Here is a 49,959-nt window from a genome sequence, read left to right as displayed (position 1 = left end):
GGACGCCCGGATTCTAGCGGCGCATTGCGCCCTTGTCGTGCAGCGGAGACCAGTGCTTGGACCGAGTGTTTATCGAGGGCCTGGAAGTCGACACCGTGATTGGTGCCTACGACTGGGAGCGCGGCATCCGACAGTGCCTGCGTCTTGATCTGAGCTTCGCCTGGGACAATCGCCCGGCCGCCGCCGGTGACGACCTGACCCTGGCGCTCGATTACGCCAGCGTTTCCACGCGCATCCAGGCGTTTGCCGAGCAGGCGCAGTATCAACTGGTCGAGACTTTCGCCGAGCGCCTGGTCGAAGTGCTGATGACTGAATTCAACATCACCTGGGTGCGTTTGAAGCTGACCAAGCCCGGCGCCGTGCCGGCTGCCAAGGGTGGCGTGGGCGTGGAGATCGAGCGCGGATGTCGCTGACTCAGGTGTATCTCGGGCTTGGTAGCAATATCGAGCGTGAAACCCATTTGTGCGCCGGTCTTGATGCATTGGCGACGTTTCTGGTGGATATCCGCTGTTCGGCGGTGTTCGAAAGCCAGCCGGTGGGGATCAAGAGTGGGCCGTTCTTCAACTTTGTGGTGTCGGCATATACCGACCTGCCGTTGATGGAGCTGGATCGGCGCTTGAAATTCATCGAGGCGGATAACGGTCGCTATGCGCCGGATCGCAAGGGGTTGCCGCTGGACATCGACGTGCTGCTGTACGGCGATCTGGTGGGAAACTTCGACGGATTGGTCCTGCCGCGAGCCGAAATTCTGAAAAATGCTTTTGTGTTGTGGCCGCTGTCGCTGATTGCGCCGGATAGGGTGCATCCCGGTGTGGGAAAAAGCTTCGCCACGCTGTGGGCGGAGGCGCAGATTGATCAGGTGTTGGCGCCGGTGGGGTTTGAGTGGCGGGGCGAGCAGCTCACACCTCTGAATCTTTAAAAGCAAAAGATCGCAGCCTTCGGCAGCTCCTACACCGGGATTCCCGTTTCCATATAGGAGCTGCCAAAGGCTGCGATTTTTTGATCTTGCTTCAAGCGTTTTCTTTGTAAGCCTTTAACGCCTTGAGCCGTTCACGTTTGAGTGCTTCGCCCAGATCCGGGCCTTTGAATCCCTTCTCCAGCAATGGCTGCACCGGTACGCCGCGCGCAGCATTCGCCGCGCCGCGCAAATAATCCGCCTGTGGATAACTTCTCTGCTCCAGACCTTTGCGCCCGCGTGCATCCATCTCGCACGCGGCAATAAATTCCTCAAAGCGCTGGGGCCGACGATACACATCAAAGCTCTGCAACAATTCCAGCAACGTCGAAGCCTTCAACTCCAGGGCGCGGTGGCCATGGGTGTGATATTGGCAAACCAGTAGCGCCAATTCCTGACAGTCCTTCGGCGCCTTGAAACGCTCGTTGACCGCTTTGATCAGCTTCAGTCCCTTATGCTCATGGGCAATGTGTCGCGGCCATTCCTCTTCTGGCGTCAGCCCCTTGCCGAGATCATGCAGCAGGCACGCCCAGCGAACGGTCAGCGGTTGTTTGTACAGCGCTGATTGCTCCAGCACGCTGAGGGTGTGGATGCCGCTGTCGATTTCCGGATGATGGATTTCCGGTTGAGGCACGCCGAACAGAGCGTCGACTTCCGGCATCAGTACTTTCAGCGCGCCGCAATCACGCAGTACCTGAATGAACACCTGAGGCTGATCCTCCATCAACGCGCGGGAGATTTCTTTCCAGCTGCGCTCAGCCGTCAAAGCTTCCAGTTCGCCGGACTCACTGAGTTGGCGCATCAGTTCCAGTGTCTCTGGTGCGACGGTAAAACCGAGCCCTGCATAGCGAGCGGCAAAGCGGGCAACACGCAATACTCGGAGGGGATCTTCGGCGAATGCCGGGGATACGTGACGCAGAACCCGATCCTCAAGATCGCGCTGGCCATGATAAGGATCAGTGAGATTGTGCTGATCGTCCTCGGCCATGGCGTTGATGGTCAGGTCGCGGCGGATCAGGTCTTCTTCAAGCGTAACCTCGGGGCTGGCGTGAAACGTGAACCCGCCGTAGCCGCGACCGCTTTTGCGCTCGGTGCGGGCGAGGGCGTATTCCTCGCCACTTTTCGGATGAAGAAATACCGGGAAGTCCGCACCCACCGGACGAAACCCCTTGGCAAGCATCTCGTCAGCAGTAGCGCCTACTACCACCCAGTCGATATCAGTGACCGGTTTGCCCAGCAAGCGATCACGCACCGCGCCGCCGACCTTATAAATCTGCATAAAAAACCTCCGTTGGCCCGACAGGATAACCCTTGCGTCGGACTTTCGGAGGCCAGAACCGGATCAAAGATGAATGACGGCCAGATCGAGCCGACCGTAATCCCCTTCACTGTGTTCACTGCGTGGCGGTACGTGATGGGTTTTCATGATCTGGTCGCCTTGCAGGGTTTCCAGATGAATGTCGAAGCCCCACAAGCGATGCAAGTGTTTCAGGACTTCTTCGGTGGAGTCGCCCAATGGTTTGCGATCGTGTTGCTGGTGACGCAGGGTCAATGAGCGGTCGCCGCGACGGTCGATGCTGTAGATCTGCACGTTGGGTTCGCGATTGCCGAGGTTGTACTGCGCTGCCAGGGTTTCGCGGATGATTCGGTAGCCGGTTTCGTCATGGATCGCCGGTACCAGCAGATCATCCTTTTGATCGTCATCGAGGATGCTGAACAGTTTCAGGTCGCGGATCACCTTTGGTGACAGGTACTGCAGGATGAAGCTCTCGTCCTTGAAACTGCTCATGGCGAACTTGATGCTCGACAGCCAGTCGGTCCCGGCGATTTCCGGGAACCAGTGACGGTCTTCCTCGGTGGGCTCTTCGCACATGCGCCGGATGTCGCGGTACATGGCAAAGCCGAGCGCGTAGGGGTTGATGCCGCTGTAGTAGGGGCTGTCGAAACCAGGCTGGAACACCACGCTGGTATGGGACGTCAGGAATTCCATCATGAAACCGTCGGTGACCAGGCCTTCGTCGTACAGGTCGTTCATCAGCGTGTAGTGCCAGAACGTCGCCCAGCCTTCGTTCATCACCTGGGTCTGGCGCTGTGGATAAAAGTACTGGGCGATCTTGCGCACAATCCGCACGATTTCCCGCTGCCACGGCTCGAGCAATGGCGCGTGCTTCTCGATGAAGTACAGGATGTTTTCCTGCGGCTCGGCCGGGAAGCGCGCATTGTCCTTGTCGCTGTATTTGTCTGCGCCTTTTGGAATGGTGCGCCACAGGTCGTTGATCTGCTTCTGCAGATGTTCTTCGCGATCTTTCTGCCGCCGCCGTTCCTCCTCGGCGGAAATCGGGTAGGGGCGTTTATAGCGGTCGACACCGTAGTTCATCAACGCATGGCACGAGTCGAGCAAATCCTCGACTGCATCGATGCCGTGGCGTTCCTCGCATTGCATGATGTACTGCTTGGCGAACACCAGATAATCGATGATCGAACTGGCGTCGGTCCAGGTGCGAAACAGGTAGTTGCCCTTGAAGAAGCTGTTGTGACCGTAGCACGCGTGGGCCACCACCAGCGCCTGCATGCAGATGGTGTTCTCTTCCATCAGATAGGCGATGCAGGGATCCGAGTTGATCACGATCTCGTACGCCAGCCCCATTTGTCCGCGGCTGTAGGATTTCTCGGTGCTGAGGAAGTGTTTGCCGTAGGACCAGTGGTGGTAGCCCAGCGGCATGCCCACCGAGGCGTAAGCGTCCATCATTTGCTCGGCGGTGATGACTTCAATCTGGTTGGGGTAGGTATCCAGCGCATAGCCGGCCGCGATACGGGCGATTTCGCGGTCGTAGGTCTGGATCAGCTCGAACGTCCATTCGGAGCCGGTGGAAATGGGTTGGCGTTTCTGCTCTTTGGCGGTCATGTCACTAACCTGCGCTGGAAGAGTTCACGGAAGACCGGATAGATATCCCCGGCCGAGACCAGTTGCTGCTGGGCAAACGTGTCGGAAAAGGCTTCGGCGATGCGTTCGTATTCGTACCAGAGGGCTTGGTGTTCGCGCGGGGTGATCTCCACGTAAGTGTAGTACTGCACAAACGGCATGATCTGGTTGATGAGGATGTCGCGGCAGATTGGCGAGTCGTCGTTCCAGTTGTCGCCGTCGGAAGCCTGAGCCGCATAGATGTTCCACTCGTTGCTGGGATAACGCTCGGCCATGATTTCCTGCATCAGTTTCAGGGCGCTGGAAACGATGGTCCCGCCGGTTTCCCGTGAATAGAAAAACTCCTCTTCGTCCACTTCCCGGGCGCTGGTGTGGTGACGGATGAACACCACGTCGATCTTGTCGTAGTTCCGCTTCAGGAACAGGTACAGCAGGATGAAAAAGCGCTTGGCAATGTCCTTGGTCGCCTGGGTCATGGAGCCTGAGACGTCCATCAGGCAGAACATCACTGCTTTGGAACTTGGATTGGGCTGCTTGATCAGCAGGTTGTATTTCAAGTCGAAGGTATCGAGGAACGGCACGCGATGAATGCGCGCGCTGAGTTTTTCGATCTCTGCCTCGAGTTCCTGAATATCGCCGAAGTTGTCAGGCTCTTCACGCTTGATGCGCGCCAGTTCTTCTTTGGCTTCACGCAGTTTCGCGCGGCTGCTGCCCGACAGGGCGATACGCCGTGCGTGGGCTGAGCGCAGGGTGCGGATGATGTTGATGCGCGAAGGATTGCCTTCGTTGCTGATCCCCGCGCGCACGGTTTTGAAGGTGTCGGTGCCGCTCAGGTTGCGTTTCACCAGGTTCGGCAGTTCGAGGTCTTCGAACATGAATTCCAGAAATTCTTCCTGGGTGATCTGGAAGACAAACTCATCCATGCCTTCACCGGAGTTGCCGGCCTTGCCCGGTCCGCGTCCGCCGCCGCCTCCCGGTGGGCGGGCGATGTGTTCGCCGGCAGTGAATTCCTTGTTGCCAGGATGAACCACGGTCTGCTTGCCGCCACGGCCGTGGTGAAGCACCGGTTCGTCGATGTCGCGACCGGGAATGCTGATCTGTTCGCCGTGTTCCATATCCGTGATGGAGCGCCGGCTGACCGCCTCTTCGACAGCCTTCTTGATGTGGTCACGGTAACGCCGCAGGAAACGCTGGCGGTTCACCGTGCTCTTGTTCTTGCCATTGAGACGTCGGTCGATCACATAGCTCATACGTGGCCCTCCGGGCAGCTTCAAGTTGTGAGCTGCAAGCTGCAAGTAGACGCCATTGCCCGAACGTCAGGCTCATGCGCTTTTTTCTTGCAGCTCGTAGCTGTTAGCTTGCAGCTGCTTCACTGCGATTTCCGGACCCGTAGGTACCATTCGGACAGAAGCCTTACCTGTTTGTCGGTGTAGCCGCGTTCGACCATTCGTGTAACGAAGTCGTTGTGCTTCTGCTGATCCTCTTTGCTCGCCTTGGCGTTGAAGCTGATGACCGGCAGCAGATCTTCGGTGTTCGAGAACATTTTCTTCTCGATGACCACCCGCAGTTTTTCGTAGCTGAGCCAGGTCGGGTTCTTGCCGTTGTTGTTGGCCCGGGCGCGCAGTACGAAGTTGACGATCTCGTTGCGGAAGTCCTTCGGATTGCTGATGCCGGCCGGTTTTTCGATTTTCTCCAGTTCTTCGTTCAGCGCGACGCGGTTGAGGATTTCGCCGGTTTCCGGATCGCGGTACTCCTGATCCTGAATCCAGAAATCCGCGTACAGCACGTAGCGGTCGAAGATGTTCTGGCCGTACTCGCTGTAAGACTCCAGGTACGCGGTCTGGATCTCCTTGCCAATGAATTCGATATAACGCGGTGCCAGGTATTCCTTCAGGTAGCGCAGATAACGTTCGCGGGTTTCAGCCTGGAACTGTTCCTGCTCGATCTGCTGCTCCAGGACATAGAGCAAGTGCACCGGGTTGGCGGCGATTTCATGTGGATCAAAGTTGAATACTTTGGAGAGGATCTTGAACGCGAAGCGGGTCGACAGGCCGTTCATGCCTTCATCCACACCTGCCGAGTCGCGGTATTCCTGAATCGACTTGGCTTTAGGGTCGGTGTCCTTGAGGTTCTCACCGTCGTATACGCGCATCTTCGAATAGATATTGGAGTTTTCCGGCTCCTTGAGGCGCGACAACACGGTGAACTGCGCGAGCATCTTCAAGGTATCTGGCGCGCAGTGGGCCTTGGCCAGGGAGCTGTTGAACAGCAGTTTGTCGTAGATCTTCACTTCATCGCTGACCCGCAGGCAGTACGGCACCTTGACGATGTAGATCCGGTCGATGAAGGCCTCGTTGTTCTTGTTGTTACGGAAGGTGTGCCATTCCGATTCGTTGGAGTGCGCCAGCAGAATACCGGTGAACGGAATCGCGCCTAGACCTTCGGTACTGTTGTAGTTGCCTTCCTGGGTTGCGGTCAGCAATGGGTGCAGCACCTTGATCGGTGCCTTGAACATTTCGACGAATTCCATCAGGCCCTGGTTGGCCCGGCACAGCGCACCGGAATAGCTGTAGGCATCGGCGTCGTTCTGTGGGTATTCCTCGAGTTTGCGGATGTCGACCTTACCGACCAGTGCGGAGATGTCCTGGTTGTTCTCGTCACCTGGCTCAGTCTTGGCCACGGCGATCTGATTGAGGATCGACGGATACAGTTTGACCACGCGAAACTGACTGATGTCGCCACCGAATTCGGCCAGGCGCTTGGTCGCCCATGGCGACATGATGGTGTTCAGGTAGCGCCGAGGAATGCCGAAGTCTTCCTCAAGGATCGCGCCATCTTCGGTGGCATTGAACAGACCCAATGGCGACTCGAATACCGGCGAACCTTTGATCGCGTAGAAAGGGACTTTCTCGATCAGTTGTTTCAGCTTCTCGGCCAGGGACGATTTACCACCGCCGACGGGGCCGAGCAGATAGAGGATTTGTTTCTTCTCTTCCAGGCCTTGGGCGGCGTGGCGGAAATACGAGACGATCTGGTCGATGCATTCTTCCATCCCGTGGAAGTCTTCAAAGGCCGGATAGCGACGGATCACCTTGTTGGAGAAGATGCGCGACAGCCTGGAGTTGGTCGAGGTGTCGAGCAGTTCCGGTTCGCCGATGGCCAGCAATAGACGCTCGGCGGCGGAAACATAAGCGCTGCGGTCTTTCTTGCACAGCTCCAGGTACTCTTGCAGCGAGAGTTCTTCCTGGCGTGTAGATTCGAAGCGTTGTTGGAAGTGGCTAAAGATACTCATGACGTCACCTCGCTCGATACGTGGAGCCGACGCCGGATCACTCAGTCGATGCTGGCAAGCAGCCGCTGTGGCCACTTGTTTACCCCCCAGAACACTTTCGCGGTCGACAACCTTGAAAGTCACTCCCGATGACCCGTGCGCCGGTGTACCGGCTCTCCCCTGATTTGGATGGCCTGGGCTTAAGGATAGTTGGGAATTCGGGAGGTAAAGGCGAGATACGTAATTAGTTGTGGCAGACCGTTCGTCTGCCGTGCGCAGGCCCGCGGAAGCCGGGGCCTGCGCATGACAAAAAAATTATTCGGAGGTGCCTTGCGCAGTTTCCGAAGGGTAAGTCGTACGCCAGAGCTCGAAGCCGCCATCCATGCTGTAGACGTCGGAGAAGCCCTGACTGATCAGGTAGGCTGCGGCACTTTGGCTGGAGTTGCCGTGATAGCAGACTACGACAGTCGGTGCGTCGAGGTCAGCGGCACGGATGAAATCCGAGATGGAAACGTTATCCAGATGCCTGGAGCCGGCGATATGCAGTGCGGCGTAGGTTTGCGGGTCACGTACATCGACCACCACGGCGCCTTGCTCACGCAGGGCCTGGGCCTGTTCCGGGGGGATTCGTTTGAATTCGCTCATGGCGGGTTCCTGTAGCTCGGCTGAAAGCACAGTCTAACGCAGGGCGTTGACCGGCAAAGTTTCGGGGGTAGGTGGTGCGACTGTCGGTGCTAAGCCACCGTGCTCATCGCATTTGCACGACACGCGTTCGCCGCTGTCGACGTTCATCAGGGTCAGGCTGCCGCCCCAGACACAACCGGTGTCCAGCGCCGAAATGCCAGGCTCATGGATATTGCCTTCCAGAGCAGCCCAATGGCCAAAGATGATCCGCAGGCCCCGGGTCTTGCGCTCCTTGTGCTGGAACCACGGTTTGTAGCCGGGCGGCGCAGTATCGAGGCCTTCTTTGCTTTTGAGGTCGAGCTTGCCCTCGGCGGTGCAGAAACGCATGCGGGTGAAATAGTTGGTGATGACTCGCAGGCGGGAGACGCCTTTAAGGTTGTTGTCCCATTTCGACGGCTCATTGCCATACATCCCGTCAAGGAAGGCGGGAAGCAGGTTTTCATCGCGCAAAGCAGTTTCAACTTCAGCGGCGCATTTCAAGGCGCGGCGCAGTGACCATTGCGGCGGGATGCCGGCGTGAACCATGGCGACATCGCGCATCTCGTCGTAGTGCATCAGCTTCTGCTGGCGCAGCCACTCCATCAGTACGGGGCCGTCAGGGGCTTCGATGATTTCGCGCAGGGTGTCGGACTTCTTCAAACGCTCGATATGTTTACTGGCCGCCAGCAGATGCAGATCATGGTTGCCGAGCACGCAGATCAGCGACTCACGCATGCCATAGAGCAAACGCAGGGTTTCCAGAGACTGCGGGCCGCGGTTGACCAGATCGCCCACCAGCCAGAGCCGATCAAGCTTCGGATCGAAAGCGACTTGCTTGAGCAAGCACTTGAGCGGCTCGAGGCAACCTTGCAGGTCACCGACGGCATACGTCGCCATCAGTGCAAGGCTCCGGGGACGGCGAGGCGGAAGGGTTTGATGATGGCATCGAAATGCTTGCCGTCGTCGGCGACCATTTCGTAGGTGCCCTGCATGGTGCCGACCTTGGTGGTCATCACCGTGCCGCTGCTGTAGGTGTGCTCACCGCCAGATTTGATCAGTGGCTGCTGACCCACGACACCGGCGCCGCGCACTTCTTCGACATGCCCATCACCATCGGTGATCACCCAGTGCCGCGAGATCAGCCGGGCAGGGAGCTCGCCATTGTTTTGCACGGTGATGGTGTAGGCGAACGCGAAGCGGTTGTGCTCGGGTTGCGATTGGTCTGCCAGATAGTGGGTAACGACGCGGACATCGACGTGGTAACGGGAATCGGACATGCAAAGGGCCTTAAACGAAGCGGAACGCGGGGCGTAGCTGATGGGGAATCAGTCTAGGCAAGTATCGGGCAGTAAACCAGAGTGGCGTCCTGCCCGATAGCGTTCATCGCCGGTCAGTCGGCCGCGGGAGTTTCCGGGACTTGTTCGCTGAGCTTGTCGGCCAGGCGCACGAAGGCAGCCAGATCCAGTTGCTCCGGGCGCAGACTGCCATCGACGCCGGCAGCTTCGATCTCGGCGTTGCTCATCAATTGCTTTAGCGTGTTGCGCAGGGTCTTGCGGCGCTGGTTGAACGCTTCACGCACAACGCGCTCGAGCAGGCGATGATCCTTGGCCGGGTGCGGCAGCACCGCGTGTGGCACCAGACGGACGATGGCCGAATCCACTTTCGGCGGTGGATTGAACGCGCCCGGGCCAACGTTGAACAGATGCTCTACGCGGCAATGGTACTGAACCATGATCGATAGGCGACCCCAGTCACCACCACCGGGGCCTGCGGCCAGGCGCTCGACCACTTCCTTCTGCAACATGAAGTGCATGTCGCGAATGATGCTGGCGTTGTTCAGCAGGTGAAAAATCAGCGGTGTGGAGATGTTGTACGGCAGATTGCCGACGACGCGCAGGCTGTTCGGCGCGGCGTTGAGTGTGTTGAAGTCGAACTTCAGCGCATCGCCCTGATGCAGGTTGAAGTTGCTCTTGCCGGCAAATTGCTGGTTGAGGATCGGGATCAGGTCCTTGTCCAGTTCCACCACGTCGAGTTGCGCACCGGAGTTGAGCAGACCGGCGGTCAGTGCGCCCTGGCCCGGGCCGATTTCCAGCAGGCGGTCTTCGGACTTGGCGCTGATGGAGCGCAGGATGCGGTCGATAACGCCGGCATCGTGCAGGAAGTTCTGGCCAAAGCGTTTGCGCGCCTTGTGTTGGTATTGCTCGGTCATAAACGGGTCTCGGCCATCTGATAGGCGGTTTCCAGGGCGACTTGCAGGCTGCCGGTATCGATCTTGCCGCTGCCGGCCAGATCCAGGGCGGTGCCGTGGTCGACCGAAGTGCGGATGATCGGCAGGCCAAGGGTCACGTTGACGGCGGCGCCGAAGCCTTTGTACTTCAGCACGGGCAGGCCCTGGTCGTGGTACATCGCCAGCACTGCGTCGCAGTGCTCCAGATATTTGGGGGTAAACAGAGTGTCGGCAGGCAGCGGGCCACGAAGGTCCATGCCCTCGCCGCGCAGGCGCTCTAAGGTGGGTTCGATGATGTCGATTTCTTCATGGCCCAGGTGTCCGCCTTCACCGGCGTGCGGGTTGAGTCCGCACACCAGGATGCGTGGCCGGGCAATGCCGAATTTTTCTTGCAGGTCGGCGTGCAGAATGCGCGTGACCCGCTCCAGCCGCTCCGGTGTGATTGCATCGGCAATCTCGCGCAACGGCAGGTGGGTGGTGACCAGTGCAACGCGCAAGCCGCGAGTGGCGAGCATCATCACCACTTGTGCGGTGTGGGTCAGATCAGCCAGGAATTCCGTGTGCCCGGAGAACGCGATGCCCGACTCGTTGATCACACCCTTGTGCACCGGAGCGGTGATCATCCCGGCGAAGTCGCCGTTCAGACAACCGTTACCGGCGCGGGTCAGGGTTTCGAGGACGAACGCGGCATTGGCCTTGTCCAGTTGCCCGGCGACCACAGGGGCGCTGAGCGGTGTGTCCCAGACGTAAAGACTGTTCGCGGGCGCCGGAGCGACCGGCCAGTGATCGGGCCCGACGTCGAGCAGATTGACAGCCAGCCCCAACTGCGCGGCCCGCTCAAGGAGCAGGTCGCGGCTGGTGATGGCAATCAGGGGATGAGGCTGGGCTTGCGAGGCGAGCAGCAGGCATAGGTCGGGACCGATGCCGGCTGGTTCGCCGGGTGTCAGCGCGAAACGCTTGGGTTTCACTGCGCTGCCTGGTCTGCACCAGGGAGTTTGATCTCTACGTACGCTTCGTCACGGATCTGACGCAGCCAGGTTTGCAGCTCTTCGTCGTATTTGCGGTTACGCAGTACGGTCATGGCCTGCTGTTCGCGAGCCTGTTCGGTGCTGTCGGTGGCGCGACGGCCAAGGACTTCCAGAACATGCCAGCCGTATTGAGTCTGGAACGGCTTGGACAGCTGACCTTGTGGGGTCTTGGCCATCACTTCGCGGAATTCCGGCACCAATACGTTCGGGTCGATCCAGTTCAGGTCGCCGCCGTTAAGCGCGGAGCCCGGGTCTTCGGAGTAGCTTTTCGCCAGGGTGGCGAAATCTTCGCCTACCACGATGCGCTCATACAACGACTGAACCAAGGCTTTGGTCTTGGCTTCGTCGCGGATCGGGCTCGGCTTGACCAGGATGTGGCGCACATGCACTTCATCACGGGTCTGGGCTTCGCCACCGCGCTTGGCCAACAGCTTCAGGATGATGAAACCGCCTGGAGTGCGTGCCGGCTGAGTCACGTCACCGACTGCCATGCTGCTCAACTCGCGATCGAACGGCGGTGGCAGTTGAGCAGCTTTACGCCAGCCCATGTCGCCGCCTTCCAGTGCGTTGTCGCTGGCGGATTTGGCCACGGCCAATTGACCGAAGTCGGCGCCTTGCTTGAGCTGCTGGTAAACCTCCATGGCCTGACGCGCAGCATTCTGAATCGCTTCAGAGTTGGCGCTTTCCGGGGTCGGGATCAGGATGTTGGCCAAGTGCAGTTCTTCGGACAGTTGCATCTTGCCCAGGTCGGAGGCGAGGAAGTTCTTCACTTCCTGCTCGGACACCTGAATGCGTTCGGCTACGCGGCGCTGACGCACACGGCTGATGATCATCTCGCGACGGATCTGGTCACGGGCGTCGTCGTAAGACAGGCCATCGCGAGCCAGGGCGGCGCGGAACTGGTCAATAGTCATGTTGTTGCGCTGTGCGATGGTGCCGACAGCCTGGTTCAGTTCTTCATCGGTGATACGAATGCCGGAACGTTCGCCGATCTGCAATTGCAGGTTTTCGACGATCAAGCGTTCGAGCACCTGCTGATCCAGTACGCCTGGAGGTGGCGAGCCGCCGCCACGCTTGGCGATGGTCTGCTGAACTTCCTGGACGCGCTGGTCCAGTTGGCTCTGCATGACCACGTCGTTGTCGACGATCGCTACCACTTTATCGATGGACTGTACTGCGGCGTTGGCCGCAGTACCCAGGAACAACGCGCCCAGCATCAGCGGGCGCAGACAATCAGAAAGCTTGGTCTTCACGTTCACGATAACCTTGAATGCCTTTGTCGAGGAAGCTCTCTACCTTGGCGCCAGTGAGGCCACCGAGTCCCTTCAGAACAATTTGGAGGAAGACGCCATGGTCGCCTTTTTCGTTTTGCGGAGCTTCCTGACTGAACTCGTCATAGGAAACCCAGTAACGGTTGATCAGGCGCAGTTTCCAGCAGCAGTTGTCGTACTCGAAACCACCGAAGGCTTCCAGGGTACGGTTACGGTTGTAGTCGTACTGCCAGCGGCTGATCGCGTTCCATTGTGGAACGATCGGCCAGATGACCGAGAAGTCATGCTGCTGGATCTTGTAGTAGTCCTTCACGTAGCCAGGCGTGCCCGGCGTGCCGTAGTCACCACCACCCACCGACCATTTACCGGTGTTCTGGTCGTAACGAACCTGGTCATTGCGATAGCGATAGCCGGCGTTGATGACCTTGTTCGGGTTGTCTTCAGGCTGGTAGTGGAACATCGCACTGCCGGAACGTGGGCTGCGGCTGTCCGGATCCCAGTTGTAGTCGGCTGTGGTGCGCCAATCGCGGTTCCAGCGGTATTCGTATTCCAGTGCGTAAGGCGAAACGTTGGATTTCGCGTCGTCACGGGTTTTTGCATCGATACCTGGCAGTTGAACTTCGCGATCCTTGAAGTACAGGGCCTGACCGACGCTGATGCGTTGACGCTCGAAACCATCGTCCTCGATCCAGCGGTTGGTCACGCCGAGCGACAGTTTGTTCTCGTCGCCGACGCGGTCGGAGCCTGAGAAGCGGTTGTCACGGAACAGCGAGGCGTAGTTGAAGGTGTATTCGCCTGTGTCAAAAACCGGAATGTCAGACTGGTCTTTCTCTGGGACATAGAGATAGAACAGGCGCGGTTCCAGAGTCTGACGGTAGTTCTTGCCGAAGAACGACGTGTTGCGGTCGAAGTACAGGCCGCTGTCGATGCTGGCGATTGGAACGCCACGGTTTTGATTGCTACCGAACTTGCCATTGAGCTTTTGTTGCTCGGCGGACATCGCATCAATCTGCGACTTGCCGGTACCGTCCAGGTCCAGTTGATACTGGGTGTACTGATACTTCAGCGATGGCTTCAGGAAGCCATAGGTCCAGTTCATCGGCAGGCTTACACCTGGCTTCAGATTCAGTCGGTCGCCATTGGCACGGGCCAAACCAGTTACGTTATTGTCCAGACGAGGCTCTGTCGTAACGCCATCTTCCTGAGTGAAGGTCCCGCTTTTCAGATCACGCTCAAACCGCACAAGCTCGGTCTCGTAATCGAAATCCAAACCTTCCGGATGATACGGCAGCTGACCATTGAAAGTGATCTGCGGCAGACGACCATACGGTGTGATGCTCGAAACGGTCGCCAACTGGTACTGCTGAGCATTCAAGCGAGCGGTGTAGCTGTCGCCACGATAGGTAACGGCACCTTGCTGATTCACGAAGTCGCTGGACTTCACACCAATCTGATCGGTCTGCAGATCCTGGAAGTAATACGGATCGCTGATCTTGGTGTAGTCAACTTCGGTGAGCACGCGGGAGTCGAGACCACCCTTGTGCTGCCAGTTGTACATGTAGCGGGTTTTTTCGTAGTCGGTCTGCTTGCTGCGTTCGGTGTCGTCATCGTTCAGGTACGCAGCGCCGAACTGGCCTTCGCTGGACTTGGTCAGGTAACGGAACTCGCCTTCCACCAACATGCCACGCTTGCTCATGTAACGCGGGTACAACGTGGCGTCGTAGTTAGGCGCCAGGTTGAAGTAGTACGGCGTGACCAGCATGAAGCCGGTATCGGTGCCGGTGCCGATGGTCGGCGGCAGGAAGCCCGACTGGCGACGGTCATCGATCGGGAAGTAGATGTATGGCGTGTAAAGGATCGGAATGTCTTTTACGCGCAGCGTCACGTTGGTCGCGGTACCGAAGCCGGTGGCCGGGTTCAAGGTGATGTTGTTGCCCTTGAGCTGCCAGGCGTTGCTGTTCGGTTCGCACGTGGTGTACGTGCCGTCCTTGAGACGGATGATCGCGTTTTCGGCACGTTTGGCGTACAGCGCGTTACCGCGAATGCGCGACTTGTGCATCACGTATTCGGCGTTATCGACCTTGGCTTCACCGGTGTCGAGTTGCACATCGGCGTGGTCGCCGACGATTAGCGCGCCGTTGTCACGGATGCGCACGTCGCCATTGAGTTCGGCGCGGCTCTCGGCCTGATACAGGCTGGCCTCGTCGGACTCGACCTGCATGCTGCCCTGACGCAGGACGACATCACCGGCCAGCGTACCGACTTGATCATCGGTGTTATAGCGCGAAGCTTTTGCGCCGATAAAGGTCGGAGCATCGCTTTTATTCGTCTTGTCATTCATGCCAGGACGAATCGGTTCGATATAAGCACCAGAGCAGTAAGGACCCGTCTCGGCCAATTGGGCGGCGGTGAGCTTCTCGCGCGGAACCCAGTCGAGGTGACTGAAGTCTTCGCTACGGGATTTCAAACCACGGCCTTTGGCTTCGGTGACCAGCGCTGGCTTGGCGCCAGTGTCGGCAACCGAACCCTTGTCGCTCGGGGCTTCGCCGGTGGCGCTGACGGCACTGCCGTCATGCACTGGACGCGGTGGCAATGCAGCCGCCGGCGTCTTGGGCGCACAGTCCCAACCACCCGAAGCCGAGACGGAGCAGTCATACTGCTCGGCGGCAACAACGAATTGACTGGCCAGAGGTTGCATAGCCAGCAGACTGCCGGTTACCAACAACGGAAATTTTTTACGAAACGCGGGGGATTTCAATGCCATCTTATTAGTCCGGGCTTCCTGCGTGCCATCTGCCCGCGGTGGTGGGCCGCACGCCTCTCGATGGTCTGAAAAAGATGCTGGATAATAAAGCATGACCCGCTTGACGGCTAGCGCCGTCGGAGACCCTTGCAATGCCTGACCAAGATGTACGCTTGCAACACCTGAAAGTTTGGCTCGATGAACAGTTGGCAATCCTCTTTGCAGATCAGGGCTGGGGCGCCGTGCCCCCGGCCACGTTGACCGCGGCCAGTAGCGACGCGAGTTTCCGCCGTTACTTCCGTTGGGAAGGCGCGGGTCGCAGTTTCGTCGTAATGGACGCGCCGCCGCCCCAGGAAAACTGCAAACCGTTCGTGGATATCGCCTTTTTGCTGGCGAAATCCGGAATAAATGTGCCGAAAATTTATGCCGAAGACCTCGAACGCGGATTTCTTTTGCTCAATGACCTGGGTAACAAGACCTATCTGGACGTGATCGATGGCGAAAATGCCGACGCATTGTTCAGCGATGCCCTGCAAGCGCTGCTGGCTTTTCAGCAGTTGCCGATGGTCGCACCGTTACCGAGTTACGACGTTGCATTACTGCGTCGTGAGCTGGAACTGTTTCCCGAGTGGTACGTGAAGCGTGAATTGGGTATCGAATTCGATTCGACCCAACAGCAACAGTGGCAACACGTCAGCGATTTGCTGATCGACAGTGCTCTGGCCCAACCGAAAGTGCTGGTGCACCGCGACTACATGCCGCGCAACCTGATGCTCAGCGAGCCGAACCCCGGCGTGCTGGATTTTCAGGATGCGGTCTACGGCCCGGTGACCTACGACGTGACCTGCCTGTTCAAGGACGCCTTCCTCAGTTGGCCTGAAGAGCGCGTCCGTGGCTGGCTGGAAACTTACTGGCAGCAAGCCTCGGCACTGAACATTCCCGTGCAGCCGGATTTCGAAGACTTCCTGCGCGCCAGCGACCTGATGGGCGTGCAGCGTCACCTGAAAGTCATCGGCATTTTCGCTCGCATCTGCCATCGCGATGGCAAACCGCGTTACCTCGCCGACGTACCGCGCTTCTTCTCCTATATAGAAGCAGTGATCGCCCGTCGTCCTGAGCTGGCCGAACTGCAAGCGCTGTTCACCAGCCTGCGTGGTGGAGCGACGGCATGAAAGCAATGATTCTGGCGGCAGGCAAAGGCGAGCGTATGCGCCCGCTGACCCTGACCACGCCGAAACCGCTGGTACGTGCCGGCGGCGTCCCGTTGATCGAATATCACCTGCGTGCCCTCGCGTCGGCGGGTTTCAGCGAGATAGTAATCAATCATGCCTGGCTCGGTCAGCAGATCGAGGATTACCTGGGCGACGGTTCGCAGTTTGGTCTGAGCATCCAGTACTCGCCGGAAGGCGAGCCGCTGGAAACCGGCGGCGGGATTTTCCGTGCGCTGCCATTGCTCGGCGATGATGCGTTCCTGGTGGTGAACGGTGATATCTGGACCGATTACGATTTCAGCGTGCTGCACCAGCCGATCACCGGTCTGGCGCATCTGGTGCTGGCGGACAATCCGGCGCATCACCCGACAGGTGATTTTTCTTTGGTAGACGGTCAGGTCATCGACGGCCAGCCGACTGCCGCGACCCTGACCTACAGCGGTATCGCCGTGATCCATCCGCAACTGTTCGACGGCTGCGCGGACGGTGCCTTCAAGCTGGCACCGCTACTGCGCAAGGCCATGGCGGATGGGCAGGTGACGGGCGAGCGCCTGAAAGGTCATTGGGTGGATGTCGGCACGCATGAGCGTCTGGCCGAAGCTGAAACCTTGATAGAAGCGAGTCGCTGATATGTTGTGGCCAGGGACTCTGATTGGAGCCGGAGCGGGTTTTGCGATTGCCAGCATTCCGGGGGCCATGCTTGGGGCTTTGTTGGGGCAGGCGCTGGATCGGCGTCTGCATTTGCAGAGCTGGGGGCATCTGCGGGAGAAACTCGGTGGTCGGCCGATGCTGCGCAACGACGAATTGTTGTTCGTGTTGCTCGGGCGTCTGGCCAAGAGTGACGGACGGGTGACGGATGGACATATCCAGCAGGCGCGCAATGAGATGCGCGCGCTGGAGATGAGCGAGCCGGCGACGCGCCGGGCGATTGCGGCGTTCAATCGCGGCAAGTCCGGGGACGATAATCTTCGCGGTTATCTACGGCGTCTGAGTGCGCAGCCGCATGCGGCCGAAGGCGTGTTGCGCGCGTGTTGGCGGATGGTCTGGGCCGATGGTCGTGCCGGCGTCAGCGAGCGGGAATTGTTGGCGCAGTGGGGTAAATGGCTGGGCTGGACGACGCATCAGGTGCAGGCGTTGGCCAGTGATTACGAGCCCGGCAAACGGCCCATCGTCAGTGCGGCGGTAAGCTATCAGGAAGCGATGCGATTGCTCGGTGTGTCGGCGAGCAGCGAACCGGCGCAAATCAAACGAGCTTATCGACGTCTGCTCAGCCGTCATCATCCGGACAAGATTGCCGGCAGCGGTGCAACGCCGATGCAGGTGCGAGAGGCGACCGATAAGACCCGCGAGTTGCACAATGCCTACACGTTGATTCGTGAACGGCGGGATTTTCGTTAGGCGGTTTCAAGATCAAAAGATCGTCCGATCGCGGCCTGAGCCTTCGGACGATCTTTTGCTTTTGGGTCAGTCTGTGTTCTGTGGGCTCAACCAGCCACGCACCCGACGGAACAACTGTTCCTGCTCAGCCTTGTTATCCGGTAACGCCTTGAGCGCCACTTGGCTGAACGCCGACGTCTTCAAGCGCTTGCTCGCCTGCATGCGCTCCAGCGCCGCGTTGCGATCCAGCGCTTTGTCCATGTAGAAAATATCAGCGGTCGGCAGTTTCAGCGTCGGGGTCAGTTCCGCCAGCGGCGGTCTGGCCTTGGCCGGTGCTTGCGCGTCGACCATGACGAATTTCTCCACCTGCGCCGTTTGCCGCTCGCTCAAGAAACGCGCCGCCCAATACGCGCCCGTTCCATGACCGAGCACGACAATGCGCCGCGCACTTTGCTGTTCGGCGTAGGCAATGGCGGCGTCGATGCGCGCGAAGATGCGTTCGGCATCGGCTTTGGATTGTTCTTCAGTCGTTTCGGCGATCACCTGGTCGGCGACTTCGGCCTCACCGCCTGCTGCTTGTTCGATCGGCTGCGCGGTGGTGGCGTCCTTGCTGCCTGTTTCGGGGGCTTTCGGCGCAGCAACGGCTTCAATTACGCGCGGAGCGATGGCATCGCTTTGCAGATCGGGCAGGGTGATACTCAGACTGCTCCATTCGGCGTCCGGCAATTTGCTCCGCAACGGGCCGATTGCTTGTGGCCAGTCAGCGGTTTCGCCAGCACCGGGGACGATAATCACCGCGCCTTTCGGTTCGGCGGTGTTGGCCGGTTTCCACAAGGCGAGGAAAGTGTCGCTGCCGGCTTGAAGCTGTTGCTGTTCTTGCGCCGGGACTTTACGTTCCAGTGCCGCGGCCTCTTCCTGACTACGCTCAAGCAGTGGTTGGCGCTCGGCCGGTTTTTCTTCGGCGGATTTTTCCGCAGGGGCGGCAGGGGCCGGGTCGGCCGCGTGGACAGAAAACGCACAAGGCAGGATCAGCGACAGGCACAATGCTGGCATTGCCAGGCGGTAGACAGAGGGCATCGGTTATTCCAGGCCAGAAAGTATCCCGGCAGCCTAATGGGTTGGTCAGAATTTGTCAGTGTATGAGACTTCAATGAAGCGATTTTGCTGCCTGTGGGTTATCGGCTGTTTGTGGCTTCCCTTGATGGGCTGGGCGGCGCCTGCGCCACCGGCACACGTTGCGCAGTTGTCAGCGAGCGAGCAGCAATGGCTCGCGCAACACAACGAATTGCGGGTCGGATTGGTGCTGCAGGCGCCGTATGCGCAATACGATCGGCGTTTGCAGCGGCTGTCCGGAGCCAACGTCGAGCTGATGAAATTGCTGGCCAAAGCCCTTAATGTCGAATTGAGCTGGCGCAATTTTCAGGATCTGGCGCAACTGGAAGCGGCTGCACTCGATGGCGAGATCGACATCGCCCCTGGTCTGACCCAGACACCGAGCGCCCTTCGTTTGTGGCAGTTTTCCGATCCGTACATGCGTGTGCCGCAACTGGTGGTCAGCGACCAGAAGGCCGGGGGTGTGGTGGATCTGGAAAAACTCGATGGCCAGACCCGCGTCGCCGTGCGCATGCCGAGCACCACCGCCGACTATCTGCGCGGCAACTATCCACACCTGAACCTGCAAGGCGTGCCGCTGGAGCGTCAAGCGCTGCAATTGTTGTTGAGTCAGCAGGCGTCTTACGCGGTGGTCGATGAAGCGCAACTCGGGCGGTTGTCGGCAGAACCGGAGTTCGCTGAACTGGTAGTGGTCGGCGATATCGGCCTGCCGCAATTGTTGCGAGTCGCTTCGCGCCGGGACTGGCCTGAGCTGGCCGGCATCGTCCAGAGCGCGCTGCGCTCGATCCCGGCCAAGGATCTGGAGCGCCTGCACAATCAATGGCTGCAACCCAAATATCCACGGTTGTCGGAATCGCCGGGGTTCTGGCAGAACCTCAGTCTGTTGTTCGCGGTCATGCTGCTCAGTTGCGTGGCGATCGTGTTCTGGCAGCGGCGCCAGCAGCACAGCCTCGAACAACGCCTGCTCGCCGCGCGTGAAGACATCGCCTTGCGCGCCGCCAGCGAAGAAGCGCTGCGCCTGACGCAGTTTTCCATCGATCAAAGCACTGTCGGCATTCTTTGGGTCAACTGGGACAGCCATGTGCGCTACGCCAACCGGGCGGCGGAAAACATGCTCGGCTACCCCTCGGGCGGGCTGATCGAGCGACCGCTGATTGATTTCGAACCGGGTCTGCACATGGACCGCTGGCTCAATCTGTGGAAACGCGCGCGTGCCAGTGAAGAAGGGCCGCTGAGTTTTGAGACAAGCTGTGTGCGTGCCGATGGAAGTATTTTGCCGGCGGATGTATCGCTGAGTTTCCTGCGTTTTCGCGACAGCGAGTATTTGGTGGTCTATCTCAACGACGTCACCGAGCGCCGTCGCGCACTCGCGGCGTTGCAGGAAAGTGAAGCGCGCCTTCAAGGCATCGCCGCCAATGTACCGGGCCTGGTGTTCCGCCTGGAGCGGGCGCCGGTCACCGGGCAGATCGACTTTGCCTACATCAGTGAGGGCAGCGAAAGTCTGGTTGGCTACGCGCCGGCCGCTATTGCCCACCGCGACATGGGCCTGCGCAGTCTGGTGCATCCGGATGACAAGGCCAGTTATCACCGCACCCAGGATCAGGCGCTGGACACCGATAGCGACTGGTCGTGGCAGGGGCGAATTCTCACACGACAGGGCGAGCAGCGCTGGGCCGAGATCAAAGCGATCACCCGGCAGCTTGAAGATGGCGCTTATGTCTGGGACGGCATCGTCTGGGACATTACCGAGAGCAAGCGCATCGAGCTGGAGCTGGCGGCATCGCGTGAGCAACTGCGCGAGCTGTCGGCACACCTTGAGAGCGTGCGCGAAGAAGAGAAGGCGCGGATTGCCCGGGAAGTACACGATGAGCTGGGGCAGATGCTGACGGTGCTGAAACTGGAGACATCGATGTGCGAACTGGCCTACGCGCAACTCGACCCTGGTCTGCACGACAGGTTGAACAGCATGAAGCGCCTGATCGCTCAGTTGTTCCAGTTGGTGCGTGATGTAGCGACCGCATTGCGCCCGCCGATTCTCGATGCGGGGATTGCGTCAGCGATTGAGTGGCAGGCGCGCCGGTTCGAGGCGCGCACGCAGATTCCGTGTCTGGTGCAGGTGCCGGACAATCTGCCGCCGCTCAGCGATGCCAAGGCGATTGGCCTGTTCCGCATCCTGCAGGAGGCGCTGACCAACGTCATGCGTCATGCCCAGGCGCATACTGTGGAACTGACGCTGGCGCTGGAAGGCGATGAATTGTGTCTGACGGTCAGCGATGATGGCGTAGGATTTGTCGCCGCTGCCGGTCGACCGACTTCGTTTGGCTTGGTGGGCATGCGTGAACGGGTGCTGATCATGGGGGGGCGTCTGGTGCTTGAGAGTGAGCCGGGGGAGGGCACCAGTCTGAATGTCTGGGTGCCGGTGGATGAGGTTTGACTGAATCTGGAGAACAACGTGATCCGTGTACTGGTAGCCGAAGACCACACCATCGTCCGTGAAGGCATCAAGCAATTGATCGGCCTGGCCAAGGACCTGCAAGTCGTGGGAGAGGCGAGCAATGGTGAACAACTGCTCGAAACCCTGCGCCATGTGCCGTGCGAAGTGGTGCTGCTGGACATCTCCATGCCAGGCGTCAACGGCCTGGAAGCGATCCCGCGAATCCGTGCGCTGAAAAATCCGCCGGCGATTCTGGTGTTGTCGATGCACGACGAGGCGCAAATGGCTGCTCGCGCCTTGAAGGTTGGCGCTGCGGGTTATGCGACCAAGGACAGCGATCCGGCGCTGTTGCTGACGGCCATCCGCAAAGTCGCGGCGGGTGGGCGCTACATCGACCCGGATCTGGCCGACCGCATGGTCTTCGAGGTCGGCCTGACCGATGCGCGGCCGTTGCATTCATTGTTGTCCGAGCGCGAGTTCTCGGTGTTCGAGCGCTTGGCCCAGGGCGCCAACGTCAACGACATCGCCCAGCAATTGGCCCTGAGCAGCAAGACCATCAGCACCCACAAGGCGCGGCTGATGCAGAAGCTCAACATCACTTCGCTGGCCGAGTTGGTGAAGTACGCGATGGAACACAAACTCCTCTGAGCCACACCGCAGTCAAAACTGTAGGAGTGAGCCTGCTCGCGATAGCAAAGGATCAATCACAGAAGTGTTGCCTGACAGAACGCTATCGCGAGCAGGCTCGCTCCTACAGGGGATCGCCTTCGAGTTCGTAAATGGAGGCATATCCATTAGCGACAGGCGCTTTTGCCTTGGCTGGCGGCTTACAGCTTGACGCTTGTCATTGCCTTATCCATTAGCGCCATCCTTGTAGGGCAATCCCTACCCCCAACCCTCCATCCCGCTGAGCCAATTCTCTCCTGCGCCCCGATTTGCGTGCCTGCCGCCAGCCACTAGGCTTGGTACACAAGCAGTCATCAACAACAAAGGTGTGGGTATGAGCCAGGTCGATACAAACGCAGGGGCCAGTGATGTGCTGGTCAGCTTTCGTGGAGTGCAGAAGAGCTACGACGGCGAGAACCTGATCGTCAAAGACCTCAACCTGGACATTCGCAAAGGCGAATTCCTTACCCTGCTCGGGCCGTCCGGTTCCGGCAAGACCACCAGCCTGATGATGCTCGCCGGTTTCGAAACGCCGACCGCTGGCGAAATCCTCTTGGCCGGGCGCGCGATCAACAACGTGCCGCCGCATAAGCGCGACATCGGCATGGTGTTCCAGAACTACGCACTGTTCCCGCACATGACCGTCGCCGAAAACCTCGGGTTCCCGCTGACCGTGCGTGGCCTGAACAAGAGTGACGTCGCCGACAAGGTCAAGAAAGTCCTGAGCATGGTGCAGCTCGACGCGTTCGCTTCGCGCTACCCGGCGCAGTTGTCCGGCGGTCAGCAACAGCGTGTGGCCCTGGCCCGCGCGTTGGTGTTCGAGCCGCAACTGGTGCTGATGGACGAACCCCTCGGCGCCCTCGACAAACAACTGCGTGAACACATGCAGATGGAGATCAAGCATCTGCACCAGCGCCTCGGCGTGACCGTGGTCTACGTAACCCACGATCAGGGCGAAGCGCTGACCATGTCCGATCGCGTCGCCGTGTTCCACCAAGGCGAAATTCAGCAGATCGCGCCGCCGCGCACGCTGTACGAAGAGCCTAAAAACACCTTCGTCGCCAACTTCATCGGCGAGAACAATCGCCTCAACGGTCGTTTGCTCAGCCAGAGCGGTGAGCGTTGCGTGGTCGAGTTGGGCCGTGGCGAGAAGGTCGAGGCACTGGCGGTCAACGTCGGCCAGACCGGCGAGCCAGTGACCCTGTCGATTCGCCCGGAGCGCGTCAGTCTCAACGGTTCCAGCGACCAATGCGTCAACCGCTTCTCAGGGAGGGTGGCGGAATTCATCTATCTGGGCGACCACGTCCGGGTGCGCCTGGAAGTCTGCGGCAAGACCGACTTCTTCGTGAAACAACCGATTGCCGAGCTCGATCCCGCGCTCGCGGTTGGTGACGTGGTTCCGCTTGGCTGGCAGGTCGAGCACGTTCGCGCGCTTGATCCGCTGTTAGAGGCGAACTGATCGCCCCCCGCAATACCAACACCAACCCTGCACGTGGAGAGAACAATAAATGTTGAGATCCCTGAAGTTCACCGCCCTGACCCTGGGCCTGATGGGTGCGGCCAGCGCAATGGCCGCTGGCCCGGATTTGACCGTGGTGTCGTTTGGCGGGGCGAACAAGGCGGCGCAAGTCAAAGCCTTCTATGCACCGTGGGAAGCGGCGGGTAACGGCAAAATCGTCGCCGGTGAGTACAACGGCGAAATGGCCAAGGTCAAAGCCATGGTCGACACCAAGAGCGTGTCGTGGGATCTGGTCGAAGTTGAATCGCCAGAGCTGTCCCGTGGCTGCGACGAAGACATGTTCGAGCAACTCGACCCGGCGCTGTTCGGCAAAACCGAAGACTACGTCAAAGGCGCGATTCAGCCGTGCGGCGTAGGTTTCTTCGTCTGGTCGACCGTACTCGCCTACAACGCCGACAAGCTGAAAACCGCGCCGGCCAGTTGGGCCGATTTCTGGGACACCAAGAAATTCCCGGGCAAACGTGGCCTGCGTAAAGGCGCCAAGTACACCCTCGAATTCGCTTTGATGGCTGATGGTGTGGCGCCTAAAGACGTCTACAAAGAGCTGGCGAGCAAGGGTGGTCAGGATCGCGCATTCAAGAAACTCGACGAGCTGAAGCCAAGCATTCAGTGGTGGGAGGCCGGCGCACAACCGCCGCAATACCTCGCTTCCGGCGACGTGGTGATGAGCTCTGCCTACAACGGTCGCATCGCTGCCGTGCAGAAAGAGTCGAACCTGAAAGTGGTGTGGAACGGCGGTATCTACGACTTTGACGCGTGGGCCATCCCGAAAGGTCTGGACGCCAAGCGTGCTGAAGCGGCGAAGAAGTTCATCGCCTACTCGGTACAGCCGCAGCAGCAGAAGACCTACTCGGAAAACATCGCTTACGGCCCGGCCAACACCCAGGCTGTTCCGTTGCTGAGCAAGGATGTGCTGAAAGATATGCCGACTACCCCGGAAAACATCGCCAACCAGGTGCAGATCGACGTCAGCTTCTGGGCTGACAACGGCGAGCAACTGGAACAGCGCTTCAACTCCTGGGCGGCGAAGTAACCACTGTTTCACCTGCATGGGAGATGGCGATGGGTGCTTTTGTGGCGAGGGGATTTATCCCCGATCGGCTGCGCAGCAGTCGTAGAACCTGAGACTCCAACCTTCCTGACACACCGAGCTGCGTGGTTTTGGGGCTGCTTCGCAACCCATCGGGGATAAATCCCCTCGCCACAAGGTTCGCTTTCTCAGGAAAGCTCGCTCCCACAGGTAGCTGTGTTCCAACACAACAGAGGTGGTTCGCCACCTCTGTAACGATCAAAGATTTGCGGAGTACGTCATGGCCATCGCCGTTCCCCTGAACGAGGGCGCCAGCCCCACCTTGAAGCAGAAGCTCAAGCGCGCCGAGCGGGTCAACCGCTGGAAAGCCCAGGCGTTGATTGCGCCGTTGGTGCTGTTTCTGTTGCTGGTGTTTCTGGTGCCGATCGTGGCGCTGCTCTACAAAAGCGTCGGCAACCCGGAAGTGGTCGGCGGCATGCCGCGCACCGTGGCGGCCATCGCCAGTTGGGACGGCCGTGGCCTGCCCGCTGAACCGGTGTACAAAGCGGCCGGCGAAGACCTCGCCGAAGCGCGCAAAAACCAGACACTGGGCGATCTGTCGAAGCGCTTGAACATGGAGTTGGCCGGCTATCGCAGCCTGCTGACCAAAACTGCCCGGGCGCTGCCATTTGCCAGCGAACCGGCCTCTTATAAAGAAGCACTGGAAGCACTCGACGAACGTTGGGGCGATCCGGCCTACTGGCAAGCGGTGAAACGCAACACCAGCAGCATTACGCCGTATTACTTGCTGGCATCGGTCGATCACCGCATCGACGACCTCGGTGAAATCGCCCCGGCGACCCCGGATCAGGCGATCTACCTGGACATCTTCGCCCGCACCTTCTGGATGGGTCTGGTCATCACCGTGATCTGCCTGCTGCTCGCCTATCCACTGGCATACCTGCTGGCCAACCTGCCATCGCGCCAGAGCAACCTGTTGATGATTCTGGTGCTGCTGCCGTTCTGGACGTCAATCCTGGTGCGGGTCGCGGCGTGGATCGTGCTGCTGCAATCGGGCGGTCTGATCAACAGCGCGCTGCTGGCCATGGGCATCATCGATAAACCGCTGGAACTGGTGTTCAACCGCACGGGCGTCTACATCTCGATGGTGCACATCCTGCTGCCGTTCATGATCCTGCCGATCTACAGCGTGATGAAAGGCATCTCGCCGACCTACATGCGTGCGGCGATCTCGCTGGGCTGCCATCCGTTCGCCAGTTTCTGGCGCGTGTATTTCCCGCAGACCTATGCCGGTGTCGGCGCCGGGTGCCTGTTGGTGTTCATCCTCGCTATCGGCTACTACATCACCCCGGCGCTGCTCGGCAGCCCGAACGATCAGATGGTCAGCTACTTCGTCGCGTTCTACACCAACACCAGCATCAACTGGGGCATGGCCACCGCGCTGGGCGGGCTGTTGCTGCTGGCGACCGTGGTGCTTTATCTGATTTACAGCTGGCTGGTGGGCGCCAGTCGCCTGCGCCTGAGCTAAGGGGAATTTGAAATGCTGAGTCCTTATATGTCGCCCATCGAACTGGTGTGGTTCTACAGCTTGCGGATCCTCTGCGGCTTGATTTTGCTGTTTTTGATTCTGCCGGTGCTGGTGATCGTGCCGCTGTCGTTCAACTCGGGCAGTTTTCTGGTGTACCCGCTGCAAGGCTTCTCGCTGCAGTGGTATCACGACTTCTTCGCCTCGGCGGAATGGATGCGCGCGCTGAAGAACAGCATCATCGTCGCCCCGGCCGCGACGGTGCTGGCGATGATCTTCGGCACGCTGGCGGCGATCGGCCTGACCCGGGGCGACTTCCCCGGCAAAGCACTGGTGATGGCGCTGGTGATTTCGCCGATGGTGGTGCCGGTGGTGATTATTGGTGTGGCGAGTTACCTGTTCTTTGCACCGCTGGGGCTAGGTAATAGCTTCTTCTCGTTGATCGTTGTGCACGCGGTGCTGGGTGTGCCGTTTGTGATCATCACGGTGTCGGCGACGTTGCAGGGGTTTAACCACAATCTGGTGCGTGCCGCGGCCAGCCTTGGCGCTTCGCCGTTGACCGCGTTCCGTCGGGTGACTTTGCCGCTGATTGCGCCGGGGGTGATTTCCGGTGCGCTGTTTGCCTTTGCGACGTCGTTTGATGAGGTGGTGGTGACGCTGTTTCTTGCAGGTCCCGAGCAGGCGACGTTGCCTCGGCAGATGTTCAGCGGGATTCGTGAGAATTTGAGTCCGACGATTGCGGCGGCTGCTACGTTGCTCATCGCGTTCTCCGTCATCCTCCTGCTGACCCTGGAATGGCTACGCGGCCGTAGCGAAAAACTGCGTACCGCTCAGGTTTAAGGGCCAGATCAAAAGCTTACCCCCTCACCCCAGCCCTCTCCCCCAAGGGGGCGAGGGGGAAGGGAGCAGATCGTTGTGCTGTTCAAGGCCTGAGTTCGACTCGGTAATTCAGGTCGATGTACTTCGAGAGTACAACTCGGTCAGTCCCCTCTCCCTCCGGGAGAGGGCTAGGGTGAGGGGCTGTTGATCTTGCCCTTGATGGGTCATTCACGACCTGAATAGCAGACAACCCCAAATCTCCAGCTAATCTTGTGCCCAGCTCCCACATCTATAAGAGGCTGCGCACGATGAGTCTTTCCCAGTTCAAAATCGCTCACAAATTGATCACCGGCGCGGGGGCCATCGAGCAACTGGCGGCCGAACTCACCCGTCTCGATATCGACAATCCGCTGATCGTCACCGACGCCGCGCTGGTCAAGTCCGGCACCGTGGAGCTGGCGCTGGTGCAATTGGGTGGGCGCGAGTACGAGATTTTCGACCGCGTGCTGCCGGATCCGGAAATCGCCATCGTCGAAGACTGCATGCGTGTATATCGCGAGGGTGGGCATGACGGCTTGATCGGTCTCGGTGGCGGCAGTGCCATCGACATCGCCAAGAGTGTCGCGGCCTATGCCGGTTATCACGGCGCGCTGGAAGATCTGTTCGGCGTCGAACAGGTGCCACGCAAAGGCCCGCCGCTGATCGCCATCCCGACCACCGCCGGCACCGGTTCGGAAGTGACCAACGTCGCCATCCTTTCCGACAAGGTTGCGCAACTGAAGAAAGGCATCGTCAGCGACTATCTATTGCCGGACGTGGCGCTGGTCAGCCCGCAAATGACCCTGACCTGTCCGCGCAGTGTCACCGCGGCCAGTGGCGTTGATGCGCTGGTGCACGCCATCGAATCCTATCTGTCGGTCAACGCTTCGCCGATCACTGACTCCCTGGCCATCGGCGCCATCAAGCTGATCGCCAACGCACTGCCCAAGGCCTACGCCAACGGCGCCAACCTGCAAGCCCGAGAAGACATGGCCACCGCCAGCCTGATGGCCGGCATGGCGTTCGGCAATGCCGGCGTCGGCGCGGTGCATGCGCTGGCTTATCCACTGGGTGGGCGTTTCAACATTGCCCATGGCGTCAGCAATGCCTTGCTGCTGCCGTATGTCATGACCTGGAACAAGATGGCCTGCGTCGAGCGGATGCAGGATATCGCCGAGGCCATGGGCGTGAAGACCGCTCATCTGAGTGCCAGCGAAGCGGCGGACAAAGCCGTGCAGGCCATGACCGACCTCTGTGTGGCGGTGGAAATCCCCGTCGGCCTGCGCAGTTTCGGTGTGCCGGAAGACGCGATCCCTGCCATGGCCGTGGAGGCCGCGGGAATCGAGCGCTTGATGCGCAACAACCCGCGCAAGCTCAGCGCCATCGATATCGAGAAGATCTACCGCGCGGCCTACTGATCATCGCGGTCACGGTGCGCGCGCGGAAACTTGAGGTATACAATGCGCGCCATCGTGATTTAGCTCAGAAAAGGTGCGTCATGCAGCCCTTCGTAATTGCTCCGTCGATTCTCTCCGCCGACTTCGCCCGCCTCGGCGAAGAAGTGGACAACGTCCTCGCCGCTGGCGCCGACTTCGTCCACTTCGATGTCATGGACAACCACTATGTGCCCAATCTGACCATCGGTCCGATGGTTTGCGCGGCATTGCGCAAGTACGGCATCACCGCGCCAATCGACGCGCACCTGATGGTCAGTCCGGTGGATCGCATTGTTGGCGACTTCATCGAAGCCGGCGCGACTTACATCACATTCCACCCGGAAGCCACGCTGCACGTCGATCGCTCGTTGCAACTGATCCGCGAGGGCGGCTGCAAATCCGGTCTGGTGTTCAACCCGGCGACCCCGCTGGACGTGCTCAAGTACGTGATCGACAAAGTCGACATGGTCTTGCTGATGAGCGTCAACCCAGGCTTCGGCGGACAGAAGTTCATTCCCGGCACCCTCGACAAACTGCGCGAAGCGCGGGCAATCATTGATGTGTCGGGCCGTGACATTCGTCTGGAAATCGACGGCGGCGTCAACGTCAACAATATCCGTGAAATCGCTGCCGCTGGCGCCGACACCTTTGTTGCCGGCTCGGCGATCTTCAACGCGCCGAACTATCAGGAAGTCATCGACAAGATGCGTTCCGAACTGGCACTGGCACGCCCATGAGCGGTTTTGAGCAGCTGTTCCCGGGCAAACTGCCACGGTTGGTGATGTTCGATCTGGATGGCACGCTGATCGACTCGGTTCCCGACCTGGCGGCGGCGGTGGACAACATGCTGCTCAGCCTCGGCCGCCAGCCTGCGGGCATCGATTCGGTGCGCGAGTGGGTCGGCAACGGCGCGCCAGTGTTGGTGCGTCGTGCGCTGGCCGGCGGTATTGATCACTCGGCTGTCGACGACGTCGAGGCCGAACATGCGCTGGAAGTGTTCATGGAAGCCTATGGCGCCAGCCATGAGCTGACCGTGGTCTATCCCGGCGTGCGCGACACCCTGAAATGGCTGCACAAGCAGGGCGTGGCGATGGCACTGATCACCAACAAACCGGAGCGTTTTGTCGCGCCGCTGCTGGATCAGATGAAAATCGGCCGCTACTTCAAGTGGATCATTGGCGGCGACACCCTGCCGCAGAAGAAGCCTGATCCAGCGGCGCTGTTCTTCGTGATGAAAATGGCCAACATCCCGGCCTCGCAATCGCTGTTCGTCGGCGACTCGCGCAGCGATGTGCTGGCGGCAAAAGCGGCGGGGGTCAAATGCGTGGCGCTGAGTTATGGCTATAACCATGGCCGACCAATCGCCGAAGAATCCCCGGCGCTGGTGATTGACGATCTGCGCAAGCTAATTCCCGGTTGCCTGGATCTGGCCGGTGGGATAACGTTGACCGACGCTGTTCAACCCCCTGCCGGAAACGCCATCGTGGTGGTCACTCGCAAACTCTGGATGAAAGTCATCAAGGCCCTGGCCCGCTGGCGTTGGCGCGCCTGACTTGTTCCTGGCCGGCCCGCCGGCACGTTTGCCTACCTGACTGATTAGCACCTCACACCACGAGGCACCTCATGATCCGCGAAGAATTCCTGCGCTTGGCCGCTGATGGCTACAACCGCATTCCGTTGGCCTGCGAAACCCTGGCCGACTTCGACACGCCGCTGTCGATCTACCTGAAACTGGCTGACCAGCCCAACTCCTACCTGCTCGAATCGGTGCAGGGTGGCGAGAAATGGGGCCGTTACTCGATCATCGGTCTGCCGTGCCGCACCGTGCTGCGGGTTCACGACCATCACGTCAGTATCACCGTCGATGGCGTCGAGACTGAAAGCCATGACGTCGAAGACCCGTTGGCCTTCGTCGAAACCTTCAAGGCTCGCTACAACGTGCCGACCATCGCCGGTCTGCCGCGTTTCAATGGCGGTCTGGTCGGTTACTTCGGTTACGACTGCGTGCGTTATGTGGAAAAGCGTCTGGGCAAATGCCCGAACCCTGATCCGCTGGGCGTGCCGGACATTCTGCTCATGGTTTCCGATGCGGTCGTGGTGTTCGACAACCTCGCCGGCAAGATGCACGCAATCGTACTGGCCGACCCTGCTCAGGCGGATGCCTACGAGCAAGGTCAGGCGCAATTGCAGGGTCTGCTGGAGAAACTGCGCCAACCGATCACCCCGCGTCGTGGCCTGGACTTCAGCAAGCAGCAATCGGCTGACCCGGTATTCCGCTCCAGTTTCACCCAGGACGATTACGAAAAAGCCGTCGACACCATCAAGGAATACATCCTTGCCGGTGACTGCATGCAGGTCGTGCCATCGCAGCGCATGTCGATCGACTTCAAGGCTGCGCCGATCGACCTTTACCGCGCACTGCGTTGCTTCAACCCGACGCCGTACATGTACTTCTTCAACTTCGGCGACTTTCACGTCGTTGGCAGTTCGCCGGAAGTGCTGGTGCGGGTCGAAGACAATCTGATCACCGTGCGGCCGATTGCCGGTACTCGCCCGCGCGGTGCCACCGAAGAGGCGGATCTGGCGCTGGAAGAAGATCTGCTGTCGGACGACAAAGAGATCGCCGAGCACTTGATGCTGATCGACCTCGGTCGTAACGATACCGGTCGCGTTTCGGAAATCGGTTCGGTGAAGCTCACCGAGAAGATGGTCATCGAGCGTTATTCCAACGTGATGCACATCGTGTCCAATGTCACCGGCCAGTTGAAAGCCGGGCTGACGGCGATGGATGCGCTGCGGGCGATTCTGCCGGCGGGCACCTTGTCGGGCGCACCGAAGATTCGCGCGATGGAAATCATCGACGAACTGGAACCGGTCAAGCGTGGTGTGTATGGCGGGGCGGTCGGTTATTTCGCCTGGAACGGCAACATGGACACCGCCATTGCCATCCGTACCGCAGTGATCAAGAACGGCGAACTTCATGTGCAGGCCGGTGGCGGCATCGTTGCCGACTCGGTGCCGGCGCTGGAATGGGAAGAAACCCTGAACAAACGTCGGGCGATGTTCCGCGCCGTGGCCCTGGCCGAGCAAACCCCGGAAGCCTGAACCAACACAAAACCCTGTGGGAGCGATCCTCTGTGGTGAGGGGATTTATCCCCGATGGGGCGCGGAGCGGCCCTGAAACCTGCAACAGAGATTTTTCAGGTATACCGTGAACAACGGTTTGCGACTGCTGCGCAGCCGATCGGGGATAAATCCCCTCGCCACAGAGGAATATGAATACGCATAAAAAAGCGGCGCCTGAGAGGGCGCCGCTTTTTTGTGCCTGCGCTTCAGAAGTCCAGCACGACGCCGACGTTAACCCCTTGCTGGGTAAAGTCATCATCCTTGCGGAATGTGTACCCACCACGCAGCGCCAGATCCGCCGTGAGTTTGTGGCTGACGCCCAGACTCAAGCGGTTCAAATGACTCTGCGGCGTATAGCCCTCAAGTGTGAAGTCGTTGGCCGGCAGGGTGTTGAGCGCGATGTTGACCTTCTGCACATCATCTTCGTACTCACGCTCGTGGGCGTACTCGCCGAACACCTGAGTTTGCGGAGTGAAGTTGTACTTGCCCTGAATACCCACGCCCAAACGTTTCGAATCGCGCGCCTGATCATCGAAAGTCAGTGCGGTGGCGCGGTTGCTCTTCTCCGAGTAGCCGTCGACGTCGACACTGGCGTAGTCGGCGCTGACGAATGGCGACAGATGCCATTCACTGCCCGGCTGGGCGATGTCGTAGCCGACGCGGGTACTGAATGCCCACAGATGGCCGTCGGTATCACCTTTCTCCGCCCCCTCGCTGACACCCAGATCGAACTTGCGCTTGAGGTTGTCGTAGTCGAGCTTGCCACCAGTCAGCGCGGCATCAGCCCACCAGCGATTTTGCTGGAACTGGGCAAACGCTGTAGCCAGATAGCTGTTGAGTTTGTAGTCCGAATCGTTATGACCGGCCTCCAGATTCTGCCGGTAAAAACCCGCTGCCACGCCAACGCGCCAAGCCTCATTGAGGCGATAGCTGCCACCCACGTTGAGGTTGTAACCGCTGCCGTCGGCGCTGGCGCCGCTGCTTTGGCTGTCGACGTCCAGGTGCTGGCCGCCGGCGGAAACAATGGCGCGCCATTGGCCGACTGCCTGCCAGTTTTCCCAGTCCGCCTGCCATTGGCTGCGCAGTTCATCCTGATGCGCGCGCACGGTGGCGTGGGCCATTTCCGGGAGCAGCGTCAATTCCCACGGCGCTGCCAGCAGGGAATAGGCGTAATCGGAAATCAGTTTCTGCCCGGCTTCAGTCGGGTGCACGCCGTCGTTGTAGATCAGCTTGCTAGGATCCGGTGTCCCACTGTTGATGCCGTAACGGGCGTTTTCCGTGCAACTGCTGCCGCTGAAGCAGGTTGCGGTCAGGTTTTGGTCTGTGGCGAGGCCGAAACGTCCTGGATCGGCAAACACTTCGGACAGAAGCACCGGAATGTTCAACGGAATGATTTCGGCGTTGATGCCTTGCAGGCGGGTGGTCAACTGGCTGTTGAACTGGCTGGCGAGCGTACTGCTGAACGCCTGCAACGGCGTGCCGTTGATGGCCGGGGTCAAACCGACGTCAGGCAGCAACCAGACCATCACGTATTTGGCACCGGCGGTTTGCAGGGTTTGCACGCTATCGGCCAGTCGATCTGCCGCCGCATTGGCTTGGGGCAGGCTGAGAATACGACCTTGCAGGAAGTCGTTACCGCCGCCGGAGATGTAATACAGCGCATTCGGATCGGCACGGAAACCGTTCGACGGCAGGTAGCCGGCGCGGGTGCGTTCACCGGTGGCTGATTGCGTGGTGATCGAATCGAGGATCTGATCCGTGCGGTAACCGCCGACCGCCCAGTTGTTGCCGTCGGGCTGGCCATTGTCGGCGCGCACTGCCGAACTGGAAGAGGCCGTCTGATCCGCCGTAAAGCCGAGGCGTCCGCCCAGCAGTTGGGTGGAGTTCAGCGAATACAGCTCACCGCTGCCATCCAGATAAACCGGACCGGTACGGTTGGTATAGCGTTCAGTAGAACCCGCCGGGCCGCCGCTATCGGCGAAGGTCCCGGCGTCGTTGAGGCTGTCGCCGAAGACGATGAAATTCGAATAAGGATTGGGCGCCGCATTCGCCTGGGCACAGGCCAGAGCGAGCAAGCAGCCGGCCAGCGGTACAAACAACGTCTGTTTGATCATGAGCAAGTCCGTTTTATTTATTGTTGTAGGTGAACGAAACGACAGTACCAAAAACTTCCGGCCTAGTGCCATCGGTCGCGAACCCTCACTTGGATTTCTCCCCCGAAGGCCCCGCCATATTGCACGCTCTGCCCAGCTAAGTTACTGTGCCGGAACGTATGAACGAGACCTTCCCCGTGTTGATCACCAGCAAACTTCTGGATCAAGTCATCAAGGCACACGCCCGTTGGCGTTGGCGCGCCTGAATCTTTTCTGCCGGCCCGGCCGGATCTGTATCGCTTTGCCTTCCTTGCCCGTTTGAAATGCCGCTTTGCCGACGCCACTTGCGTGTCCGACATCGTGCAGCGCCCTGCGGGCAAGTCATCTGAAGGCTGTCTTCAAGTCAGAATTCAAGAGGTTCGAAACGCCATGTTGCTGATGATCGACAACTACGACTCCTTTACTTACAACGTTGTGCAATACCTCGGCGAGCTGGGTGCCGAGGTCAAAGTCGTGCGCAACGATGAATTGACCATTGCTGAAATCGAAGCGCTCAAGCCCGAGCGCATCGTCGTGTCCCCTGGCCCTTGCACGCCGACCGAAGCCGGCATCTCTATCGACGCCATCAAGCACTTCGCCGGCAAACTGCCGATCCTCGGCGTCTGCCTCGGCCACCAGTCCATCGGCCAAGCCTTTGGTGGTGATGTGGTGCGTGCCCGCCAAGTGATGCACGGTAAGACTAGTCCGGTATTCCACGAGGACAAGGGCGTTTTCCAAGGCCTGAATCATCCACTGACCGTCACCCGCTACCACTCGCTGATCGTCAAGCACGATACGTTGCCCGATTGCCTGGAGCTGACCGCGTGGACGCAACACGATGATGGTTCGGTCGACGAAATCATGGGCCTGCGTCACAAGACCCTGAACATTGAGGGCGTACAGTTCCATCCCGAGTCGATCCTGACCGAACAGGGCCATGAACTGTTTGCCAACTTCCTCAAACAAACCGGCGGCACGCGCTAAGGACTTCCCATGAATATCAAGACAGCCCTGGGCCGTATCGTCGACCACCTCGACCTCAGTACCGATGAAATGCGCGATGTGATGCGCGAAATCATGACCGGCCAGTGCACCGAGGCACAGATCGGCGCGTTCATGATGGCCATGCGCATGAAGAGCGAGAGCATCGACGAAATCGTCGGCGCGGTATCGGTGATGCGTGAGCTGGCCGATCAGGTCGAACTCAAGACCCTCGACGGCGTGGTCGATGTGGTTGGCACCGGCGGTGACGGTGCGAATATTTTCAACGTATCCACCGCTTCTTCTTTTGTCGTTGCGGCAGCAGGTTGCACCGTGGCCAAGCACGGCAACCGCGCGGTCTCGGGCAAGAGTGGCAGTGCCGACTTGCTGGAAGCCGCCGGCATCTACCTCAACCTGACGCCGGTGCAGGTCGCCCGTTGCATCGACAACGTCGGCATCGGTTTCATGTTCGCCCAGACACACCACAAAGCCATGAAGTACGCCGCCGGCCCGCGCCGCGATCTCGGCCTGCGTACGCTGTTCAACATGCTCGGCCCGCTTACGAATCCGGCCGGTGTTAAACATCAGGTGGTGGGTGTGTTCAATCAGGCGTTGTGCCGCCCGTTGGCTGAAGTCTTGCAGCGTCTGGGTAGCAAGCATGTGCTGGTGGTGCATTCGAAGGACGGTCTGGACGAATTCAGTCTGGCGGCGCCGACTTTTGTTGCCGAGCTGAAGAACAACGAGATCACCGAGTATTGGGTCGAGCCGGAAGATCTAGGCATGAAGAGCCAGAGCCTGCACGGCCTGTCGGTCGACGGCCCGGAAGCTTCGTTGGCGTTGATTCGCGATGCGCTGGGCAAGCGCAAGACTGAAAACGGCCAGAAAGCCGCTGAAATGATTGTGCTCAACGCCGGTGCAGCGCTGTACGCCGCCGACGTAGCCAGCAGTTTGAAACAGGGCGTGGAGCTTGCGCACGACGCCCTGCACACCGGCCTCGCTCGGGAAAAACTCGAGGAGCTGGGTGCCTTTACCGCGGTATTCAAAGTGGAGAATGAGGGATGAGTGTACCGACGGTTCTGGAAAACATTCTGGCGCGCAAAGTTCAGGAAGTCGCCGAGCGTAGCGCTCGTGTCAGCCTGAGTGAGCTGGAAAGTCTGGCCAAGGCGGCCGATGCACCCCGTGGTTTCGCCCAGGCTTTGCTGGCGCAGGCCAAGAAAAAACAACCGGCGGTGATTGCCGAAATCAAAAAGGCTTCGCCAAGCAAAGGCGTGATCCGCGAGAACTTTGTTCCCGCCGACATCGCCAAAAGCTACGAGAAGGGCGGGGCAACCTGTCTCTCGGTGCTGACTGATATCGATTACTTCCAGGGCGCCGATGCCTACCTGCAGCAGGCCCGTGCCGCGTGCAAGCTGCCGGTGATCCGCAAGGACTTCATGATCGATCCATACCAGATCGTCGAAGCCCGTGCGCTGGGCGCCGACTGTGTGTTGTTGATCGTCTCCGCGCTGGACGACGTGAAAATGGCCGAGTTGGCTTCCGTGGCAAAAGGCGTTGGTCTCGATGTGCTGGTGGAAGTGCACGACGGCGATGAGCTGGAGCGCGCGTTGAAAACCCTCGACACGCCACTGGTCGGGGTCAACAACCGTAACCTGCATACCTTCGACGTCAGCCTGGAAACCACCCTCGATCTGCTGCCGCGTATTCCGCGTGATCGTCTGGTAATCACTGAGAGCGGCATCCTCAACCGTGCCGATGTCGAGCTGATGGAGATCAGCGACGTGTACGCGTTCCTGGTCGGTGAGGCGTTCATGCGCGCCGAAAGCCCGGGTACTGAGCTGCAACGATTGTTCTTCCCGGAGCGCGGTGTTTCGGTGAGTGGTTCGACCCTCGACTGATCACTCCTTCACAGGCACCCGCGCCCCCAGTGGGAGCGGGCTGCCCGCGAAGAGGCCAGCCAGTTCCCTAAAGATTCCAGATCTGCCGGAGTCCGCTATGTCGCTGCCAACCTCCCTGACCATCGAAGCCGGCCTGCAAGCCGAACAGGACTTGCTGGCCTCGATCTGTGCCGGCGACGCCGAATTCGGCCTTCTATTCTGGCAGCCCAGCGACCGCGCTCTGGTCATGCCTCGCCGCTTGAACCGCCTACCCGGATTCGAACACGCCTGCGAAGTCTCTGCCGCCGCCGGCTGGCCGGTGCTGCTACGCGAAACCGGCGGCGAACCGGTCCCGCAATCGGCCGCGACCATCAATATCGCACTGGTTTACGCACCGCCTCGCAGCGAAGGCGATCTCAACCGCATCGAAACCGGCTACCGCCGTCTGTGCGATCCGATCTGCCAATTGCTGGATGAGTTGGGCGGCACTTCGTCATTGGGAGAAATCGAGGGCGCGTTTTGCGACGGTCGCTTCAACGTCAACCTCGACGGCCGCAAAATGGTCGGCACCGCCCAGCGCTGGCGCCAGAGTCAGGGCGGACAGCGTCCGGTGGGGCTGGTGCACGGTGCGATGCTGATGGATAACGAGCGGGATTCGATGGTGGCAGCGGTCAATCGCTTCAACGAAGCCTGTGGTCTGGAGCAGCGGGTACGCGCGCAAAGCCACATTGCCCTGCATGAAAAATTCAACGCGCCACAGGCCTTGGCGCGTCTCGATGAGTTGTTTCGTTTAATGCTGGCGCAGATGTACAGCGTTTAAGCGTTCGCGTTTAACGTGTACCGAAGACCACCATGGTCTTGCCCTTCACATTGACCAGGTTGCGTTCCTCAAGATCCTTGAGAACGCGACCGACCATCTCCCGCGAACACCCGACAATCCGCCCGATTTCCTGACGGGTCACCTTGATCTGCATGCCGTCGGGGTGGGTCATCGCGTCCGGCTGTTTGCACAGTTCCAGCAGGCAACGAGCCACGCGACCGGTAACGTCGAAGAACGCCAGATCGCCGACCTTGCGCGTGGTATTGCGCAGGCGTTGTGCGATTTGTCCGCTGAGCACGTAAAGAATGTCCGGATCCTGCTGCGATAATTCGCGGAATTTCGCGTAGCTGATTTCCGCAGTCTCACACTCGACCTTGGCCCGCACCCAGGCGCTGCGCTGCTGCTCCTGACCAGCCTGCTCGAACAGTCCCAGTTCACCAAAGAAATCCCCGGCGTTTAGATACGCGATGATCATCTCGCGGCCGTCGTCATCCTCGATCAGGATCGTTACCGAGCCCTTGATGATGAAGTACAGCGTGTCCGAACGATCGCCAGCGCAAATGATGTTGCTCTTGGCCGCATGGCGACGACGTTGGCAATGCATCAACAGCTTGTCGAGGTTCTTGATTTTGGGTGTGGGGGTAATAGCAACCATGGTTGTATCCCGAAAAGACTGCACGGTGATGTTTGATTTTTTTATGAGGCGCTGAAGGCGGTCGCTACACAGCTGGCATGGGGCGCCAGCGAATTGGCGCCAGCTTACCAGACACTTCGTCGAAAATTCGAGAAATTACCTACGCAGTTGGAGCATCCGTCCTAGGAACAGTCGCGCTGTCAGAGCAAAACCCTGTGCTAAGCTGGCGACCCTTTTTTTACAGTGGAGTCTGGGCGATGAAGGCACGCATCCAATGGGCTGGCGAAGCCATGTTCCTCGGCGAATCCGGCAGTGGCCATGTCGTGGTCATGGACGGTCCGCCGGACGCCGGTGGTCGTAATCTGGGTGTTCGCCCGATGGAAATGCTCCTGTTGGGCGTCGGCGGTTGCAGCAACTTCGACGTGGTCAGCATTCTGAAGAAATCGCGCCAGGCTGTTGAAAGCTGTGAAGCCTTCCTCGAAGCCGAGCGCGCAACCGAAGATCCGAAAGTGTTTACCAAGATCCACATGCATTTCGTGGTCAAGGGCCGTGGCCTGAAAGAAGCCCAGGTCAAGCGCGCCATCGAACTGTCCGCCGAGAAGTATTGCTCGGCCTCGATCATGCTCGGTGCGGCTGGCGTGGCGATCACCCACGATTACGAAATCATCGAACTCGGTTGAACCGACATTCAACTATCATAAAAGCAGTGCAGACTCTGGGGATCCCCCTCCTGACGTCTGCATAATGCGCGACTTTTTTCAGGGCGGTGATCGGTCAACCGACGTGTCATCCGCCTGAACAGATAACCAAAATCGCCATCGCGAAGAGGTGTTGACCGTCCTACGCAGGTGCGTTGTTCGCACTTGACGGGCATGCTTGATCACGCGGCCGGGCCGCATACACAGAGAGTTTTCAACGGTGAAAAGCAAACTCAAGCTCCACGGGTTCTATAACCTGACAAAGACCTTGAGCTTCAACATCTATGACATCTGCTACGCGGAAACCCCGCAAGACCAGCAGGCTTACGTCGAGTACATCAATCAAGAGTACAACGCGAAACGCCTGACGCAGATTCTCACCGAAGTTGTCGAAATCATTGGTGCCAACATCCTGAACATTGCCAGTCAGGACTATGAACCTCAGGGCGCCAGTGTCACGATTCTGATTTCTGAAGAGCCGGTAACCCCGACTGAAAGCCAGATTGAAGAGTCCCCGGGCCCGTTGCCTGAAATCATCCTGGCTCACCTCGACAAGAGCCACATCACCGTTCACACCTATCCGGAAATCCACCCGGACGACGGCATTGCCACCTTCCGTGTGGACATCGATGTGTCGACGTGTGGTGTCATTTCACCGCTAAAAGCGCTCAATTTCCTCATTCACCAGTTCGATTCGGACATTGTGACTGTGGATTACCGTGTGCGTGGTTTCACCCGTGATGTTGAAGGCAACAAACACTTCATCGACCACGAGATCAATTCGATTCAGAACTACCTGTCCGAAGACACCCGCGACGCGTACCAGATGACCGACGTGAACGTGTACCAGGAAAATCTGTTCCACACCAAAATGCTGCTGAAGGACTTCGAACTGGACAACTACCTGTTCGGCGACGCCACCAGCAGCCTGTCTCCTGAGCAGCGCGCTCAAGTGACTGAACGTGTGAAACACGAAATGCTCGAAATTTTCTACGCGCGCAACATGCCGACGTAAGAAGTCCAAGCGCAAAAAAGGCGACTACTTAGCGGTAGTCGCCTTTTTTATCGCGCAAACACATAACCCTGTAGGAGTGAGCCTACTAGCGGTGAGGCCCTTAAAGCCTCTAAAGCTTCAGATCCGATAAGTACTCTTGGTCATAACCTTCGCCAACAGACTCATCCCGAACTTCACCGGCGCCGGAAAACGGAAGCCGCCAGCATCCAGCGCGCTCTCCGCATGATGCTCCTCATCAATACGCATCTGCTCCAGAATCGCCCGGGACTTCTCGTCCTCGGCCGGAAGTTGTTCCAGATGCTCGTTCAAGTGTTTGCACACCTGATGCTCGGTCGCTGCGACAAACCCGAGGCTGACCTTGTCGCTGATCAGCCCGGCCACCGCGCCAATCCCGAACGACATGCCGTAGAACAGCGGATTGAGAACGCTGGTATGGCTGCCCAACTGGTGAAGGCGTTGTTCGCACCAGACCAGATGATCGATCTCTTCTTCGGCTGCGTGCTCCATGGCTTCGCGCACCTGCGGCAGCTTGGCGGTCAGGGCCTGCCCTTGATACAGCGCCTGGGCGCAGACTTCGCCGGTATGGTTGATACGCATCAGGCCGGCGACGTGGCGAGTGTCTTCGTCGCTCATCTGCGTGTCTGGCTGCAGAATCGCTGGCGACGGACGGTATGGCTGGCCGCTGAAGGGCAGCAAGGTACGCATCGCGGCATCGGCTTGCAGCAGAAGACGGTCAATCGGCGAGTAGTGACGTTGGGTAGTCATGCTGACCTCCGGGAAGAATCTCGGCGGCCAGTTTAACCGAATCGGCCGGGGAGCGTTTGCGCTGGGTCATGTGGGAGCAGGGCGCTCCCACAGATTTGCCGTGGATCAGCCCGGCGGCCAGTTCATCTGGCGCTGACCGAGTACGTGCATATGAATGTGGTAGACGGTCTGCCCACCTTTCTCATTGCAGTTCATCACCACCCGGAAGCCGTCTTCGCAGCCCAGCTCCAGCGCCAGACGCTGGGCTGTGAAAAGAATGTGCCCGGCCAATGCCTTGTCGTCTTCGGTCAGGTCATTGAGGGTGCGCACCGGTTTTTTCGGGATCACCAGAAAGTGCACTGGCGCCTGAGGTGCGATGTCGTGGAACGCCAGAACCTGGTCGTCCTCGTAGATGATCTTGGCCGGGATTTCCCGGTTGATGATCTTGGTGAACAGAGTATCCACTGCTGTTTTCTCCGTGGTGTGGGCTGGTCTGAGTGTACTCATGGGGAAAGAACCCGCCCAGTGTTTTGCCGTAGGACAGTTCAGCGCGGGCAGTAAGCCTTGTTGACCATGCCGACGATGGTGCGGTTGAGCCAGCGCGAACCCAGTCGCGGCAGAAACGCGAACCAGCGGTTGCGTCGTCCCGGAATAATGATTGCGCGGTTCTTGTCGAGCGCACGCACGGTGTACAGCGCGACCTCTTCGGGGCTCATCAGCAACTTGCTGTCTTTGAGTTTGTCGCTGTTTAACTGCGCGGTGCGGAAAAACGCCGTGCGGGTCGGGCCGGGGCAGAGCACTGAAACTTTCACCGCGCTCTGTTTGAGTTCAACTCGCAGTGCTTCGGAGAAGTGCAGCACATAGGCCTTGCTGGCGTAATAGGTGCTCATCCACGGGCCGGGGTTGAACGCCGCTACCGAGGCAACGTTGAGAATCTGCCCGCCACCTTGCAACGCCATGCTGTTGCCGATCGCATGGCACAAACGGGTGAGGGCAAGGATGTTCACCTCGATCAAGTCCTGCTCGGTCATCCAGTCCTGAGCCAGGAATGGACCACAGGTGCCAATGCCGGCGCAGTTCACCAACAGATCGATCTGCCGGTCACCTTCTTCCAGTTCCAGCAAAAAGCCGGACAGGCGCAACGGCTCACCGAGGTCGCAGGCGCGAAACAGCACCTCGACGCCGAAGCGCTGGGTCAACTCGATCGCAATACTTTCCAGCTGATCACGCTGTCGTGCCACCAGAATCAGGCTGCGGCCGCGCCGGGCCAGCGCTTCGGCCATGGCCAGGCCGATACCGCTGGAGGCGCCAGTGATCAGAGCGTAACGGGTCATGCATTTCTCCATCGCAACAGCTCCGCGCCAGCGACGCAGGTGTCACGGCGGGGAGCGCTGTTCATTCTTTCGCAGAGTCTACAGGGGCCTGCGCCGCTTCGGCTGCATCGTCGGAGGAATTCGCTGCCGGTTCGACCTCGACGTCGATTTCATCGGTAGTTACCGAGCCGCTGTCGTAGCTGCTTTCGAGGCTGGTTTCGTATTCCTGCTGAATGGCGGAGATCCCGCCGAGCATTCCACCTACGAAAAACAGCCCGATGAATACGATCCACAGAGAGCACAGCACCTTGACTGCTGTGCTGTTGGGCGGAGGTGGTGGCCCGTAGCGGTTTGCACCGGTATTGCCCGGTACAACCATGATCACAAAAGGAAAGATGCTGCCCACCAACGGGACAAGATTCAGCAGCCAGAGCCAGCCGGACCAGCCGATATCGTGCAGGCGTTGAACGGTGAACAAAATGCTGATGATGATGAGCGCCAAACCCAGAATGGCCGCGATGAGGCCGCCGATGATCAGGCCGCTGGTGGAGTCGGAACTGACAAGGCCGACGGCGATCAGCGCAAAAATGCTGAGAATTGGCAGGCTTACCAGCGTCACGACCATCGTCCAGGCCAGAAAGCGCAGACGTCCGATCCGGCCTTCGACGCTTAACGGTTTGAGCACGGCGAATGCCGGAAGGTTTTCACCAACACTGGCGCGGGGTGGCGCATAAGGTGAGTTCGGTTCCGCGTAGGCGGGAGCGGGGGAGTGCTCGTGGACGTCCGACAGATTCAGCTCGATGGCCGTGTCAGATTCGATCCGTGCGTCAATCCCGGTTTTGCTCAATGCCTGCAGATAAGTCTGCGCATCGCTGTGCGACAGATCACGCTTAAGCGCCACGGTACTGCCATTGAACAGTCGCTCGATGGCTGCAACATCGCTTTTGAACAAATCCGCCAGATTGAGCTTGGCAGTGGTGATATCGACACCGGGCTGTAGAGCACCGTCGAAAACGATCTTGTAACGGGGTTCGCTCATGGCCGAGGCATCCTTGTCGCGAAGAGAATGAAAGGTCGTTAGTGTAAGGCCAGTCCATGAGCGACTGGCTTGATTTTTACCTTGGCCAGCGTTTCGGCAGCTGTGCTGCGCGTTCCTTTGCCTGACGATATTCAGCATCGAGTCGAGCGATCAACTGATCCACGCCTGGCAGATCGTCGATCTGCCCCACGCCTTGACCGGCTGACCACACGGTCTTCCAGGCTTTGGCTTCATCGCTGATCGGTTTGAGCTTGTCGCCAAAATTCACTTCGCCTTTACCTTGTAGCGCTGCCATGTCGAAACCGGCCGCCTCCAGGCTTTGCCGCATGAAACTGGCCGGCACTCCCGACACCGCTGGAGTATGGATGATGTCGGCCGCTTTGGCTGTCAGCAGCATCTCCTTATAGGCGTCAGGTGCATGACTTTCGGTGGTGCCGATAAAGCGCGTACCGAAGTAGGCCAAATCCGCGCCGAGCATCTGTGCGGCGAGAATCTCATGGCCGTGGTTAAGACATCCTGCAAGCAGCAGGGTTTTGTCGAAGAACTCGCGAATCTCGGCGATCAGCGCAAACGGACTCCAGGTGCCGGCATGGCCACCGGCGCCGGCCGCTACTGCAATCAGACCGTCGACACCAGCCTCGGCGGCCTTCTCGGCATGCCGGCGGGTGGTGACATCGTGGAAGACCAGACCGCCATAACTGTGCACTGCATCGACCAGTTCCTTCACCGCGCCGAGGCTGGTGATAACGATCGGCACCTTGTGCTCCACGCAAATGGCCAGATCCGCCTGCAAGCGTGGATTACTGTTGTGCACGATGAGGTTCACCGCATACGGCGCGGGGTTGTCCAGCGCCGCGAGGCCCGCTTCGATCTGTTCCAGCCAAGCCTTGAACCCGCTGCTTTCGCGCTGGTTCAGCGCGGGAAAACTGCCGACCACGCCATTGCGGCAGCAGGCCAGCACCAGTTCAGGGTTGGAAATCAGGAACATCGGCGCCGCCACCACAGGCAGGCGCAGACGTTGTTCGAGCAAAGCGGGCAGCGACATTGGAAGTACCCTGAAGTGATTGACTTATTAAAGTTAGAACGGCTTGACCACGACCAGAATTACGATAGCCAGCAATATCAGAACCGGCACTTCATTGAACCAGCGATAAAAGACATGGCTGCGGGTATTCTCGCCACGGGCGAAGCGTTTTACCTGCGCGCCGCACATATGGTGGTAACCGATCAGCAAGACGACCAGGGTCAGTTTGGCGTGAATCCAGCCGCCCATGCTGAAGATGCCCGGGTTGAGATAGATCAACCAGCCGCCGAAGATCAGCGTGGCGATCATTGCCGGGCCCATGATGCCGCGATACAGCTTGCGCTCCATGACGCTGAAGCGTTCTTTGCTGACCGTGTCTTCACTTTGCGCGTGATAAACGAACAGTCGCGGCAGGTAAAACAGGCCGGCAAACCAGCAAACGACGCTGACGATGTGAAACGCTTTGATCCACAGATAGAGCATTTTTAGTTATTCCCTTATTCACGGTAAGCCGGATAGTAGAGGCTTGAGCGTCCGCGCGTCACCTTGACGGTTGTCGCAGGGGCGCGTGGCCCCTATTATCGACGGCTTTCCAGTGGGTTCGTTGAGGGCAGGTTTATGGTCAAGGTCGGTATCGTCGGCGGCACGGGTTACACCGGTGTCGAACTGCTGCGTCTGTTGGCACAGCATCCGCAAGCAGAAGTGGTGGTGATCACTTCCCGATCCGAGGCCGGTCTGGCCGTGGCTGATATGTACCCCAACCTGCGCGGCCACTATGACGGTCTGGCCTTCAGCGTGCCGGACATCAAGACCTTGGGCGCCTGTGACGTGGTGTTCTTCGCCACACCGCACGGTGTCGCTCACGCTTTGGCAGGTGAACTGCTGGCGGCGGGCACCAAGGTTATCGATCTGTCGGCGGACTTCCGTCTGCAAGACGCCGAGGAGTGGGCCAAATGGTACGGTCAGCCGCACGGTGCGCCGGAGCTGCTGGACGAAGCGGTTTACGGTTTGCCGGAAGTCAATCGTGAGCAGATCAAAAAGGCTCGCCTGATCGCGGTGCCAGGTTGCTATCCGACCGCTACTCAGTTGGGTTTCTTGCCGCTGCTTGAAGCGGGTCTGGCTGATGCTTCGCGTCTGATCGCCGACTGCAAATCCGGTGTCAGCGGTGCCGGTCGCGGTGCGGCTGTAGGCTCCCTGTACTCGGAGACGTCGGAAAGCATGAAGGCTTACGCGGTGAAAGGTCACCGTCACCTGCCGGAAATTCGCCAGGGGCTGCGTCGCGCAGCGGGCGGCAAGGATGTCGGTCTGACATTCGTCCCGCATCTGACGCCGATGATCCGTGGCATTCACTCCACGCTTTACGCGACCGTGGTTGATCGCTCGGTGGATCTGCAGGCGCTGTTTGAAAAGCGTTATGCCAACGAACCGTTCGTCGATGTAATGCCAGCCGGCAGCCATCCGGAAACCCGCAGCGTGCGTGGCGCCAACGTTTGCCGCATTGCGGTTCACCGTCCGCAGGATGGCGATCTGGTGGTGGTGTTGTCGGTGATCGACAATCTGGTCAAAGGCGCGTCGGGTCAGGCTGTGCAGAACATGAACATCCTGTTTGGTCTGGATGAGCGCTTGGGTCTGTCCCATGCCGGCATGCTGCCGTAACACTTAATCCGACACAGCAAAAAGGCCCGTCAAACGGGCCTTTTTGCATTCTGAACAGCTGGTCGGGTTTATTGATATACCGTAACAATAGTTGACCGATTTTCTCGGACAAGCGGATAATGCGCGTCATCACGCATTATGGCGGCGTAACGCCGGGAGATAGTCAGCATGAGCGTCGAATCCTTCACCCCCACGGCTTTGCAATTCACCCAAGGTGCTGCGCACAAGGTGAAGAGCCTGGTCGATGAAGAGGGGAATGATCGCTTGAAGCTGCGCGTATTCGTTACGGGCGGCGGTTGTTCAGGGTTTCAGTACGGTTTCACCTTCGATGAAGATGTGGCTGAGGATGACACCATCGTCGAGCGCGAAGGCGTGAGCCTGGTGGTTGATCCGATGAGTTTCCAGTACCTGGCCGGTGCAGAAGTGGACTACCAGGAAGGTCTGGAAGGTTCGCGCTTCGTGATCAAGAACCCGAACGCCACCACGACTTGTGGTTGCGGCTCTTCGTTCTCGATCTGATCGCACTTCGCTGCACACATTAAAACGCCGCAGAGCCTTGGGTTCTGCGGCGTTTTTTGTTGTCAGCGTTTTGTTTAGTTGGGGTAGATGGCGCCGAGTACGCGCAGCCCTTTGGCGCCAGTGACACTTGGCCGGTTGGCGGCAATACCTTCGAGGCAGCAATGGGCCAGCCAGGCGAACGCCATGGCTTCAACCCAGTCCGGATCAACGCCGTGGGTGGCGGTGCTGGCGACTTTTGCGTCCGGCAGCAGATCAGCCAATCGCTTCATCAATGTGGCGTTGTGTGCGCCGCCGCCACAGACCAACAGCTCTTGAGTATCCGTTTGAGCGCTTTGCAGCGACTCGACGACGGTCAACGCTGTCAGCTCGAGCAGCGTGGCCTGTACGTTTTCAGCAGGGAAGGCTGGCAGACGTGAGAGGTGTTGCTCTAGCCAAGGCAGGTTGAACACTTCTCGGCCGGTACTTTTCGGGCCCTTGGTCATGAAGAACGGATCACTGAGCAATGCTTTCAGCAGCGTTGGCTCAACGGTACCGGTAGCGGCCCACTGGCCATTGCAATCGTAGTTTTCACCGCGTTGCTGGTGAATCCAGGCATCCATCAGCACATTCCCCGGCCCGCAGTCGAAACCGGCTACAGCCTTGGTCGGCTCTATCAGACTGAGATTGCTGAAGCCGCCGACATTCAGGACAGCCTGGTTACCGGTACGCTCTTCGAACAAAGCTTCATGGAAGGCGGGCACCAGAGGGGCACCTTGACCACCGGCAGCGACATCGCGACTGCGGAAGTCGCTGACAACGGTGATGCTTGTCAGCTCGGTCAGCAGGGCCGGGTTGCCGATCTGTATGGTGAAACCTCGAGCGGGTTCGTGGCGAATGGTCTGGCCGTGGCTGCCGATAGCGCGAATGGCTTCAGGTTTGAGATGCTGCTGGTCGAGGAGGGTGTGAATGCCCTGTGCGGCAAGCTTCACCCAGTTCTGCTGGGCTATCGCCGAGCGGGCAATCTCGTCAGGGCCGCTGGCGCACAAGCCAAGCAGCTCGGCGCGCAGGGATTCAGGCATGGGAATGTAGTGCGTGGCGATCAGGTTGATCGCCGAGGTCTGTTCGATCAGGGCGATGTCCAGGCCGTCGAGGCTGGTTCCGGACATCACACCGATATAAAGGGCCATGGCTTAACGCTTGCTCGAAGCCAGCATGGTGGCCTTCTCTTGATCCATACGCGCCATCAACGGCTGGCTCTGAGCCATGAAGCGGGCACGTTCTGCTTTGGCAATCGGATCGGCCATTGGCAACTTCTGGCCCAGTGGATCGACATGAACGCCGTTGACCTGGAACTCATAGTGCAAGTGCGGTCCGGTGGACAGCCCTGTCGTGCCAATGAAACCGATTACTTGGCCTTGCTTGACCGTGCCGCCGGTTTTCACGCCTTTGGCGAAGCCTTGCATGTGGCCGTATAGCGTGCGGTAGGTGTTGCCGTGCTGGATGATCACAGTGTTGCCGTAACCGCCACGACGGCCGGCCAGCAGCACTTTGCCGTCACCGGCAGCCTTGATTGGCGTGCCGCGTGGCGCAGCGTAATCAACGCCTTTGTGCGCGCGTATCTTGTTGAGGATAGGGTGTTTGCGGCCCATGGAGAACTTCGAGCTGATGCGGGCAAAGTCCACCGGCGTTCGGATGAACGCCTTGCGCATGCTATTGCCGTCGGCGGTGTAATAGCTGCTGTTGCCTTGCTTGTTGGTGTAACGCACGGCGGTGTAGGTCTTGCCGCGGTTGGTGAAGCGGGCGGACAGGATCGGGCCATTGCCAACAGCTTTACCGTTGACCACTTTCTGTTCGTAGATCACATCGAATTCGTCACCCTGGCGGATGTCTTGTGCGAAGTCGACGTCATATCCGAATACGCTGGCCATATCCATGGTCAGGCTGTGAGAGAGGCCTGCACGCGCAGCGGACTGTGACAACGAGCTGTTGATCACTCCGTGAACGTAAGCGGTACGAACGGTAGGTTTTGCGGTTACACGATTGAAGGCGTAACCCTTGTCATTCTTGGTCAGCGTGATGGTTTCAAGATCGCTGACCTTGCTGTGCAGGCTGGTGAGCTGGCCTTCCGGGTTCAGTTCGAATTCGAGCTTCTGGCCGCGTTTGAGCTGGCTGAACTGTTTGGCTTGCTTGTCGCTGGCCAGTATTTCATGCACGGCTGTGGCTGGAAGGCCGACTTTTTCGAACAGTGTCGAAAGCGTATCGCCCTTGGAAACGACGACTTCCCGGTGACCTGGCGCTTTCGGTTTTTCCGCGAGAGGTTCGGGCGCAGGTTTGGCTTCCGCGGTTTGCGGAGCGTTTTCTTCTGTGTTTTCGATTTGTGCAAACGGTGAGGCTACTGGCTCATTTGTGGCTTGAGCGGCGTCAGCAGCGTCTTGATCTTGTGTCAGTTGTTCAGCAGGACTTTCCAGTTCAAGGCTCAGGGTCGTCTTTTTGGCTTCAACATCACTGGAAGGAAATACCAGGAGCGCCAGGCTGAGAAGGGCGGCGATACCACTTGCGGCGAGCAGGTGGGTCTTCGGGTAAAGCGGTGGCGCTTTAGACGGTTCAGTGGTCATAAGTAGTTTTGACTTTGAATAGTGATGAATTGGAAAAGATGAATGACATGATGAAGATGAAATAACTGTATAAAATATAACCAAATCATCTCTTAAGCAAGTCTACAGACATCACGTCTGTGGATTGGTGTCCGTGCGCCGGGCAAAACTTGTAATTGGTGCGCGATCTTGTATGGTTGGTTCCCTTTGAATCTGAGCCTTGCGGGTCTGTTATGAAGTCGGTTGAAGAGCAGCTAGCGCTGATTAAACGTGGTGCGGAAGAACTGTTGGTTGAGTCCGAGCTGATCGAGAAGCTCAAGCGTGGCCAACCGCTGCGTATCAAGGCTGGTTTCGATCCAACCGCTCCGGATCTGCACTTGGGCCACACCGTGCTTATTAATAAGCTGCGCCAGTTCCAGGATCTGGGGCATCAGGTGATCTTCCTTATAGGTGATTTCACCGGGATGATCGGTGATCCAAGCGGCAAAAGCGCAACTCGTCCTCCGCTGACGCGCGAGCAGGTTCTGGAAAACGCTGAAACCTACAAGACTCAGGTTTTCAAGATTCTTGATCCGGCGAAAACCGAAGTTGCTTTCAACTCCACCTGGATGGATCAGATGGGGCCGGCGGACTTCATTCGTCTGACTTCGCAATACACCGTCGCTCGTATGCTTGAGCGTGATGACTTCGACAAGCGCTACACCACCAATCAGCCGATCGCTATTCACGAGTTCCTCTATCCGCTGGTTCAGGGTTATGACTCGGTCGCTCTGCGTGCGGACGTCGAGTTGGGTGGTACCGATCAGAAGTTCAACTTGCTGATGGGGCGCGAGCTGCAACGTGGTTATGGTCAAGAGGCTCAGTGCATTCTGACCATGCCGCTGCTCGAGGGGCTGGATGGCGTCAAGAAGATGTCCAAATCGCTGGGCAACTATGTCGGCATTCAGGAAGCTCCGGGTGTCATGTACAGCAAGTTGGTTTCGATTCCGGATGCGTTGATGTGGCGCTACTTCGAATTGCTCAGCTTCCGCTCCATGGATGAGATCAATGCGTTCCGCGCTGATGTGGAGGCGGGTGCTAATCCGCGTGACATCAAGATCAAGCTGGCGGAAGAGATCGTTGCGCGTTTCCATGGTGAGGAGGCTGCGGCTAATGCTCATCGCGCAGCGGGTAACCGTATGAAGGATGGTGAGCTGCCGGATGATCTGCCGGAAATCGAATTGGCTTCTGCTGAGGATATGCCGATTGCTGCCGTCCTTAATAAAGCAGGGCTGGTGAAGAACTCTGCGGCGGCGCGCGATCTGCTCGCTTCCGGTGGTGTGCGTATAGATGGTGAGGTCGTTGATCGTTCCTTTATATACGTAGTGGGTGCGACCCACGTTTGCCAGGCTGGCAAGAAGGCGTTTGCGCGAATTACGCTGAAATCTGAATAAAGTTGAGATTGGGGGTTGACGGCGAATTCTAGGAGTCTATAATTCGCCCCACTTCCGGCGCAGTCGAAACGGAAAACTCCTTGAGATTCAATGAGTTACACGGTTTTCGGCAGCGGGTTGCTTCAGTT

General features: G+C 58.9%; 46 protein-coding genes. 24 read left to right on the top strand and 22 right to left on the bottom strand.

Annotation, left to right across the window (positions count from 1 at the left end; all coding sequences use genetic code 11):
* Positions 1-56: 56 nt before the first annotated feature.
* Complete coding sequence (gene folB, locus ACIOVB_RS18495) at positions 57-413, top strand: dihydroneopterin aldolase (protein WP_401270118.1); 357 nt, start codon at positions 57-59, stop codon at positions 411-413.
* Positions 404-919 (top strand): 2-amino-4-hydroxy-6-hydroxymethyldihydropteridine diphosphokinase, encoded by a 516-nt coding sequence (gene folK, locus ACIOVB_RS18490; protein WP_187680839.1) that lies wholly within the window; start codon positions 404-406, stop codon positions 917-919. Before folB ends, folK begins: the two co-directional genes overlap by 10 nt.
* Positions 920-1,010: 91 nt before the next feature.
* Here the strand turns inward: folK and ACIOVB_RS18485 are convergent, their stop codons facing one another.
* From ACIOVB_RS18485 to ACIOVB_RS18435, 11 genes are all read right to left on the bottom strand, one after another.
* Positions 1,011-2,234 (bottom strand): multifunctional CCA addition/repair protein, encoded by a 1,224-nt coding sequence (locus ACIOVB_RS18485; protein WP_187680838.1) that lies wholly within the window; start codon positions 2,232-2,234, stop codon positions 1,011-1,013.
* A 63-nt stretch (positions 2,235-2,297) separates the two neighbouring features.
* Positions 2,298-3,860, bottom strand: coding sequence for a SpoVR family protein (locus tag ACIOVB_RS18480; RefSeq protein WP_187680837.1), 1,563 nt, complete (start codon positions 3,858-3,860; stop codon positions 2,298-2,300).
* Positions 3,857-5,128, bottom strand: a complete 1,272-nt coding sequence (locus ACIOVB_RS18475) for a YeaH/YhbH family protein (protein ID WP_187680836.1) — start codon at positions 5,126-5,128, stop codon at positions 3,857-3,859. The genes ACIOVB_RS18480 and ACIOVB_RS18475 overlap by 4 nt, the downstream gene beginning before the upstream one ends.
* 119 nt (positions 5,129-5,247) lie before the next feature.
* Complete coding sequence (locus ACIOVB_RS18470; protein ID WP_007910115.1) at positions 5,248-7,170, bottom strand: PrkA family serine protein kinase; 1,923 nt, start codon at positions 7,168-7,170, stop codon at positions 5,248-5,250.
* A gap of 294 nt (positions 7,171-7,464) precedes the next feature.
* Positions 7,465-7,794, bottom strand: a complete 330-nt coding sequence (gene glpE / locus ACIOVB_RS18465; protein ID WP_187680835.1) for a thiosulfate sulfurtransferase GlpE — start codon at positions 7,792-7,794, stop codon at positions 7,465-7,467.
* A gap of 33 nt (positions 7,795-7,827) precedes the next feature.
* Positions 7,828-8,709 (bottom strand): symmetrical bis(5'-nucleosyl)-tetraphosphatase, encoded by an 882-nt coding sequence (locus ACIOVB_RS18460; RefSeq protein WP_401270112.1) that lies wholly within the window; start codon positions 8,707-8,709, stop codon positions 7,828-7,830.
* Entirely contained in the window at positions 8,709-9,089 is a 381-nt protein-coding gene (gene apaG, locus ACIOVB_RS18455) for a Co2+/Mg2+ efflux protein ApaG (RefSeq protein ID WP_401270109.1), read from the bottom strand. The genes ACIOVB_RS18460 and apaG overlap by 1 nt, the downstream gene beginning before the upstream one ends.
* 113 nt (positions 9,090-9,202) lie before the next feature.
* The gene (gene rsmA, locus ACIOVB_RS18450; protein ID WP_401270107.1) at positions 9,203-10,021 is read right to left on the bottom strand and encodes a 16S rRNA (adenine(1518)-N(6)/adenine(1519)-N(6))-dimethyltransferase RsmA; all 819 of its coding nucleotides are present in this window, start codon (positions 10,019-10,021) and stop codon (positions 9,203-9,205) included.
* Positions 10,018-11,007, bottom strand: a complete 990-nt coding sequence (gene pdxA / locus ACIOVB_RS18445) for a 4-hydroxythreonine-4-phosphate dehydrogenase PdxA (protein WP_187680831.1) — start codon at positions 11,005-11,007, stop codon at positions 10,018-10,020. The genes rsmA and pdxA overlap by 4 nt, the downstream gene beginning before the upstream one ends.
* The gene (gene surA, locus ACIOVB_RS18440) at positions 11,004-12,320 is read right to left on the bottom strand and encodes a peptidylprolyl isomerase SurA (protein WP_401270104.1); all 1,317 of its coding nucleotides are present in this window, start codon (positions 12,318-12,320) and stop codon (positions 11,004-11,006) included. The genes pdxA and surA overlap by 4 nt, the downstream gene beginning before the upstream one ends.
* Entirely contained in the window at positions 12,301-15,102 is a 2,802-nt protein-coding gene (locus tag ACIOVB_RS18435) for an LPS-assembly protein LptD (protein WP_401270101.1), read from the bottom strand. Before ACIOVB_RS18435 ends, surA begins: the two co-directional genes overlap by 20 nt.
* Before the next feature lie 131 nt (positions 15,103-15,233).
* On the opposite strand from ACIOVB_RS18435, the gene ACIOVB_RS18430 reads away from it, so the two are divergent.
* The 3 genes from ACIOVB_RS18430 to ACIOVB_RS18420 are packed head-to-tail and all read left to right on the top strand — an operon-like array spanning position 15,234 to position 17,690.
* Complete coding sequence (locus ACIOVB_RS18430; protein WP_401270098.1) at positions 15,234-16,253, top strand: aminoglycoside phosphotransferase family protein; 1,020 nt, start codon at positions 15,234-15,236, stop codon at positions 16,251-16,253.
* A complete protein-coding gene (murU, locus tag ACIOVB_RS18425; RefSeq protein WP_401270095.1) occupies positions 16,250-16,921 on the top strand; it encodes an N-acetylmuramate alpha-1-phosphate uridylyltransferase MurU in 672 nt (223 codons plus the stop codon). The genes ACIOVB_RS18430 and murU overlap by 4 nt, the downstream gene beginning before the upstream one ends.
* A gap of 1 nt (position 16,922) precedes the next feature.
* Positions 16,923-17,690 carry a TerB family tellurite resistance protein gene (locus ACIOVB_RS18420; protein ID WP_187680826.1) on the top strand — a complete coding sequence of 256 codons (768 nt, stop codon included), beginning with the start codon at positions 16,923-16,925 and terminating at the stop codon, positions 17,688-17,690.
* A 66-nt stretch (positions 17,691-17,756) separates the two neighbouring features.
* Here the strand turns inward: ACIOVB_RS18420 and ACIOVB_RS18415 are convergent, their stop codons facing one another.
* Positions 17,757-18,746 carry an alpha/beta hydrolase family protein gene (locus ACIOVB_RS18415; RefSeq protein ID WP_401270093.1) on the bottom strand — a complete coding sequence of 330 codons (990 nt, stop codon included), beginning with the start codon at positions 18,744-18,746 and terminating at the stop codon, positions 17,757-17,759.
* A gap of 73 nt (positions 18,747-18,819) precedes the next feature.
* Here ACIOVB_RS18415 and ACIOVB_RS18410 point away from each other — a divergent pair, with 73 nt between their 5' ends.
* From ACIOVB_RS18410 to trpE, 10 genes are all read left to right on the top strand, one after another.
* Entirely contained in the window at positions 18,820-21,216 is a 2,397-nt protein-coding gene (locus ACIOVB_RS18410; RefSeq protein ID WP_401270090.1) for a PAS domain S-box protein, read from the top strand.
* 18 nt (positions 21,217-21,234) lie between these two features.
* Entirely contained in the window at positions 21,235-21,864 is a 630-nt protein-coding gene (locus ACIOVB_RS18405; protein ID WP_401270087.1) for a response regulator, read from the top strand.
* A 352-nt stretch (positions 21,865-22,216) separates the two neighbouring features.
* Positions 22,217-23,341 carry an ABC transporter ATP-binding protein gene (locus tag ACIOVB_RS18400; protein WP_187681115.1) on the top strand — a complete coding sequence of 375 codons (1,125 nt, stop codon included), beginning with the start codon at positions 22,217-22,219 and terminating at the stop codon, positions 23,339-23,341.
* Positions 23,342-23,390: 49 nt separating this feature from the next.
* Positions 23,391-24,434 (top strand): ABC transporter substrate-binding protein, encoded by a 1,044-nt coding sequence (locus ACIOVB_RS18395; RefSeq protein WP_401270084.1) that lies wholly within the window; start codon positions 23,391-23,393, stop codon positions 24,432-24,434.
* Between the two features lie 277 nt (positions 24,435-24,711).
* Positions 24,712-25,959: an ABC transporter permease gene (locus tag ACIOVB_RS18390; RefSeq protein WP_187681116.1), complete on the top strand. Its 1,248-nt coding sequence runs from the start codon at positions 24,712-24,714 to the stop codon at positions 25,957-25,959.
* Between the two features lie 12 nt (positions 25,960-25,971).
* Positions 25,972-26,796 (top strand): ABC transporter permease, encoded by an 825-nt coding sequence (locus ACIOVB_RS18385; protein WP_401270080.1) that lies wholly within the window; start codon positions 25,972-25,974, stop codon positions 26,794-26,796.
* Positions 26,797-27,083: 287 nt separating this feature from the next.
* Positions 27,084-28,232, top strand: coding sequence for an iron-containing alcohol dehydrogenase (locus tag ACIOVB_RS18380; RefSeq protein WP_401270077.1), 1,149 nt, complete (start codon positions 27,084-27,086; stop codon positions 28,230-28,232).
* An 80-nt stretch (positions 28,233-28,312) separates the two neighbouring features.
* Positions 28,313-28,987 carry a ribulose-phosphate 3-epimerase gene (gene rpe / locus ACIOVB_RS18375; RefSeq protein WP_401270074.1) on the top strand — a complete coding sequence of 225 codons (675 nt, stop codon included), beginning with the start codon at positions 28,313-28,315 and terminating at the stop codon, positions 28,985-28,987.
* Entirely contained in the window at positions 28,984-29,802 is an 819-nt protein-coding gene (locus ACIOVB_RS18370; protein WP_401270071.1) for a phosphoglycolate phosphatase, read from the top strand. The genes rpe and ACIOVB_RS18370 overlap by 4 nt, the downstream gene beginning before the upstream one ends.
* Before the next feature lie 71 nt (positions 29,803-29,873).
* Complete coding sequence (gene trpE / locus ACIOVB_RS18365; protein WP_401270068.1) at positions 29,874-31,355, top strand: anthranilate synthase component I; 1,482 nt, start codon at positions 29,874-29,876, stop codon at positions 31,353-31,355.
* Positions 31,356-31,582: 227 nt separating this feature from the next.
* Here the strand turns inward: trpE and estP are convergent, their stop codons facing one another.
* Positions 31,583-33,490, bottom strand: coding sequence for an esterase EstP (gene estP / locus ACIOVB_RS18360; protein WP_401270065.1), 1,908 nt, complete (start codon positions 33,488-33,490; stop codon positions 31,583-31,585).
* A gap of 408 nt (positions 33,491-33,898) precedes the next feature.
* Here estP and ACIOVB_RS18355 point away from each other — a divergent pair, with 408 nt between their 5' ends.
* The 4 genes from ACIOVB_RS18355 (at position 33,899) to ACIOVB_RS18340 (ending at position 37,183) form a co-directional block, all read left to right on the top strand.
* Entirely contained in the window at positions 33,899-34,492 is a 594-nt protein-coding gene (locus ACIOVB_RS18355) for an aminodeoxychorismate/anthranilate synthase component II (protein ID WP_305440094.1), read from the top strand.
* A gap of 9 nt (positions 34,493-34,501) precedes the next feature.
* Positions 34,502-35,551 carry an anthranilate phosphoribosyltransferase gene (gene trpD / locus ACIOVB_RS18350; protein ID WP_187681122.1) on the top strand — a complete coding sequence of 350 codons (1,050 nt, stop codon included), beginning with the start codon at positions 34,502-34,504 and terminating at the stop codon, positions 35,549-35,551.
* Positions 35,548-36,384: an indole-3-glycerol phosphate synthase TrpC gene (gene trpC / locus ACIOVB_RS18345; protein WP_187681123.1), complete on the top strand. Its 837-nt coding sequence runs from the start codon at positions 35,548-35,550 to the stop codon at positions 36,382-36,384. The genes trpD and trpC overlap by 4 nt, the downstream gene beginning before the upstream one ends.
* A 97-nt stretch (positions 36,385-36,481) precedes the next feature.
* The gene (locus ACIOVB_RS18340) at positions 36,482-37,183 is read left to right on the top strand and encodes a biotin/lipoate A/B protein ligase family protein (RefSeq protein WP_401270062.1); all 702 of its coding nucleotides are present in this window, start codon (positions 36,482-36,484) and stop codon (positions 37,181-37,183) included.
* 10 nt (positions 37,184-37,193) lie between these two features.
* Here the strand turns inward: ACIOVB_RS18340 and crp are convergent, their stop codons facing one another.
* Positions 37,194-37,838, bottom strand: coding sequence for a cAMP-activated global transcriptional regulator CRP (crp, locus tag ACIOVB_RS18335; RefSeq protein ID WP_123532372.1), 645 nt, complete (start codon positions 37,836-37,838; stop codon positions 37,194-37,196).
* A 236-nt stretch (positions 37,839-38,074) separates the two neighbouring features.
* Here crp and ACIOVB_RS18330 point away from each other — a divergent pair, with 236 nt between their 5' ends.
* Both ACIOVB_RS18330 and speD read left to right on the top strand, forming a co-directional pair.
* On the top strand, positions 38,075-38,497 hold the full coding sequence (locus tag ACIOVB_RS18330) for an OsmC family protein (protein ID WP_007941657.1): 423 nt from the start codon (positions 38,075-38,077) through the stop codon (positions 38,495-38,497).
* Positions 38,498-38,735: 238 nt separating this feature from the next.
* The gene (speD, locus tag ACIOVB_RS18325) at positions 38,736-39,530 is read left to right on the top strand and encodes an adenosylmethionine decarboxylase (protein ID WP_401270060.1); all 795 of its coding nucleotides are present in this window, start codon (positions 38,736-38,738) and stop codon (positions 39,528-39,530) included.
* Positions 39,531-39,647: 117 nt separating this feature from the next.
* Here speD and coq7 read toward each other — a convergent pair whose 3' ends face one another.
* From coq7 to hemJ, 6 genes are all read right to left on the bottom strand, one after another.
* Positions 39,648-40,295, bottom strand: coding sequence for a 2-polyprenyl-3-methyl-6-methoxy-1,4-benzoquinone monooxygenase (coq7, locus tag ACIOVB_RS18320; protein WP_123469224.1), 648 nt, complete (start codon positions 40,293-40,295; stop codon positions 39,648-39,650).
* Positions 40,296-40,400: 105 nt separating this feature from the next.
* Positions 40,401-40,739, bottom strand: a complete 339-nt coding sequence (locus tag ACIOVB_RS18315; RefSeq protein WP_053124353.1) for a histidine triad nucleotide-binding protein — start codon at positions 40,737-40,739, stop codon at positions 40,401-40,403.
* 80 nt (positions 40,740-40,819) lie between these two features.
* Positions 40,820-41,608 carry an SDR family oxidoreductase gene (locus tag ACIOVB_RS18310; RefSeq protein ID WP_034155108.1) on the bottom strand — a complete coding sequence of 263 codons (789 nt, stop codon included), beginning with the start codon at positions 41,606-41,608 and terminating at the stop codon, positions 40,820-40,822.
* Positions 41,609-41,669: 61 nt separating this feature from the next.
* Positions 41,670-42,626, bottom strand: a complete 957-nt coding sequence (locus ACIOVB_RS18305; protein ID WP_401270122.1) for a DUF805 domain-containing protein — start codon at positions 42,624-42,626, stop codon at positions 41,670-41,672.
* A gap of 76 nt (positions 42,627-42,702) precedes the next feature.
* On the bottom strand, positions 42,703-43,671 hold the full coding sequence (locus ACIOVB_RS18300) for an NAD(P)H-dependent flavin oxidoreductase (RefSeq protein ID WP_401270055.1): 969 nt from the start codon (positions 43,669-43,671) through the stop codon (positions 42,703-42,705).
* 33 nt (positions 43,672-43,704) lie between these two features.
* Positions 43,705-44,133 (bottom strand): protoporphyrinogen oxidase HemJ, encoded by a 429-nt coding sequence (hemJ, locus tag ACIOVB_RS18295; protein ID WP_187681128.1) that lies wholly within the window; start codon positions 44,131-44,133, stop codon positions 43,705-43,707.
* 135 nt (positions 44,134-44,268) lie between these two features.
* On the opposite strand from hemJ, the gene argC reads away from it, so the two are divergent.
* Together argC and erpA are read left to right on the top strand one after the other, a co-directional pair.
* Positions 44,269-45,306 (top strand): N-acetyl-gamma-glutamyl-phosphate reductase, encoded by a 1,038-nt coding sequence (gene argC / locus ACIOVB_RS18290; RefSeq protein ID WP_401270052.1) that lies wholly within the window; start codon positions 44,269-44,271, stop codon positions 45,304-45,306.
* A 168-nt stretch (positions 45,307-45,474) separates the two neighbouring features.
* Positions 45,475-45,825: an iron-sulfur cluster insertion protein ErpA gene (gene erpA, locus ACIOVB_RS18285; RefSeq protein ID WP_003228776.1), complete on the top strand. Its 351-nt coding sequence runs from the start codon at positions 45,475-45,477 to the stop codon at positions 45,823-45,825.
* Between the two features lie 74 nt (positions 45,826-45,899).
* On the opposite strand, the gene ACIOVB_RS18280 is transcribed toward erpA, so the two are convergent.
* Both ACIOVB_RS18280 and ACIOVB_RS18275 read right to left on the bottom strand, forming a co-directional pair.
* Entirely contained in the window at positions 45,900-46,991 is a 1,092-nt protein-coding gene (locus tag ACIOVB_RS18280; protein WP_401270048.1) for an anhydro-N-acetylmuramic acid kinase, read from the bottom strand.
* A 3-nt stretch (positions 46,992-46,994) separates the two neighbouring features.
* A complete protein-coding gene (locus ACIOVB_RS18275; RefSeq protein ID WP_187681131.1) occupies positions 46,995-48,419 on the bottom strand; it encodes a peptidoglycan DD-metalloendopeptidase family protein in 1,425 nt (474 codons plus the stop codon).
* 212 nt (positions 48,420-48,631) lie between these two features.
* Between ACIOVB_RS18275 and tyrS the strand changes: the two genes are divergently transcribed.
* Positions 48,632-49,831: a tyrosine--tRNA ligase gene (gene tyrS, locus ACIOVB_RS18270; protein ID WP_187681133.1), complete on the top strand. Its 1,200-nt coding sequence runs from the start codon at positions 48,632-48,634 to the stop codon at positions 49,829-49,831.
* Positions 49,832-49,959: the final 128 nt, after the last annotated feature.

The organism is Pseudomonas sp. NPDC087639, assembly GCF_044743385.1.
Lineage (GTDB): Bacteria > Pseudomonadota > Gammaproteobacteria > Pseudomonadales > Pseudomonadaceae > Aquipseudomonas.
This window is presented reverse-complemented; position numbering and strand designations above follow the sequence as displayed.

Excerpts from the sequence above, each read along its gene's own strand:
- ACIOVB_RS18410 (WP_401270090.1), top strand. The coding sequence starts at position 18,820 with ATGAAGCGATTTTGCTGCCTGTGGGTTATCGGCTGTTTGTGGCTTCCC.
- trpD (WP_187681122.1), top strand. The coding sequence starts at position 34,502 with ATGAATATCAAGACAGCCCTGGGCCGTATCGTCGACCACCTCGACCTC.
- coq7 (WP_123469224.1), bottom strand. The coding sequence starts at position 40,295 with ATGACTACCCAACGTCACTACTCGCCGATTGACCGTCTTCTGCTGCAA.
- hemJ (WP_187681128.1), bottom strand. The coding sequence starts at position 44,133 with ATGCTCTATCTGTGGATCAAAGCGTTTCACATCGTCAGCGTCGTTTGC.
- glpE (WP_187680835.1), bottom strand. The coding sequence starts at position 7,794 with ATGAGCGAATTCAAACGAATCCCCCCGGAACAGGCCCAGGCCCTGCGT.
- ACIOVB_RS18370 (WP_401270071.1), top strand. The coding sequence starts at position 28,984 with ATGAGCGGTTTTGAGCAGCTGTTCCCGGGCAAACTGCCACGGTTGGTG.
- ACIOVB_RS18395 (WP_401270084.1), top strand. The coding sequence starts at position 23,391 with ATGTTGAGATCCCTGAAGTTCACCGCCCTGACCCTGGGCCTGATGGGT.
- ACIOVB_RS18420 (WP_187680826.1), top strand. The coding sequence starts at position 16,923 with ATGTTGTGGCCAGGGACTCTGATTGGAGCCGGAGCGGGTTTTGCGATT.
- trpC (WP_187681123.1), top strand. The coding sequence starts at position 35,548 with ATGAGTGTACCGACGGTTCTGGAAAACATTCTGGCGCGCAAAGTTCAG.
- rsmA (WP_401270107.1), bottom strand. The coding sequence starts at position 10,021 with ATGACCGAGCAATACCAACACAAGGCGCGCAAACGCTTTGGCCAGAAC.
- ACIOVB_RS18480 (WP_187680837.1), bottom strand. The coding sequence starts at position 3,860 with ATGACCGCCAAAGAGCAGAAACGCCAACCCATTTCCACCGGCTCCGAA.
- ACIOVB_RS18415 (WP_401270093.1), bottom strand. The coding sequence starts at position 18,746 with ATGCCCTCTGTCTACCGCCTGGCAATGCCAGCATTGTGCCTGTCGCTG.
- apaG (WP_401270109.1), bottom strand. The coding sequence starts at position 9,089 with ATGTCCGATTCCCGTTACCACGTCGATGTCCGCGTCGTTACCCACTAT.
- argC (WP_401270052.1), top strand. The coding sequence starts at position 44,269 with ATGGTCAAGGTCGGTATCGTCGGCGGCACGGGTTACACCGGTGTCGAA.
- erpA (WP_003228776.1), top strand. The coding sequence starts at position 45,475 with ATGAGCGTCGAATCCTTCACCCCCACGGCTTTGCAATTCACCCAAGGT.
- ACIOVB_RS18300 (WP_401270055.1), bottom strand. The coding sequence starts at position 43,671 with ATGTCGCTGCCCGCTTTGCTCGAACAACGTCTGCGCCTGCCTGTGGTG.
- ACIOVB_RS18280 (WP_401270048.1), bottom strand. The coding sequence starts at position 46,991 with ATGGCCCTTTATATCGGTGTGATGTCCGGAACCAGCCTCGACGGCCTG.
- trpE (WP_401270068.1), top strand. The coding sequence starts at position 29,874 with ATGATCCGCGAAGAATTCCTGCGCTTGGCCGCTGATGGCTACAACCGC.
- estP (WP_401270065.1), bottom strand. The coding sequence starts at position 33,490 with ATGATCAAACAGACGTTGTTTGTACCGCTGGCCGGCTGCTTGCTCGCT.
- ACIOVB_RS18435 (WP_401270101.1), bottom strand. The coding sequence starts at position 15,102 with ATGGCATTGAAATCCCCCGCGTTTCGTAAAAAATTTCCGTTGTTGGTA.
- ACIOVB_RS18470 (WP_007910115.1), bottom strand. The coding sequence starts at position 7,170 with ATGAGTATCTTTAGCCACTTCCAACAACGCTTCGAATCTACACGCCAG.
- crp (WP_123532372.1), bottom strand. The coding sequence starts at position 37,838 with ATGGTTGCTATTACCCCCACACCCAAAATCAAGAACCTCGACAAGCTG.
- tyrS (WP_187681133.1), top strand. The coding sequence starts at position 48,632 with ATGAAGTCGGTTGAAGAGCAGCTAGCGCTGATTAAACGTGGTGCGGAA.
- ACIOVB_RS18340 (WP_401270062.1), top strand. The coding sequence starts at position 36,482 with ATGTCGCTGCCAACCTCCCTGACCATCGAAGCCGGCCTGCAAGCCGAA.
- ACIOVB_RS18380 (WP_401270077.1), top strand. The coding sequence starts at position 27,084 with ATGAGTCTTTCCCAGTTCAAAATCGCTCACAAATTGATCACCGGCGCG.
- ACIOVB_RS18305 (WP_401270122.1), bottom strand. The coding sequence starts at position 42,626 with ATGAGCGAACCCCGTTACAAGATCGTTTTCGACGGTGCTCTACAGCCC.
- ACIOVB_RS18355 (WP_305440094.1), top strand. The coding sequence starts at position 33,899 with ATGTTGCTGATGATCGACAACTACGACTCCTTTACTTACAACGTTGTG.
- rpe (WP_401270074.1), top strand. The coding sequence starts at position 28,313 with ATGCAGCCCTTCGTAATTGCTCCGTCGATTCTCTCCGCCGACTTCGCC.
- ACIOVB_RS18310 (WP_034155108.1), bottom strand. The coding sequence starts at position 41,608 with ATGACCCGTTACGCTCTGATCACTGGCGCCTCCAGCGGTATCGGCCTG.
- ACIOVB_RS18460 (WP_401270112.1), bottom strand. The coding sequence starts at position 8,709 with ATGGCGACGTATGCCGTCGGTGACCTGCAAGGTTGCCTCGAGCCGCTC.
- ACIOVB_RS18390 (WP_187681116.1), top strand. The coding sequence starts at position 24,712 with ATGGCCATCGCCGTTCCCCTGAACGAGGGCGCCAGCCCCACCTTGAAG.
- ACIOVB_RS18330 (WP_007941657.1), top strand. The coding sequence starts at position 38,075 with ATGAAGGCACGCATCCAATGGGCTGGCGAAGCCATGTTCCTCGGCGAA.
- ACIOVB_RS18475 (WP_187680836.1), bottom strand. The coding sequence starts at position 5,128 with ATGAGCTATGTGATCGACCGACGTCTCAATGGCAAGAACAAGAGCACG.
- ACIOVB_RS18430 (WP_401270098.1), top strand. The coding sequence starts at position 15,234 with ATGCCTGACCAAGATGTACGCTTGCAACACCTGAAAGTTTGGCTCGAT.
- folK (WP_187680839.1), top strand. The coding sequence starts at position 404 with ATGTCGCTGACTCAGGTGTATCTCGGGCTTGGTAGCAATATCGAGCGT.
- ACIOVB_RS18275 (WP_187681131.1), bottom strand. The coding sequence starts at position 48,419 with ATGACCACTGAACCGTCTAAAGCGCCACCGCTTTACCCGAAGACCCAC.
- ACIOVB_RS18400 (WP_187681115.1), top strand. The coding sequence starts at position 22,217 with ATGAGCCAGGTCGATACAAACGCAGGGGCCAGTGATGTGCTGGTCAGC.
- murU (WP_401270095.1), top strand. The coding sequence starts at position 16,250 with ATGAAAGCAATGATTCTGGCGGCAGGCAAAGGCGAGCGTATGCGCCCG.
- ACIOVB_RS18385 (WP_401270080.1), top strand. The coding sequence starts at position 25,972 with ATGCTGAGTCCTTATATGTCGCCCATCGAACTGGTGTGGTTCTACAGC.
- ACIOVB_RS18485 (WP_187680838.1), bottom strand. The coding sequence starts at position 2,234 with ATGCAGATTTATAAGGTCGGCGGCGCGGTGCGTGATCGCTTGCTGGGC.